The sequence below is a fragment of the Streptomyces sp. NPDC043853 genome, assembly GCF_056436025.1.
Window position 1 is genome coordinate 14,690 of the sequence record NZ_JBWKDJ010000010.1, and the last position, 57,671, is coordinate 72,360.

A 57,671-nucleotide genomic window follows, 5' to 3' on the forward strand; every position below is an offset into this window, starting at 1 on the left:
CCCGAGACCCCTCCCGGGGCTGCGCCCCGAGACCCCTCCCGGGGCTGCGCCCCGAGACCCCTCCCGGGGCTGCGCCCCGAGACCCCTCCCGGGGCTGCGCCCCGAGACCCCTCCCGGGGCTGTGCCCCGTACCCGCCTTGGGGCTGTGCCCCGTACCCGCCTTGGGGCTGTGCCCCGTGCCCGCCTTGGGGCTGTGCCCCGTGCCCGCCTTGGGGCTGTGCCCGGGCGGGGCTGCGCCCGCGCGCGTGCAGGGTTTGTGTGGGGCGGAGCCCCCACGAGGGGTGCGGGGCGGAGCCCCGTAAAGGGGGCCCGGGGGCGGAGCCCCCCCGGTTTCGGGATGGGGGTGCCCCCGGACGGAGTCTGGGGGAGGGCGGGGTGGGGGAACGCTCCGCGCGGCAGGCCAGGGGCGGGCTACGGGGTATGGCGGCGGGCGCGGAGGGCGAGGCTGAGGGAGAGGACCGTTTCCGGGTCGTCCAGGTCGGTGCCCAGGAGTTCGGCGATGCGGGCCAGGCGGTTGTACAGGGTCTGGCGGTTGAGGTGCAGCTCGCGGGCGGTCTCCGCCTTGCGGCCCGCATGGGCCAGGTAGGTCTCCAGCGTGGGGAGGAGCGGCGGGCGGGACGTGGCGTCGTGCTGCCGGAGCGCGCCGATCGCCCGGTCCACGAACGCCGCCAGGTCGGGGTGTTCGCGCAGCCGCCACAGCAGCAGGTCGATGTCCAGGCGGCGGGCGTCGTACCAGGGCCGGGCGGGCAGGCCCTGCGCGGCGGTAGCGGTCTCCGCGGCGTGGCGCAGGCCGGAGGAGGCCGCCGCCCAGCCGCCCGCGACGCCGACGACCACCGCCGGCGGGGACCCGGCGCGGTCCAGGCCGGCCCGTTCCACGCCCGCCCGCAGCGCCGCCGCGACCCGGTCCGCGACCGCCGTCCGCTCGGACTCGGTGCGCAGGCCGACGAGGAGCGGAACCCGGCCCTCGACCGGGCGGACGCCCAGGAGGACGGGGACGCCGACCGAGGAGAGCTCCTCCAGGACCGCCCGGGCCAGCACGGCCCAGTTGCCCGACGGGCCCAGGTCCGAGGCCAGCCGCATGACCACCGGCAGGAGGGGGCCGGAGCCCGGTTTGAAGCCCAGTACGCGGGCCTGTGCCGGGGCGTCCTCCGCCGAGATGCGTCCCTCCGCCAGGTCGGTGAGGAAGTCGCCGCGGCCGCGCGCGGCCAGCTCCTCCTCCTGCCGGGCCTGCATGAGGACGACGGCCAGGACCCCCGCCGTGCGTTCCGCGGCCATCCGGTGGACGGGCTGGAGGGTGGCGGTGACGCCGAGCAGGACCAGGCGGGCGCGGACCGAGCCGGTGCCGTGGCCCCCGCCCGGGACGTCGATCAGGACGACGTTCCCGGAGGGTTCGGCCTCCCGGCCGCGCAGTCCTTCCCACACCTGGAGCGGGTCGGCGGCCGCCTCGCCGGCCGCGCTGCCCGCCGCGTAGAGGAGCTGCCCGTCGGGGGTCTCCAGGAACACCGGGTTGCCGGTGAAGTCGGCGAGGATGTGCAGGACCTGCGGGACGCCGCCACCGCCCAGCAGTGCCTCGGTACATCGCCGGTGGACTTCCTCGGCCCGCTGGAGGAGCGCGTAGTGGCCGTTGACGATCTCGGTGTGGACTTCCTCCGTGACCGTCACGAAGGGGACCTCGCGGTGCAGTTGGACCAGCGGCAGGCCGGCCGCGCGCGCCGTGTCCACGATCGTCGCCGGGAGGCGGGTGAACCGCGGGCCCAGTTCCACCACCAGCGCGGCGATGCCCCGGTCGGCCAGCCGCCGTACGAAGGCGCGCTGTTCGGCGGGGCGGGTGCCGAGGCCGAGGCCGGTGGTCAGCAGCAGCTCCCCGCCCTTGAGGAGGGAGGCGATGTTGGGGACCTCGCCCGCGTGCACCCAGCGGACGGTCCGGCCGAGCCGGTCCGCGCCGACGACCACTTCGGGGAGGCCGCTGCGCAGTCCCGGCAGTTCCAGCGCCCGCTGAACGGTGATCCCGCCACCCTGGTTGTCCATGTGCCGGACGCTACCGGCAGGTGTGTTCCGTGAACATCACCCACCCGTTACGAGTCGTCGCTCCGGCCGACAACTCGTCGCCCGCGCAAGCGGATTATCGGACTGCGTGTCGCTTGTGGCCTGCGTCACGTGCCGTCAGAGTGGGCGCCCTCCGAACGACAGGAACGAGGGCGAGACAGCATGAGCAGTGGTTCCCCGGCCTCCCCGGGCACCGGCGAGGTGCAGCGGCTCAAGGCCAACTCCGTCGGACTGGTCGGCGTGGTGTTCATGGCCGTGGCCACCGCCGCCCCCATCACCGCCATGACGGGCAACCTTCCCATCGCGGTCGGCTTCGGCAACGGCACCGGCGCCCCCGCCGGCTACCTCTTCGCCACCGTCGTCCTGACCGTCTTCGCCGTCGGCTACGTCGCCATGGCCAAGCGGATCACCGCCGCGGGCGCCTTCTACGGCTACATCTCGCACGGCCTCGGCCGGATCGCCGGCATGGCCTCCGGACTGCTCGCGGTCCTCGCCTACATCGTCTTCGAGGCGTCGATCGTCGGTGTCTTCGCCTACTTCGCCAAGACCACCGTCCACGACCAGCTCGGCGTCGACCTGCCCTGGGTGGTGTACGCGGCCGGCATGCTCGCCGTCACCGCCGTCCTCGCGCACTTCGACATCAACCTCACCGCCAAGGCCCTCGGCATCATGCTGGTCGCCGAGATCGCCGTCCTGTTCGCCGTCGCCACCGCCGTGCTGATCGCCGGCGGCGGCCCGGACGGAATCCCGGTCGAGCCGGTCAACCCGAAGAACGCCTTCACCGGCACCTCCGCCGGCCTCGGCCTGTTCTTCGCCTTCTGGTCCTGGGTCGGCTTCGAGTCCACCGCCATGTACGGCGAGGAGTCCCGCGACCCCAAGCGGGTCATCCCCCGGGCCACCCTGATCTCCGTCGTCGGCGTCGGGCTGTTCTACATCTACGTCTCCTGGATGACCATCTCCGGGAACGGGCTGGCCAAGTCCGTCGAACTGTCCGCCTCCGCAAGCCCGCTCGACCTGTTCTTCGCCCCGACGCAGAGCTTCATCGGCGGCTGGGCCGTCGACGCCTTCCAGTGGCTGCTGCTCACCGGCTCCTTCGCCTGCGGCATGGCCTTCCACCAGTGCGCCGCCCGCTACCTCTACGCCATCGGCCGCGAGGGCTTCCTCCACCCGGCGCTCGGCCGCACCCACTCCCGGCACGGCTCCCCGTACCTGGCCTCCGTCGTCCAGACCTGCATCGCCACGGCGCTGGTCGCGGGCTTCTGGCTCACCGGGCAGGACCCCTACCTGCACCTCTACACCCTGCTCGCGATCCTCGGCACCATGGCCATCCTGATCGTGCAGACCCTCTGCTCCTTCGCGGTCATCGGCTACTTCCGCAAGAACCACCCCGAGGACCGGCACTGGTTCCGGACCTTCACCGCCCCGCTGCTCGGCGGGATCGGTATGACCGCCGTGGTGGTGCTGCTGGTGGTCAACATGGAGACCGCGGCCGGCGCGGCCGCCGGATCCCTCTTCTTCACGCTCATCCCGTGGATCGTCGGGCTGGTCTTCTTCGGCGGGCTCGCCGCCGGCTTCTGGCTGAAGGCCAAGGCCCCCGCCCGCTACGAGATCATCGGCCGGATCGTCCTGGAGGACTCCGCCGAGCGCACCGACGACCAGGTCCCGTCCGCCGCCACCGCCTGAGCAGGAGCCACCGCCATGGCCCGTACCCCCGTCATGCACGCACTCCGGCGGCTGGCCGCCGAGCACGCCGCCGCCCGCCGCCTGAAGCTGCCCGTCGCCGAGGTCCGCGGACTCGGCCGCCGCGAACTGCTCGGCCGCGCCGCCGCCCTCGGCCTCGGCCTGACCGCCCTGGGCACCGCACCCGCCCGCGCCGCGGAGACCTCCCTCCCCGACAAGAGGCCCGTCGGCAACCCGCGCATCGCCGTGGTCGGCGCCGGCATATCCGGTCTCACCGCCGCCCTCACCCTCCAGGACGCCGGCCTGCGCTGCACCCTCTACGAGGCCGACCCGGCCCGGGTCGGCGGCCGCATGTGGACCCAGCGCGGCCACTGGGCGTACGGACAGACCTCCGAGATCGGCGGCGAGCTGATCGACACCAGCCACAAGAAGATCCTCGAACTGTGCCGGCGGTTCGGGCTGCCCACTTCGGACTTCCTCGGCGGCGGGCCCAACGGCGCCGAGGAGGTCCTCTGGTTCAACGGCGGGTACTACCCCCGCCACCAGGCCGACGAGGATTTCAACGCCGTCCACCAGCAACTCCGCCGCGACCTCTCAGAGGCGGGCGAGGTGTCCTGGAACACCACCACCCCCACCGGCACCGCCCTCGACACCATGTCCCTGTACGAGTGGATCGAGAGCCGGGTCCCCGGCGGACACTCCTCGAACCTGGGCCGCTTCATGGACGTGGCCTACAACGTCGAGTACGGGGCCGACACCACCGAGCAGTCCGCGCTCGCCCTGGTCCTGCTGATGGGCTACCAGACCAATCCCGGCAACTTCAACATCTGGGGCCTGTCCGACGAGCGCTACCACATCACCGGCGGCAACGACCGGCTGCCGAACGCGATCGCAGCCGCGCTGCCCGCCGGTTCGATCCTCATGGGCCGCGAGCTGACCGCCGTACGGGCCAACACCGACGGCACGCAGACCCTCACCTTCGACGACTCCGGAGCCACCCGCACCGTCGTCGCCGACCACACCGTCCTGTGCGTGCCGCTGCCGGTCCTGCAGCGGGTCGACACCTCACAGGCCGGCTTCGACCCGCTGATGCGGAGCCTGCTGCGCGACGCCCGGATGGGCCACTGCACCAAGCTCAACATGCAGTTCACCGGCCGGCCCTGGCGCGGCACCGGCCCCTGGCCCGGCGTCTCGGCCGGGGACTGCTTCACCGACTCCGACGTGCAGCAGACCTGGGACACCACCAAGGTCCAGCCCGGCAACGGCGGCATCCTCATCCAGTACGGCGGCGGGACGCTCGCCAGGTCCCTGCACCCCGCGGCACCCTTCGGCACCGAGTCCGACCCCTACGTACGCTCCCTCGCGACCCGCATGCTCACCGGCATCGACGCGTTCTTCCCCGGCACCAAGGCAGCCTGGAACGGCAGGGCCCAGCTGTCGGCCTGGCACGAGAACCCCCGCGCCCTCGGCGCGTACTCGTACTGGCCCGTCGGGTACCTGCACCGCTACGCCAAGTACGAGGGCACCGCGCAGGGCAACGTCCACATCGGCGGCGAGCACTGCAGTTACGACTTCCAGGGGTTCATGGAGGGCGGCGCCACGGAGGGCGAGCGGGCGGCCAGGGAGGTGATCGCCGCCCTGACCTGAGCCGCCGGCCCCGCCCTACCGCGGCTTGATGTTGTGGTTGAAGCGGAAGACGTTGTCCGGGTCGTACCTCCGCTTCACCTCGCCCAGCCGCCGCATGTTGTCCGCGCCCAGGCCCGCGACCACCCGGTCCCGGCCCTCGTCCCCGGTGAAGTTGAGGTACGTCGCGCCGGTGGACCAGGGCCGGGAGTCGGCGCGGACGTCCCGCACCCAGCTCCGGCACCGCTCGTCGTCGGCCGGGTCCGCCCAGATCCCGAACGGGTGCACCACCCAGGCGGCGTCCCGGTAGGGCACCGGGTAGTCGGACGGGCCGGAGGCGATGGCGCCGCCCTGCGGGAACAGGATGTGCTGGGTACCGGTCGGCACCGGCATCGAGCCGGCCCGCGCGCAGAACACCTCCACGAACGCGTCCGGCACCCCGGTCAGGTACTCCGCCGACCAGTAGTTCCGCATCCCCGGCGGGTCGTCGATCATGCACTGGAGATCGGCGTACGGGATCCCGGTGACCAGCTCCGCCTCGTGCGGGATCGCCAGCAGGGGCTCCGCCAGCTTCCGCATCCGCTCCTCCGGGCCCGCGTACGTCAGCAGCAGCCCGCACACCAGTTTCCCGACCAGGTGCGGCGGCACGAGCTCGTCGTCCGGCGGACCGGTCAGGTAGAGCACCCCGCCGCCCGCCTCGTTCGGGCCGCCCTCGATCAGCTCGCGGTACGTGCGCACCACCTGGGGCCCGTGCTCCGGCAGGTACAGCAGGAACGCGATGGACATGGCCGGCAGGTCGTGCAGCCGCAGCGTGAGCGAGGTGGCCACGCCGAAGTTCCCGCCGCCGCCGTGCAGCGCCCAGAACAGGTCCGGATGGTCCTCGGCGGTCGCCGTCAGGCACTCGCCGTCCGCGGTGACCAGGTCCACGCCCAGCAGGTTGTCCATCGCCAGCCCGAACGCACGGTCCAGCCAGCCCGAGCCGCCGCCCAGCACGAAGCCGCCCACCCCGGTGGTGGAGGCGCGGCCGCCGGTGGTCGCCAGGCCGTACGGCTGGCAGGCCCGGTCCAGATGGCTCATCACCGACCCGCCGCCGACCCGGACGGCCTTCGCCGCCGGGTGCACCGTCACCTCGTGCATCCGGCGCAGGTCCACCACCAGCGCCCCGTCGCCGAGGGCGGAGCCCGCCACGCTGTGCCCGCCGCCGCGCACCGCGACCGGCAGGTCCAGCTCGCGCGCGAACCGCACCGCCGTGACCACGTCCGCCTCGCTCTCGCACTGCGCGATCACGGCCGGACGCCGGTCGATCATGGCGTTGAAGACCGTCCGCGCCTCGTCGTAGCCGGGGTCGTCCGGGGCGAACACATCGCCCGAGAGGTCCTCGCGGAGCGCGGCCAGCGCCGCACCCGCCTTGCCGGAGGCGGCCATACCGGGCCCCCTTCCCTGGCAGGGGTGAAGGTCCCTTCAAGGCTAGGCGGGCCCGCCGAGCACCGCTCCCCGGACGGGGGGCGGAGCGGTGCTCCGGGCGGGGGGCGGAGCGGTGCGCCGGGCGGCGGGCGCCGCGGGATCAGCCGCCGTACGCGCCGCTCGCCGTCAGCCGCAGCGCCGTGTCGATCAGCGGGACGTGGCTGAACGCCTGCGGGAAGTTCCCCACCTGGCGCTGCAGCTGCGGGTCCCACTCCTCGGCGAGCAGCCCCAGGTCGTTGCGGAGCGACAGCAGCTTCTCGAACAGTTTCCGGGCCTCGTCCACCCGCCCGATCATCGCCAGGTCGTCCGCCATCCAGAACGAACAGGCCAGGAAGGCCCCTTCGTCGCCCTCCAGACCGTCCACGCCGGCCTCGTCCCCGGCCGTCGGGTAGCGCAGGATGAACCCGTCCGCGGTGGACAGCTCCCGCTGGATCGCCTCGATCGTGCCGATGACCCGCTTGTCGTCCGGCGGCAGGAAGCCCATCTGCGGGATCAGCAGCAGCGAGGCGTCCAGCTCCTTCGAGCCGTACGACTGGGTGAAGGTGTTGCGCTCCTTGTCGTAGCCCTTCTCGCAGACGTCCCGGTGGATCTCGTCGCGCAGCTCCCGCCAGCGTTCCAGCGGACCGTCCGCGTCCCCGCTCTCGATCAGCTTGATCGTGCGGTCCACCGCCACCCAGGCCATCACCTTCGAGTGCACGAAGTGCCGGCGCGGGCCGCGCACCTCCCAGATGCCCTCGTCCGGCTGGTCCCAGTGCGCCTCCAGGTAGTGGATCAGCTTCAGCTGGAGCACCGAGGCGTAGTCGCTGCGCGCCAGACCGGTCATGTGGCCCAGGTGCAGGGCCTCGGTGACCTCGCCGTAGACGTCCAGCTGGAGTTGGTGGGCGGCGCCGTTGCCGACCCGGACCGGCTGCGAGTTCTCGTAGCCGGGCAGCCAGTCCAGCTCCGTCTCGCCGAGCTCGCGCTCGCCCGCGATCCCGTACATGATCTGCAGGTTCTCCGGGTCGCCGGCCACCGCGCGGAGCAGCCACTCGCGCCAGGCGCGGGCCTCCTCCCGGTACCCGGTGCGCAGCAGCGAGGACAGGGTGATCGCCGCGTCCCGCAGCCAGGTGTACCGGTAGTCCCAGTTCCGTACGCCGCCGATCTCCTCGGGCAGCGAGGTGGTCGGCGCGGCGACGATCCCGCCGGTCGGCGCGTAGGTCAGGGCCTTCAGGGTGATCAGGGAGCGGACCACCGCCTCCCGGTAGGGCCCGTGGTACGTGCAGTGCTCGACCCACTCGCGCCAGAACTCGGTGGTGGCCTCCAGGGCGGCTTCGGGGTCCGGCTCCTCCGGCGCCCCCTTGTGCGAGGGCTGCCAGCTGATGCAGAACGCCACCCGGTCACCGGGGCCGACCGTGAAGTCGGCGTAGGTGGTCAGGTCCTTGCCGTAGGTCTCGGCCTCCGTGTCCAGCCAGACCGAGTCCGGGCCGGCCACGGCCACGGTGCGCGCGTCCACCTTGTGCACCCAGGGCACGACGCGCCCGTAGCTGAAGCGCATGCGCAGCGCGGACCGCATCGGCACCCGGCCGCTGACCCCCTCGACGATGCGGATGAGCTGCGGCGCGTGGTCCTCGCGCGGGGGCATGAAGTCGATGACCCGGACCGTGCCGCGCGGGGTGTCCCACTCCGACTCCAGGACCAGCGAGTCGCCCCGGTAGCGACGGCGGTCGGCGTCCGGGGCCTTGGTGCCCGGGGCGACGGCCGGGCCGATGCGCCAGAAGCCGTGGTCCTCCGTTCCGAGGAGTTTCGCGAAGGCGGCATGGGAGTCGAAACGGGGCAGGCAGAGCCAGTCCGCCGACCCGTCCCGGCAGACCAGTGCGGCGGTCTGCATGTCCCCGATCAGTGCGTAATCCTCGATGCGCCCGGACACGTTGCATCTCCAGTCGAACGGCCACGTCCGCCCCGAAGGGCGCTTGCGTTACTGCTGGGTTTCCGCCGGCCGGCTGGGGTGGTGCCGTCTGCCGGTCTGCTCGGCGGCGATGTAGAGCGTTTATCCGAGCAGGATAAGACGGCACCCTAGTGATCTCCTTGAGGGCCGCAGGAATGCGGCTGGTCCGAACGGGTGAGGCCAGGGCGGTACGCCCCGCGGCCGCGCGGACCGTCTCACCGGAGCGTGGCTCGGAGGCGGACCGTCCAGGTCGCTGATAGGCTGGTACTCCGTGGACCGGTGGTCTGCCTGTGCGAACCAGGGGCCCCGAAACCGCAGCTAGTCCGCAGATTCGGCACCCCCGGAAACGGGAGACGTGGCCGGACGCACCTCACTTCGCGACCACGGGAGCCCCCTCTTGGCGATGCCGCCCAAATCTCTGACGACCAAGCACATCTTCGTCACCGGGGGTGTCGCTTCGTCCCTCGGCAAGGGCCTCACGGCCTCCAGCCTGGGTGCGCTGCTCAAGGCGCGCGGTCTGCGGGTCACCATGCAGAAGCTCGACCCGTACCTGAACGTCGACCCGGGCACCATGAACCCGTTCCAGCACGGCGAGGTGTTCGTCACCAACGACGGCGCCGAGACGGACCTGGACATCGGCCACTACGAGCGCTTCCTCGACGTCGACCTCGACGGCTCGGCCAACGTCACCACCGGCCAGGTCTACTCGCAGGTCATCGCCAAGGAGCGGCGCGGCGAGTACCTCGGTGACACCGTGCAGGTCATCCCGCACATCACCAACGAGATCAAGCACCGCATCCGCCGCATGGCGACCGACGACGTCGACGTCGTCATCACCGAGGTCGGCGGCACGGTCGGCGACATCGAGTCGCTGCCGTTCCTGGAGACCGTCCGCCAGGTCCGCCACGAGGTCGGCCGGGACAACGTCTTCGTCGTGCACATCTCGCTGCTGCCGTACATCGGTCCGTCCGGCGAGCTGAAGACCAAGCCGACCCAGCACTCGGTCGCCGCCCTGCGCAACATCGGCATCCAGCCCGACGCGATCGTGCTGCGCGCCGACCGCGACGTCCCCACCTCCATCAAGCGCAAGATCTCGCTGATGTGCGACGTGGACGAGGCCGCCGTGGTCGCCGCCATCGACGCCAAGTCGATCTACGACATCCCCAAGGTGCTGCACACCGAGGGCCTGGACGCGTACGTCGTGCGCAAGCTCGACCTGCCCTTCCGTGACGTGGACTGGACCGTCTGGGAGGACCTCCTCGACCGCGTCCACAACCCCGACCACGAGGTCAACGTCGCGCTGGTCGGCAAGTACATCGACCTGCCGGACGCCTACCTGTCGGTGACCGAGGCGCTGCGCGCCGGCGGTTTCGCCAACCGCGCCCGCGTCAAGATCAAGTGGGTCACCTCGGACGACTGCAAGACCCCGGCGGGCGCGGCTGCGCAGCTGGGCGACGTGGACGCGATCTGCGTCCCCGGCGGCTTCGGCGACCGCGGCGTGGACGGCAAGGTCGGCGCGATCACCTACGCCCGCGAGAACAGGATCCCGCTGCTGGGCCTGTGCCTCGGCCTGCAGTGCGTGGTCATCGAAGCGGCGCGGAACCTGGCGGGCATCGAGGAGGCGAACTCCACCGAGTTCGACCCCTCCACCCCGCACCCGGTCATCTCGACCATGGAGGAGCAGCTGGCCTTCGTCGAGGGCGCCGGCGACCTGGGCGGCACCATGCGGCTGGGTATGTACACGGCCAAGCTCGCCGAGGGCTCCATCGTCCGCGAGGTCTACGGCGACGCGTACGTCGACGAGCGCCACCGGCACCGCTACGAGGTGAACAACGCCTACCGCGGCGAGCTGGAGAAGAAGGCGGGCATCGTCTTCTCCGGCACCTCCCCGGACAACAAGCTGGTCGAGTACGTCGAGTACCCGCGCGAGGTGCACCCCTACCTGGTGGCCACCCAGGCCCACCCGGAGCTGCGCTCCCGCCCGACCCGCCCGCACCCGCTCTTCGCCGGCCTGGTGGCGGCCGCCGTGCAGCGCAAGCAGGGCTGACGCTCGATAACGTAGGCGGCCGGGGTACGGATCATCCGTACCCCGGCTGTCGCGTTTCTCGGGAGGGGTACGGCCATGGCGTCGAAGGAGATCAAGGACACCGCGGAGATCTGGGAGGTCCTCGCGTCGGAGCGGCCGTTCCAGGGTGCGAAGACGGCCGTCGATTCCGAGCGGGTGCGGATGCCGGACGGTTCGGTGGCCCGCCGCGACTACCAGGTGCACCCGGGCTCGGTGTGCGTGCTGGCGCTGGACGGGGAGGGCCGGATCCTGGTGCTGAACCAGTACCGCCACCCGGTGCGGCACCGGATGTGGGAGCTGCCGGCCGGCCTGCTGGACGTGCCGGGGGAGAACCCGCTGCACGCTGCGCAGCGCGAGCTGTACGAGGAGGCGCACGTCAAGGCGGAGGACTGGCGGGTGCTGGTCGACTTCTTCCCCTCGCCCGGCGGGTCGGACGAGGCGGTCCGGCTCTTCCTGGCCCGCGACATCGCCGAGGCGGAGGGCGAGCGCTACGAGGCCCACGGCGAGGAACTGGACATGGAGGTGGCCCGCGTCCCGCTGCCGGACCTGGTCCGCGGCGCGCTGGCCGGCGAGCTGGGCAACGCGGCCCTGGTGACGGGCGTCATGGCCCTCTCCGCCGTCCTCTCCTCCGGCGCCCTGGACACCCTCCGCCCCGCCGAGGCCCCCTGGCCGGCCCGCCCGTTCGCGTCGTAGGGGATCGCCGCCCCGCGCCGTGCGGGCAGGCCTGCCGCAGGGCGATGGGGTACCCCCGGCTTGGTGGGCATACGGCACCCCGGTCCCGCGAGGGCTCGCGCAGCCACCCCAGCCCGGCCCCCGCCAGGGCTTCGTACCGCTCCCGCCCACGCTTCGTGTCGACCCCGCTCCCACCCGGAGCAAGGTTCGTATGAAGATCTGCTGATCCGATCGAGGGATTGTCAGCCCTGCGCGCCGCAGGCGGTCGCTCTCCGTGAACTACGCTCGGGATTCCCCGAAGCGACGGCCACGGAAAGGAGCGGGCTGTGACGGATTTCGTCGGGCGGCGGCGCGAGCTCAAGGAGCTGCGCGAGGACATCGCCCGGACCGGTCTCGACACCCTCTCCGGCCGCAAGGACATGGCCCCCCGAGCCCGGGTCCTGCTCATCGCGGGCCGCCCGGGCTCCGGCCGGACCGCGCTCGCCGAGGAGTTCGTGCGCGAGGTGGCCGACGAGTACCCCGACGGGGTGCTGCGGGCCCGCCTCTCCGCCCCCGGCGGGGAGACCGCGTCCACCCAGCGCACCCTGCGGGACCTGCTCGAAGGCCTCGGCCGGCGCACACCCCCCGGGGCCGGCGCCGACGAGCTCGGGGAGGTGCTCAACGAAGCCCTGGCCGGGCGCCGGGCGATCGTCCTGCTGGACGACGCCCTCGACGCCCTCCAGGTCGACCCGCTCCTCCCCGACGTCCGCGAATGTCTGGTCGTGGTCACCTCCGAGGGACCGCTCACCGGGATTCCGGATGTCCGCCCCTGCACCCTCGGGGGCCTGGACACGCCGGCCGCCGTACAGCTGCTCACCCAGCGGATCGGCGACATCCGCGTCACGGTCGACCCGCGCGCCGCCGAGGCCCTCGCCGAGGCCTGCGGAGGCCAGCCCGCGGCTCTCGCCCTGGTGGGCGGCTGGCTCGCCGCGCACCCCAAGGCCACCGTCGCGGACCTCGCCAAGCAGCTCCACGACACGCCCGCCGCGGCCGGCGGCGGGCCCCTGGCCCGGGCGTTCCGCTTCGTCTACGCTTCGCTGCCGCAGCCGGCCCAGCGGACCCTGCGGCTGCTGCCGCTCGCCCCCGCCGGGATCATCGATCCGCACACCGCCTCCGCGCTGGCGGGCTGCTCGGTGGCCGCGGCCCAGTCGACGCTGGAGGACTTCGCCGGACTGGGCCTCGTACGGCCTGCCGCGGACGGCCTCTACCTGCTGCCCGGCTGCCTCGCGCCGTTCCTGCGGAACCTGCTGGAGAGCAAGGAGAAGCCCGCCGAGGTGCAGCTCGCCCGGGCCCGCGCGCTGGAGCGGACCGTACGGCTGCTGCACTCCTGCCGGGCCGTGGCGGAAGGGGACGAGGACGAGCTCGTATGGGAGAAGCGCGAGGCCTCGTCGGGGCTGCCCCGGGCCCTCCGCTTCCCCGACGCGCGGGCGGCCGCCCGCTGGCTGGACTCCCGGCTGCCCGCCCTCGACGCCTCCGCCCGGCTCGCCGTCGCCGACGGCGAGCTGGACACCCTGGCCCGCCGGCTGATCTCCGCCCTGGCCCGGGCGCTCGCCGTGCACCGGGGCACCGACGAGGCGGCCCCCGAGCTCTACGGGCTGCACCGGCTGGTCCTGGACGTGGCCGAGCGGCGCGGACTGCACCGCGAGAAGGCCGCGGCGCTGCTGAACCTGGCCGACCTGGACGCGGAGACCGGCCGGACCGGGGAGGCGCTGGAGCGCTACCGGGCCGCGCTGGACGCCGGACGCGAGGCGAAGGACCCGTACGCCACCGGCCGGGCGATGGAATCCGTAGGGGGCGCGCACCAGGAGCTGGGGGACTGGCACCGGGCGGCCGACTGGTTCGGCCGGGCCCTGGCCCAGTCGCTCGCCCGGGGGGAGCGGGCCGACGAGGCGCGGCTGTACGGGCGGCTCGGCAACGTGCACACCCTGTCCGGCCGCTACGGGGAGGCGCTGCGGAGCTGGCGGGCGGCCGCGGCCGGGTACCGGAAGCTGGCCGATGTTCCGGGCCAGGCAAAGGCGTTGAGCGAGATGGCCCGGGTGCAGGAGTACGCCGGGCGGCCCGAGGAGTCCCTGCACACCTGCCGTGAGGCGGTCGAGCTGGCCCGCCGGGCCGGGGACCTGCGGCTCCAGGCCGCCCTGCAGGTGCGGCTGGCCGACACGCTGGACCGGCTGGGCGACCCGGCGGCGGCCCGGTTGCACCGCTCGGCAGCTGATCGTCTGCTCGAAGACGACCCCGCAGCCTACGAAATCCGCAGCGGTTCTGGCCAAGATATTTAGTTTGCAAGGCTAGACACGCGTTAATCCTTCATTAAACTGGCTCTGCCACGTCATCTCGTGGTGCATCCCGTTGCGCACTGCTGTCAGCGGGTATGTATGGATTGCCCCGTTATTTCCCCTGAGCCAAGGACCGTGATCGACGATGAAGGTCGGCATCCCCCGCGAGGTCAAGAACAACGAGTTCCGGGTGGCCATCACCCCCGCCGGCGTGCACGAGCTCGTCCGCAACGGCCACCAGGTCTTCATCGAGCAGAACGCCGGCGTCGGCTCCTCGATCACGGACGCCGAGTACGTCGCCGCCGGTGCCGAGATCCTCGGCACCGCCGACGAGGTGTGGGCCACCGCCGACCTGCTGCTGAAGGTCAAGGAGCCCATCGCCGAGGAGTACCACCGCCTCCGCAAGGACCAGACCCTCTTCACCTACCTGCACCTCGCGGCCTCCCGTGAGTGCACGGACGCCCTGCTGGAGTCCGGCACCACCGCCATCGCCTACGAGACGGTCGAGCTCGCCAACCGCGCGCTCCCGCTGCTCGCCCCGATGTCCGAGGTCGCGGGCCGCCTGGCCCCGCAGGTCGGCGCCTACCACCTGATGCGCTCGGCCGGCGGCCGCGGCGTCCTCCCCGGTGGTGTCCCCGGCACCCACGCCGGCGAGTGCGTGGTCATCGGCGGCGGCGTCTCCGGCTGGAACGCGGCCCAGATCGCCATCGGCATGGGCTTCCACGTGACCCTGCTCGACAAGGACATCAACAAGCTCCGCGAGGCCGACAAGATCTTCGGCACGAAGATCAAGACCATCGTGTCCAACGCCTTCGAGCTGGAGAAGGCCGTCGTCGAGGCCGACCTCGTCATCGGCGCCGTGCTGATCCCGGGTGCGAAGGCCCCGAAGCTGGTCACCAACGAGCTCGTCGCCAAGATGAAGCCCGGAAGTGTCCTTGTCGACATTGCGATCGACCAGGGCGGCTGCTTCGAGGACTCCCGTCCGACCACCCACGCCGAGCCGACCTTCCAGGTCCACAACTCGGTCTTCTACTGCGTCGCCAACATGCCGGGCGCGGTGCCGAACACCTCCACCTACGCGCTGACCAACGCGACCCTGCCGTACATCGTGCAGCTCGCGAACCTCGGCTGGGTCGAGGCGCTGCGTCGCGACCCCGCGCTGGCGCTGGGCCTCAACACCCATGACGGCCAGGTCGTTTACGGGCCGGTCGCCGAGGCCCACGGCCTCGAGACGCTGGAGCTGCAGACCCTCCTCGGCTAGTCGAGCCGCTGGTGGGAGGCCCTTTGGGACTCCCGTCAACGACTGACGTCAATCTCACGTATCCGGCCGGACCTTGCCCGCAAGGTCCGGCCGGACGCGTCTGCGGGCGGGTCGGTGACCCCGTTCAACTCGCCTCGAACGTAACCCTTTAACCGTTTCGCGCACCCGCGAAACTTCGCGGCGACACCTCGGACGCTCTTGACAGAGCGGTGTTCGGTTGCCGACACATCGTGCCGGGTCCGGCGGATTGTGTTGCTGCGGAGCGCTGACACGCCATAGAGTCCACAACCGTCGGCATGGTGCCACGCTGACCTATCGATAAGTGTCCTGGTCACGTCCAAGGAGGTAAGACGACTTGTGAATGAGTCGACATTTGCTCCCGGGGGTGGTCAAGCAGGCGTACCTGCACGGGGCCAGGGTCCCGCAGGGCTCGAGGCTGTCGGCTCCGTCGCGGTCCGCACCTTCGCAAACCACCAGCACATGACGACGCCCCCGAAGAGCATGGACGGCCTAGACGTGAACTCCACGGCCGGCGACCGGAGCGGCGACACGCCCATCGGTTTCGCCGACTACGACGAGGTGCCCGAGGGGCACTTCTACGACCCCGACGCCGAGTACGAGCCCGACCCCGAGTACGCGGCCACGCTCGCCCCCGACGCTGCCCGGCAGCGCCGCGAGCGGATCGGCCCGACCGGACGGCCGCTGCCGTACTTCCCGATCCCGGGTCCGCTGACCGACCACGGTCCGGCGAAGATCATCGCGATGTGCAACCAGAAGGGCGGCGTGGGCAAGACCACGTCGACCATCAACCTGGGCGCGGCGCTCGCCGAGTACGGACGGCGGGTGCTGCTGGTCGACTTCGACCCGCAGGGCGCGCTGTCGGTGGGCCTCGGCGTGAACCCGATGGAACTCGACCTGACGGTCTACAACCTGCTCATGGAGCGGGGCATGTCGGCCGACGAGGTGCTGCTCAAGACGGCGGTCCCCAACATGGACCTGCTGCCGAGCAACATCGACCTGTCGGCGGCCGAGGTGCAGCTCGTCAGTGAAGTGGCCCGGGAATCAACGCTGCAGCGCGCGCTGAAGCCGCTGATGGCCGACTACGACTACATCGTGATCGACTGTCAGCCCTCGCTCGGCCTGCTGACGGTCAACGCCCTGACGGCCGCTCACAAGGTCATCGTCCCGCTGGAATGCGAGTTCTTCGCACTGCGCGGCGTCGCCCTGCTGACCGAGACCATCGAGAAGGTGCAGGAGCGGCTCAACCCGGAGCTGGAGCTCGACGGCATCCTCGCCACCATGTACGACTCCCGTACGGTGCACAGCCGCGAGGTGCTGGCGCGGGTGGTCGAGGCCTTCGACGACCACGTCTACCACACGGTCATCGGCCGGACGGTCCGCTTCCCGGAGACCACGGTGGCCGGCGAGCCGATCACCACGTACGCGTCCAACTCCGTGGGTGCCGCCGCCTACCGCCAGCTGGCCAGGGAGGTGCTCGCCCGGTGTCACGCCGAGTGAGTCTGCCCGGAGCGGACGAACTCTTCCGTACGACCGGGGGGATGGCGCTGCAGGCGTCGTCGCCTCGGCGGGGCGCGGAGGAGACTCCGTCACCTCTGGACGGCGGTGAGCACACGGCGGCGCAGGACGCGGCGCCGGCGTCGGCCCCGTCCGCGAACCCCGGCCGGGAGGCCGAGGAGCCCAGGCAGGCCGCGGTCGCCGCACAGCGCCGGCCGCAGGAAGGTTCCGGCCCGGCGCCGGTCGCCGCTCCCGCCGCCTCCTCCGCTCCCCGCCGCAAGGGCCGGGGGGCGAACCGGCGCCCGAGCGGGCGCGAGCGCCACGACGAGAAGATCACGGTCTACGTCTCCGCCGAGGAGCTCATGGACCTGGAGCACGCGCGGCTGGTGCTGCGCGGCGAGCACGGCCTCGCGGTGGACCGCGGCCGCATCGTCCGCGAGGCGGTCGCCGTGGTCCTGGCGGACCTGGAGTCCCGCGGCGACGCCAGCATCCTGGTCCGCCGCCTCCGCGGCCGCTGACCCCTCCGGGGCCTCCGCGGCCCCCGCGCTGCCGCCGCGGCCCTCCGCAGCCGCCGACCCACGCCGGGCCGCCTGCCCCACCCGTGCGGGCTCCCGCCCGCGCCCCCGCCTTCCGCAGCCCCGCCGGCCCACGCCGGGCGGGGCTGCGGCGGTTTCCGGGCCGCGGCCCCGCGATGTCTGCGCAGGCACCTCCGCCGAGGGCGGGCGTTCCGCAGGGCGATGGGGGTCCCCCTGCTCGAGCGAAGTCGAGAGCTTGGGCGAGGGTGGGCACGCCGGAACGCCGCCCAGCGGGCTGCGCTCCCGCCCCACCGAAGCGTTGCCCCGGCTCCGGCCGCAGCCGTGCCCGGCCAGGGCGGTGGCTGCGCCGGCCCCGGCACCGCCCCGAGCGGAGCTCCGCCCGGACGGGGGTCCGGACCGCAGCGGGGCCGGGGCGCGGGGTGGCTGCGCGAGCCCTCGCGGGGCCGGGGTGCCGTGTGCCCACCCGTGCCGCCCCAGCGGCACGACTGCCCACACGGCCGGCCGGATGCGGCTGCCTGGCCCCTCACCGCCGAGGCAACGGCCCCCCACACGGCCGGCCGGATACGGTTGCCTGGCCCCCCACGCCGAGGCAACGGCTCCCCGCACGGCGGCCGGATCCGGCTGCCGGGCCCGCCACGGTCGAGGCGGCGGCCCGCACGGTGGCGGGGCGGCGCGCCGGACCACACGGCGGCGGGGTGCGGGCGCTCCGGTCCGCACGGTCGTGGCCGGGCACGGGCCGGGGCCCGCAGGGCCGGGGCCTGTGGGGTCCGGGGCGGGGCGGGGGCAGGCCGGTAGGCTGCCGGGGTGCCATGTGCGGCCGTGACCGGCCGTCGGCGCAGCTGCCGGCCCTCTCCGCCCCCTGGATCGCGATGCCTCCGAACGACCCCGCCCGTCCCGCCGCCGGTCGGCGGCGCCTGGGCCGCGGCCCGGGGGTGCCGACCGGGCCGGCGCGGGTCGAGGAGGAGCAGCAGCCCGGTCCCGAGGTCCCGGAGTCGCCCGAGGTTCCGGAGATCGCCGAGGTCCCGGTGGTCGCCGAGGCTCCGGTGGTCGCCGAGGCTCCGGTGGTCGGCGAGGCTCCGGAGGTCGGCGAGGCTCCGGAGGTCGCAGAGGCTCCGGAGATCCCCGCACCCCCCGCAGCCCCCGCACCCGCGCTCGGCGCGGCCGCCGCCGTTCCGGACGGCGAGGTCGTGCCCGTCGCGCGGGACGGGAAGTTCACACTGCGGCTCGCGAACTTCGAGGGGCCGTTCGACCTGCTGCTGCAGCTGATCTCCCGGCACAAGCTCGATGTCACCGAGGTCGCCCTCTCCAAGGTCACCGACGAGTTCATGGCGCACATCCGTGCCATGGGCCCCGACTGGGACCTCGACCAGACCACCGAGTTCCTCGTGGTGGCCGCCACCCTGCTCGACCTCAAGGCCGCCCGGCTGCTGCCCGTCGCCGAGGTCGAGGACGAGGCCGACCTGGCCCTGCTCGAAGCCCGTGACCTGCTCTTCGCGCGGCTGCTGCAGTACCGCGCGTACAAACAGATCGCGGAGATCTTCGACCGGCGGGCGGACGCCGAGGGGCGGCGCCACCCGCGCACGGTGGGCCTGGAGCCGCACCACGCCGAGCTGCTGCCCGAGGTCGTCATCGGCATCGGCGCGGAAGGGTTCGCCCGGCTCGCCGCCAAGGCCATGCAGCCCCGGCCCGAGCCCCAGGTCTACGTGGACCACATCCACGCACCCCTGGTCAGCGTGCGGGAGCAGGCCGAGGTCGTCGTACGGATGCTGCGGGCCCGCGGCGAGGCGACGTTCGCCGAGCTCACCGAGGACGCGCCCGACACCCTCACCGTGGTGGCGCGGTTCCTCGCGTTGCTGGAGCTGTACCGGGAGAAGGCCGTGGAGCTTGAGCAGGAAGAGGCGCTGCGGGCCCTCACCGTGCGCTGGAGCGGCGGGGACACCGGCCCGTCGCCGGCCGTCACGGACGAGTTCGACCAGGTCGTGGAGGACACCGAATGAGCCGGAGCGAGAACCGGAGCGACAGCCGGGGCGGGATCGCCGACGCGGACGCGGAAGCGCTCGCGCTGAAGCCCGCCCTGGAGGCCGTCCTCATGGTCGTGGACGAGCCGGCCACCGAGGCCCACCTCGCCAAGGTGCTCGGCCGGACCCCCCGGGAGGTCGCCGAGGCCCTGTGCGAGCTCGCCGACGAGTACGACGTACAGCGGCGCGGCTTCGAGCTCCGGTTGGTGGCCGGGGGCTGGCGCTACTACACCCGGGCGGAGTACGCGCCGGCCGTGGAGGGCTTCGTCCTGGACGGCCAGCAGGCCCGCCTCACCCAGGCCGCGCTGGAGACCCTCGCCGTGGTGGCGTACCGGCAGCCGGTGAGCCGGAGCCGGGTCTCCGCCGTGCGCGGCGTGAACTGTGACGGGGTCATGCGGACCCTGCTCCAGCGGGGTCTGGTCGAAGAGGCGGGCACGGAACCCGAAACAGGTGCGATCCTGTACAGGACGACGAACTACTTTCTGGAGCGGATGGGCCTGCGCGGCCTGGACGAGCTCCCGGAGCTCGCGCCCTTCCTCCCGGAGGCGGACGCGATCGAGGCCGAGACGCAGGAAGGCGTCCCGTCGTTCGATCCGGACGCTCCGGACACAGATGAAGACGACAAGACGACGGACATTTGATGCGAAGCAGCGGCAGCGGCGGCAACAGGAACAGCGGCAAGAGCGGCGGGCGCGGTAACTACCGCGGCGCCGGGAACTCGCGCGACGACCGGAACACCCAGGGCCAGGGCCAGGGTCAGGGCCGGCCGCGCCGTCCCCGCCCGGAGGAGCGCCGCTACGACGTCGGCCCCGAGGGCGAGCGTTCCGGCGCCGGCCGCTCCGGCGGCGGTGCCCGCGGAGCCGCGGCCCGCGGCGGGGCCAAGGGCGCTCCGAAGAGCTCGAAGGCCCCCCAGGGCGGCCGTGGCGGCCAGGCCGCCGGCGGCGGGCGCGGCGGCCAGGCCCGCCCGTCCCGTCCCCGCGAGTACGACGCCCGGGTCGAGGAGCGCAACCGCGAGCGGTACGCGAACAAGCCCGAGATCAAGCTGCCCAAGACCTTCCCCGGCGCCGAGCAGGAGGGCGAGCGGCTGCAGAAGGTGCTGGCCCGGGCCGGCATGGGCTCGCGCCGTGCCTGCGAGGAGCTGATCGAGCAGGCCCGCGTCGAGGTCAACGGCAAGATCGTGACCGAGCAGGGCCTGCGGGTCGACCCGCAGAAGGACGAGATCAAGGTGGACGGCCTGACCGTCGCCACCCAGTCCTACCTCTTCTTCGCGCTCAACAAGCCCGCCGGCGTCGTCTCCACCATGGAGGACCCGGACGGCCGCCAGTGCCTCGGCGACTACGTCACCAACCGGGAGACCCGTCTCTTCCACATCGGCCGGCTCGACACCGAGACCGAGGGCATCATCCTGCTCACCAACCACGGCGAGCTGGCCCACCGGCTGACGCACCCCAAGTACGGCGTGAAGAAGAAGTACCTCGCGGCCATCACCGGCCCGCTGCCCCGTGAGATCGGCAAGCTGCTGCAGTCCGGCATCCAGCTGGAGGACGGGTACGCCAAGGCCGACCACTTCCGCGTGGTCGACCAGGTCGGCAAGAACTACCTGGTCGAGGTGACCCTGCACGAAGGCCGCAAGCACATCGTCCGCCGGATGCTGGCCGAGGCGGGCTTCCCCGTCGAGAAGCTGGTCCGTACGGCCTTCGGCCCGATCGAGCTCGGCGACCAGAAGTCCGGCTGGCTGCGCCGGCTGACCAACACCGAGGTCGGCATGCTGATGCGCGAGGTCGGCCTGTAGTCCGTCCCGCCCCCTCGGTTCGATCCGCGGAAGCCCGCAGTGCCCTCCGGCGCCGCGGGCTTCCGTCGTTCCCGGCGGCTCCGGGCCCGCGGATCCCGTTGTCTCCGCATCCCCTTGTCCGCGAATCCCTTGTCCGTGCTCCCCCGGAGTGTTTATAGTCGATCTGACTATTAAAGGGGTTCGTCATGGGCAGTTGGACACTCTCGTGGACCGAGGTCCTCGGGTTCGCCACCGGCGCCGTCTGCGTCTGGCTGGTCGCACGGCAGCACATCGCCAACTGGCCGGTGGGCATCGCCAACAACCTCTTCTTCATCGTGCTGTTCGTCCAGGCCGGGCTCTACGCCGACGCCGGCCTCCAGATCGTCTTCATCGCCCTGGCCGCGTACGGCTGGTGGACCTGGTCCCACGGGGGTGGACCGGGTACCGCCGAGGCCCTGCCGGTGCGCCGCACCTCGCGCACCGAATGGCTGTGGCTCGCCGCGGCCGGGGCGGTGACGACGGCCGCGCTCACCCTGCTGCTGGCCCGCGCAACCGACTCCACCGTCCCGTTCTGGGACGCCCTGACCACCGCGCTCTCCCTGACGGCCACCTACGGCCAGTGCCGCAAGCGCCTGGAGTCCTGGTGGCTGTGGATCGCCGCCGACCTGGTCTACGTCCCGCTGTACGCCTACAAGGGCCTGCACCTGACCGCGCTGCTCTACGTCGGCTTCCTCGCCCTGTGCGTGGCCGGCCTGCGCGGCTGGCGCCGGGACCTGCTCGGTACCGGCCCCGCGCCGCGTACGGGCACGGAGGTGACCGCGTGAGCACGACGTACGGCCACGGCCTGGTGCTCGGCAAGTTCTACCCGCCGCACGCCGGCCACCACCATCTGGTCCGCACCGCCCAGCGGCAGTGCGCCCGGCTGACCGTCCTGGTCTGCGCCTCCTCCGTCGAATCGGTGCCGCTGGCCGACCGAGTGGCCTGGATGCGTGAGGAGCACCCGGAGGCCGAGGTGGTGGGCGCCGTCGACGACGTCCCCGTGGACCTCGTGGACCCCGCCGTGTGGGACGCCCACATGGAGATCTTCAGGTCGGCCGTGCCCGGCCCGGTCGACGCCGTGTTCACCTCGGAGGACTACGGCACCGAACTGGCCCGCAGGTTCGGCGCCGAGGAGGTCCTCGTCGACCCCGGACGGACCCGCTTCCCGGTCTCCGGCACGGCCGTCCGCGCCGACCCGGCCGGCTGCTGGGAGTTCCTCTCCGCGCCGGTCCGGGCGGCCCTCACCCGGCGCGTGGTCGTGCTCGGCGCCGAGTCCACCGGCACCACCACCCTCTCCAGGGCCCTGGCCGGGCACTACCGCGAGCGCGGCGGGGTCTGGGCCCGTACCGGCTGGGTCCCCGAGTACGGCCGCCGGTACAGCGAGGAGAAGCTCGCCGCGCTGCGTGCCGTGGACCCGGAGGCCGACTGGGCCGACGCGGAGTTCGGCACCGACGAGTTCCCGGTCATCGCCCTCCGGCAGGACGCCGACGAGGAGCGGGAGGCCCGGCTCGGCTCTCCGGTCCTCGTCTGCGACACCGACTCCTTCGCCACCGCCATCTGGCACGAGCGCTACCTCGGCTGCCGCAGCCCGGAGGTCGAGGCGATCGCCGCCCGCCGACCCCGCGACCTGTACCTGCTCACCCACCACGAGGGCGTGCCCTTCGAGGACGACGGCCTGCGCGACGGACCCGGCCTGCGGCCCTGGATGACCGGCCGCTTCCACGAGGAACTCGCCCGGACCGGACGCCGTTTCCTGGTGGTCCGCGGCAGCGAGCAGGAGCGCCTGCGGACGGCCGTGGAGGCCGTCGACGCGCTGCTCGCCGAGGGGCCGCGGTTCACCGACCCCCTCCCGGAGCGACGATGACCACCTCCTCCTACGACCCGCACGCCTTCGAACCCTTCGCGGTCACCGTCGACCTCGCCGTGTTCACCGTGCGGGCCGGCCGGCTGCACGTGCTGCTGATCCGGCGCGGCCAGGAACCGTACACCGGTGCCTGGGCGCTGCCCGGCGGCTTCGTACTGCCCCGCGAATCCGCCGAGACCGCCGCCCGCCGGGAGCTCGCCGAGGAGACCGGCCTGCCCGGGCCGGTCGTGGCCGGGCTCCACCTCGAACAGCTGTGCACGTACAGCGAACCGGACCGGGACCCGCGGATGCGGGTCGTCTCGGTGGCGTTCACCGCGCTCGTACCGGACATGCCCGAACCCGTGGCCGAGGGCGGCGGGGACGCCGCCCAGGCCCGATGGACGCCCGCGGACGACACGACCCCGCTCGCGTTCGACCACGACGCGATCCTGCGCGACGCCCGGGAACGGATCCGCGCCAAGCTGGAGTACACCGGCCTGGCCACCGCGTTCTGCCCGCCCGAATTCACCCTCGGCGAGCTCCAGGCCGTCTACGAGACCGTCTGGGACACCACGCTCGACCGGCCGAACTTCCGCCGGAAGGTGCTCGCCACCCCCGGGTTCGTCGAACCCGTGCCCGGCGCCGCCCGGCTCACCGGCGGCCGGGGCAAGCCCGCCGCCCTCTACCGGGCGGGATCCGCCGCCGTGCTCCACCCGCCCCTGCTCCGACCGGAAGGAAAGCCGCGATGACGACCACCGGCCCCACCCCCACCAAGCGAGCGGCGACCGGCGCGCTCATCGGCCTGGCGCTGGGCGACGCCCTGGGCTTCCCGACCGAGTTCAACGACGTGCCCGGCATCCTCGCCAAGTTCGGCCCGTGGCGGGAGATGGGCCTGCCCCGCCCGGCCATCGTCACGGACGACACGCAGATGACCCTGGCCCTGGCGCGCGGCATCCGCACGGCCACGGACCGGGGCCGGATCGGACCGCTGCGCCTGACCCGTCCGGTGCGCGAGGAGTTCGTCGACTGGTACCACTCGCCCGAGAACAACCGGGCCCCGGGCAACACCTGCCTGCGGGCGTGCAGCCTGCTCAATGCCCCGGAGCGGGACTGGCGCGAGGCCAGCCAGATCGGCTCCAAGGGCTGCGGCGCGAACATGCGGGTGGTGCCGGTGGGCCTGGTGCCCGGGTGGACGGAGGAGGAACGGGCGGGAGCGGCCCAGCTCCAGTCGGCGCTGACCCACGGTCACCCGACCGCGCTCGCGGCGTCCGACCTGACCGCGCACGCGGTGTTCCTGCTGGCCCAGGGGGTCGAGGTGACGGGCCTGGTCGGCCGGCTGCGCTCGTACGCCCTCCGGCAGCGCACCCGCTACCACGAGCGCTGGCTCGGCGACCTGTGGATGCGTACGGCCTCGGACGCCACGCCCGAGTCCTTCATGGCGCGCGGCTGGGACGAGTGCCTGGCCGTCCTGGACCGGCTCGCGGCCGCGCTGCGCGACCCGGCCCCGGAGCTCGACCCGTGCCTGGCCACCGGCGAGGGCTGGATCGCCGAGGAGGCCCTGGCCACGGCCCTGCACTGCTTCCTGCTGTTCCCGGACCAGCCCCTCCTCGCTCTCCGCCGGGCCGCCTGCACCAAGGGCGACTCCGACTCGATCGCCTGCCTGGCGGGTGCCTTCGCCGGCGCCCACCTGGGCGCGGACGTGTGGCCGCGGGACTGGGAGGGCCGTATCGAGTACCGCGGGGAACTGCTGGAGTTCGGCGCGCTCTGGGACGCACCGGAGCAGTAGCCGGGGGCCTTCGAGCGCTCAGCGGGCCGACGCGCGGCGGGTGCGGTGCAGGAAGTCCCCGACCGCCGCGCGGTCCGGCTCGGCGGGCAGCGGGCTGCCGGCCAGGGCGGCTTCGGTCTCCTCGGACAGGCGGACCATCCAGGCGTCCACCTCGTCCCAGCCCAGCTCGCCCCGCTTCACCGCCAGCAGCCGGTCCCGGTAGGGGGTGGCGTCGACGGTCAGGCCGCCGGTTCGGAGCAGGTCCCGGCAGGAGAGCAGCAGTCGCAGCAGGTGCATGGCGTGCTTCCAGCGGGGCGCGCCGTGCAGCCGCACGTCTGCCTCCAGCTTGCGGCGCTGCCCCAACGCGTACCGGGTGAACGAGGCGTACGCGTGACGGGAGAGGAACGCCCCGCGCAGCGCGAGGAGTTCCTCCCCGACCGGGGTGATCCGCTCCACCAGCGGCGAGTGGAGGCACTCCAGGATGTTCGGGTTCGCCTTCAGGGCCAGTTCGCAGAAGCGCCCCAGCTCCCAGGAGAACTGCTCCGGCAAGGGGCCCTCGATGTGTGTGGGGGGCTTCTCGAACCGCCAGAACAGCGGGGTCGGAGCCAGGTAGACGCCGCGCCGGTCGGTGTCGCTGGTCCCGGTGGCCAGCCCGAAGGCCCGCGAGCCCATCACGCAGGAGTACACGGTGTGGTCCGCGACGAGGGACCGATCGGCGGGGCTCTGTTCGTTCACCCCGGGAGGGTATGCGGCGGGCCCGCCGCTACGCGAGGGAGATTTCGCCGCCCGAGACCGTGATGCCCTGCGGGGGCAGGGGGCGCGTGGCCGGGCCGTGGGTCACCGCACCGTCCGACATGTTGAACTTGCTGCCGTGGCAGGGGCAGTCGATGGTGCCGTTCTCGACCTTCGCCACGATGCAGCCCTGATGGGTGCAGACGGCGGAGAACGCCTTGAAGGAGCCCGCGGTGGGCTGGGTGACCACCACCTTCTTCTCCTTCAGGATCGTCCCGCCGCCCACCGGCACGTCCGCCGTGCGGAGCAGCGGGGCGGCGGAGGCGCCGGGCGACGGCGCATGGGGGGCCGACGCCTCGGGCGAGGCGGGGGGCGTGGCCGGCGGGGTGGGCGGCTGTGCGGGCTCCTCCGCGCCGCCGTTGCCGCAGGCGGTGAGGCCGCAGCAGGCCAGTGCCGCCGCGCCCGCGCCGAGGACGGTGCGGCGGGCGGTTCCGGGGTGCAGGGGGTCGCTCATCCGAGTCTCCTCGTGGTGTTCCGGTGGGCGAGCAGCATCCTGGTGCCTGCCCGTGCCGGACGGCGGTCCGCCGCGCCGAGCCGGCCGCGCGACACCCCGTACGGGGCCCGGTTCGCAGCGAATCCGGGTTCCTGCGGGGTCCGGCTCCTCCGGGGTGACCGGTCCTACGGGGTCCGGTCCTGCGGGGTGTCCGGCTGCCAGGGCGCCAGTACGGCCGGGCTGCCCGGCGTACGGACGACCTCCCAGAGGCGGGCCACGGCGGCCCGGTCGATCGGGCCGTGGATGTGCGGGTAGCGGCCGCCGGATTCACCCTCACGGCTCACCTCCGAGGTCAGCGCCCGCTCATTGATCTCCACGGCCAGCAGGGTGCCGGGGGCGTCGCGGTAGTAGGACTCGGCGATGGCCAGCGCGGTCGGGCGGTCCGCCGAACAGTGCACGTAACCCACGGAGTCGAGGGAGGACGGGGCGTAGGGGAGTTCCGGCTGGGCGGACCAGTCGGTGAGCGGCACGACGTGGAAGATCATGCTGCCTGTTGTAGCGCAGTCCGCGGCCATGCTCTCGGCGAGGTGGCGGTGCGTACGGGTCTGAGAGAAATTGTCCGTGTCTCGAAGTCACGCGGGCGCTTCCCGGCGTCGCGTCGCCGGTCCCCTTCGAAAGGCGCATGATCATGGCGGGAAACGACCTCGGCTCTCTCCTCGGCGGCCTGCTCGGCGGGGGGCAGAACGGCAGCGGCGGTGCCGGCAACGTCCTCGGTGCCCTGCTCGGAGCGCTCATGGGCGGTGGTGCGGGCGGGCCACAGGGCGGCGGCTCCGCGGCCGGGGGCAACCCGCTCAACGGGCTGCTGGAGATGCTGACCAAGTCGGGGCTGGTCGACCAGGCCCAGTCCTGGGTCTCCTCCGGCACCAACCAGCCGGTCTCGGGCGCGCAGCTCAAGGAGGCGCTGCCCGACGAGATCCTGCAACAGGTGGCCCAGCGGTCCGGTGTCAGCACCGACCAGGCGGCGGACGAGCTCGCCCTGACGCTGCCCCAGGCCGTCGACAAGCTGACCCCCGACGGCCACGTACCCAGCGGATCGCTGGAGGACATCATCCGGCAGCAGGGGCTCTGAGGTCCGCCCGGCGGACCGGGTCGGGCGATCCGGGCCGTCGATCCGTCGGGCGATCCAGGCCCGGCGGCCGGGCGGGGGACAAGGCGTGCCGGGCGTGCCGGGCGCATGCCGCGCGACCGGCTCGGACGGCGGTCGGGCGCGGTGGGCCGGCTCCGCCGAGCGGGCGCCCGGGGCCGTCTCGACAGGCGGTCCCAGGGGTCCGCCCGTCGTACGGGATGACTACCCTGAGTGTCAGACCCGCCACGACCACCCAGGAGCGCCCACAGTGAGAACCGCCGTCGTCATCGGAACCGGACTGATCGGCACCTCCGCGGCGCTCGCCCTGTCCCGCCGGGGGATCACCGTCCACCTCGCCGACCACGACCCGGCCCAGGCCCGGACCGCCGCCGCGCTCGGCGCCGGGACCGACGAGCCCGCGCCGGGCCAGGTCGACCTCGCGGTCGTCGCGGTGCCGCCGGCGCACGTGGCGGCGACCCTCGCCGACGCCATCGGACGCGGCGTGGCCCGCGCCTACGTGGACGTGGCCAGCGTCAAGGGCGGACCGCGGCGCGAGCTGGCAGAGCGGGGCGTGGACGTGTCGGCGTACATCGGCACGCACCCGATGGCCGGCAAGGAGAAGTCCGGGCCGCTGGCCGCCACCGCCGACCTGTTCGAGGGGCGGCCCTGGGTGCTCACCCCGGCCCGGGAGACCGACCACGAGGTGCTCAACCTGGCGCTGGAGCTGGTGGCGCTCTGCCGGGCCGTACCGGTGGTGATGGACCCCGACGCGCACGACAGGGCCGTGGCCCTGGTCTCGCACACCCCGCAGCTGGTGTCCTCCATGGTCGCCGCACGGCTGGAGGAGGCCGACGAGACCGCCGTACGGCTGTGCGGGCAGGGCATCCGGGACGTGACCCGGATCGCCGCCTCGGACCCGCGGATGTGGGTGGAGATCCTCTCGGCGAACCCGGGGCCGGTCGCGGACGTGCTCTCGGGCATCGCGGCCGACCTGGAGGAGACGGTCCAGGCCCTGCGCGGCCTGCAGTCGGCGGACGAGACGAAGCGGCAGGAGGGCGCGGCGGGCATCGAGGACGTACTGCGCCGCGGCAACGCCGGCCGCGACCGGGTGCCCGGCAAGCACGGCGCGGCGCCGGCGGCGTACGAGACGGTGGCCGTGTTCATCAGCGACCAGCCGGGCGAGCTGGCAAGGATCTTCGCCGACGCCGGCCGGGCCGGGGTCAACGTCGAGGACGTGCGCATCGAGCACGCGACGGGCCAGCAGGCGGGCCTGGTCCAGCTCATGGTGGAACCGTCCGCGGCACCCGCCCTCACGGCGGAGCTCCGCGAACGCGGCTGGGCGATCCGCCGGCAGTAGCCCCGCCGGCCGTGCGGGCGGCCGTGCCGCGGGGCGGAACGCCCGCCCGCACGGTCGCGGGACGGCCGTCCCCCGGGGAGCGGGGGAGGACGGGGGACGGGACGGTTCGGCGGGCCGGTAACCTTGAGCGGGGGTGCGTTTGGCGCGCCCGCACAACGTCGCGCAATCAGGAAGGTGCCCGTCCCGTGGAAACCGCCGCTCCGTCTGCCGTGATCGTCGCCATCGACGGTCCCTCCGGTACGGGCAAGTCCAGCACCTCCAAGGCCGTCGCCGCCAAGCTCGGGCTGCGCTACCTGGACACCGGCGCCCAGTACCGGGCGATCACCTGGTGGATGATCACCAACGGGGTGGACGTCCACGACCAGCACGCCGTCGCCCTCGCCGCCGGCAAGCCGGCCATCGTCTCCGGCACCGACCCGGCCGCGCCCACCATCACCGTGGACGGCCTGGACGCCTCCGGCCCGATCCGCACCCAGGAGGTCACCTCCAAGGTCAGCGCGGTCAGCGCGGTGCCCGAGGTGCGGACGGTCATCACCGACCTGCAGCGCTCCATCGCGCTCGCCGCGGCCGCCGAGGGCGGCATCGTGGTCGAGGGCCGGGACATCGGCACCACCGTGCTCCCCGACGCCGACCTGAAGATCTTCCTCACCGCCTCCGCCGAGGCCCGCGCCGCCCGCCGCAACGGCGAGCTCACGGGCAAGGAGGCCACCGACCTGGCGGCCACCAAGGAAGCCCTGATCAAGCGGGACGCCGCCGACTCCGGCCGGAAGACCTCCCCGCTGGCCAAGGCCGGCGACGCCGTCGAGGTGGACACCACCGAGCTCACCCTCGACCAGGTCATCGAGTGCGTGGTCGGCCTCGTCGAGGAGAAGCGGACGGGCGGCGAGTGAGCGCAACGCCCTCCCTGCGGGGTGCGGCGGTCGGGCGGCGGATCGGCATCGGGCTCATGTACGGGCTGTGGAAGCCCCGCGTGCTCGGCGCCTGGAAGGTACCGGCCTCCGGGCCGGTCATCCTCGCGGTGAACCACTCCCACAACATCGACGGACCCATGCTCATGGGGACCGCGCCCAGGCCCGTGCACTTCCTGATCAAGAAGGAAGCGTTCGTCGGCCCGCTCGGACCCTTCCTGGAGGGCATCGGCCAGATCCAGGTCGACCGCTCCGGCACCGACCGGAACGCCGTCACCGGCGCACTCGGCGCCCTGGCGGACGGCGGAGTGCTCGGCATCTTCCCCGAGGGCACCCGCGGTGAGGGCGACTTCGCCTCGCTGCGGGCGGGGCTCGCCTACTTCGCGGTGCGCTCCGGCGCCCCGATAGTGCCGGTCGCGGTGCTCGGCAGCAGCGAGCGCCGCAGCCGTCTGGTCAAGGGGCTGCCCCCGCTGCGGGGCCGCGTCGACGTCGTCTTCGGCGACGCCTTCGAGGCCGGCGACGGCACCGGCCGCCGCACCCGGCAGGCCCTGGACGCCGCCACCGTAAGGATCCAGGACCACCTCACCGCCCACCTGGCGGACGCGAAGCGCCTCACCGGGCGCTGAGCGAGACTTGAACCAGTAGTGGGCCCGCGCGACCGCGCGGGTGCCACCGACCACCACGAACGACGAGGAACGGACTTCATGAACGACCAGCACGAGCACGGAGCGCTTGGCGACGCCGAGTACGCGGAGTTCATGGAGCTCGCCGCGGAAGAGGGCTTCGACCTTGAGGACGTCGAGGGCGCCATCGAGGAGGCCGGCCACGGCCCGCTGCCCGTCCTCGCTGTCGTCGGACGCCCGAACGTCGGCAAGTCGACCCTGGTGAACCGCATCATCGGCCGCCGCGAGGCGGTCGTCGAGGACAAGCCGGGCGTCACCCGCGACCGGGTGACCTACGAAGCCGAATGGGCGGGCCGCCGCTTCAAGGTCGTCGACACCGGCGGCTGGGAGCAGGACGTCCTGGGCCTCGACGCCTCCGTCGCCGCCCAGGCCGAGTACGCCATCGAGGCCGCCGACGCGTGCGTCTTCGTCGTCGACGCCAAGGTCGGCGCCACTGACACCGACGAGGCCGTGGTCAGGCTGCTGCGCCGGGCCGGCAAGCCCGTCGTCCTGTGCGCCAACAAGGTCGACGGCCAGAGCGGCGAGGCCGACGCGGCCTCCCTGTGGTCCCTCGGTCTGGGCATGCCCTGGCCGGTCTCCTCGCTGCACGGCCGCGGCACCGGCGACATGCTGGACGCCGTACTGGACGTGCTGCCCGACGCGCCCGCGCAGACCTTCGGCGGCACCGCGATCGGCGGCCCCCGCCGCATCGCGCTCATCGGCCGCCCGAACGTCGGCAAGTCCTCCCTCCTCAACAAGGTCGCGCGGGAGGAGCGGGTCGTCGTCAACGAGCTGGCCGGCACCACCCGCGACCCGGTCGACGAGCTGATCGAGCTCGGCGGCGTCACCTGGAAGTTCGTGGACACCGCCGGTATCCGCAAGAAGGTCCACCTCCAGACGGGCTCGGACTACTACGCCTCGCTGCGCACGGCCGCCGCCGTCGAGAAGGCGGAGGTCGCGGTCATCCTGATCGACACGACCGAGAAGATCAGCGTCCAGGACCAGCGCATCATCACCATGGCCGTCGAGGCCGGCCGCGCCATCGTCATCGCCTACAACAAGTGGGACGAGCTCGACGAGGAGCGCCGCTACTACCTCGAGCGCGAGATCGAGACCGAGATGCAGCAGGTCGCGTGGGCGCCCCGGGTGAACGTCTCGGCGAAGACCGGCCGCCACATGGAGAAGCTGGTCCCGGCCATCGAGACGGCCCTGGAGGGGTGGGAGACGCGCGTCCCGACCGGACGGCTGAACGCCTTCCTCGGTGAGATCGTCGCCGCCCACCCGCACCCGATCCGCGGCGGCAAGCAGCCGCGCATCCTGTTCGGCACCCAGGCGGGCACCAAGCCGCCGCGGTTCGTGCTGTTCGCGTCCGGCTTCCTGGAGCACGGCTACCGCCGCTTCGTCGAGCGCCGCCTGCGCGAGGAGTTCGGCTTCGAGGGCACCCCGATCCACATCTCGGTGCGGGTCCGGGAGAAGCGCGGCAGCAAGGCCGCCAAGAAGAAGTGACCGGGGGGACGCCCTCGGTGGCCGGGACTCAGTAGGTCCGGCGCGGAGCGGGCGGCAGGGCCGCCGGGATGTGGTGCATCCCGGTCTGGTGCTGCCGCCCGCCGCCGTTTCCGGACGGTCCGGTGCCCGCGTAGGCCGGGCGGTCGGCGTACGTGGCCGGCCAGGGCTCGGTCTGCCATGCGGAACCGTTCCAGCCGCCGACGCCGCTGTGGCCGTTGCTGCTGTGGCCGCCGAAGCCGTACGCGGACTGCTGGACGGGGGTGATGGCGGCGGGCGCGGCGATCGCCCCGAACGCGGTGAACCCGAGGTCCTCCTCGCCCGTCCGGTCGTACGGCAGGGCCCGGAAGGACCGCAGGTACTCCGAGTAGAGGGCGTCGTAGATCGGCGTCTGCGAGGCGCTGTGCGTCCGCATCGGGGGGATGTGGGGGTCGTATGAATGCACGTAGACGCCAACGAAACTACAGGCGCCACGGATGCGGGCGCGGGCCGTGTCGGTCGGAAAAACCCTCGGAAAAACGCAGATGGCCGGGGGTGCGCGGGCATCCCGCGCACCCCCGGCGCACCACCGGGGTCCTCAACCGGTCCGGGTCACCCGCCGGGCCGGGTCCTGTCCCCGGCTCCCGGGGTCAGGTGCCGGCGAGCGGCATGGAGGCGGCGACCAGCTGGCCGGCGGCGGCCGCCTTGTCCAGCGCGTCGCGCAGCAGGTCCTCGCGGGGCTGCTGCCCGATGGAGCCGACCGGGGCGGCGTAGATCAGGACCCGCTGGGTCTTGTTGACGGCGGACCGCCAGCCCTCGGTGACGGACAGCGCCTGGTGCGCCTGCCACCAGGCCACCTGGGGGGACCCGGGGGCGGTGCCCGGCTGGAGGACGGCGTGCAGCTGGCCGGCGGCCAGCAGGACGGACCAGCCCTCCAGCGGGGAGGGCAGCGCGGTGGTGTCCGTCAGGGGGTGGAAGCCCTGCTCGATCAGGAGCGGCAGGAAGTCGTCGCCGGGGCCGGTGCTGCCGGGGCGGGCGATGGGGGCGGTCGGCTCCACCACGAGGGCGGGGTGCAGCTCGCCGCCGATGAGCACCAGCCCGCTCGTGATGCCCAGGACGGCCTGGCCCCCGGGGACCGACTGGGGGGTCCCGGCGCCGGGGGCGGGGGCGGGTGAGTCGCCGGTGATGGAGGCGACGGCTCCCTGGAGCTGTTCCTCGGAGACCGCCACCACCTGGGAGGGGATGCAGGTGGCGTGGGCGAAGGCGAGGACGGCGGTCTCCTCGCCGACGAACAGCACGGTGCTGGTGCGTTCGCTTTCGGAGTTGCCCGGGGTGCGGCAGGAGGTGCAGTCGTAACTGCCCGGCGCGTTCTCGCCGGCGAGCAGCAGGTCGGCTTCTTCGTCGCCGATCTCGGCGCGTACGTCATCACTGACGTCGAGCATGCGCGGCACGGGGTCACTCCTCGGACTAGGCGTGCGCGGCCGGGCGGTTCCCGGCTCGCCGGGCTCAACGGGGGAGCGGTGCGCGGGGTAACGCCGGACGGGGGAACGGAATCGAACCGGGGGCCCGAAAGGGTGAATGCGCCGGGAAGCTCTTTCCGAAGCGGTCAACTCCTGCCGGGATGCTGTCATTTGACGTCGTGGAACTGCCATCGGGGCGGCCCGGACGGGTCCGCCGTGCGAGTGGGGCGGGAACGGCTGCCGCGTGGCGGCGGGGCGGGCCGCGACGGGCCGCGTAGCGTGACCCGATGCCCAACCCCCGGATCCGGCGGGCTGTTTCCCCGGCCCCCGCCGCACTGGTGTCCGTGCCGGTGTCCGCGCTGGTGGCCGTGCTGCTGTCGCTGCCGGCGCTGCCCCTCCCGACGGCCGCGGCCGCGGCGCCGCCGCCCCCTCCCGCGCCCGGCCCGGCCGGTTCGGCGGCGATCGGTTCGCCGGGCGTGATCGGCACCGGCCCGGGGGACTGCGGGCCGGGGGCGGTGTGGCCGTGGGACTGCGTGGCGGACTGCGAGAGCAGCGGGCGCTGGCACATCAACAGCGGCAACGGGTTCTACGGCGGGCTGCAGTTCTGGCAGCGGACCTGGGAGGACCACGGCGGGCTGGCCTTCGCGCCGCGGGCGGACCTGGCGACGAAACCGCAGCAGATCCGGGTCGCGGAGGGCGTGCTGGCCACGCAGGGATGGGAGGCGTGGCCCGAGTGCGCGAAGCGGTACGGGCTGGCGGGGCGGATGCACGTGGTCCGGGGCGGCGACACGCTGTACGCGCTCGCGCGCACGTACCGGGTCGAGGGCGGCTGGCAGGCCCTCCACGCGGCCAACCGTGACCGCCTGGGCGACCGCCCGGCCCTCCTCAAGCCGGGCACGATGCTCCGGCTGCCGGCCCGTTCGGCGAAGCCTGCCCCGGCGGCCGCCCCGAGCCCGAGCCCGAGTCCGAGTCCGAGTCCGAGTCCGAGTCCGAGCCGGGCGCCGGGCGGCGGGGCTGCTTGAAGTGGGCCGCGGGGAAACGCAGGCTGGGGTGAACGGGGCGAAACGGTCGCCCGGACGGTGGTGGTGAGCCGGATGGCCTGGCGTGTGCGTGCTCGTGAGGTGGCGGTGGGGGTCTGGGCGCTGGGGGCCCTGGTGGGATGTTCCGCCGGTGGTGGGGGCGGAGGGGTCCCCGGTGCCGGGGCTTCGGCCGGGGTGTCGCCGAAGGCGCCGCCCGCTCCTTCGGGGCCTGCTTCGGCCTCCGTACCGGCCTCCGTGCCGCCCTCGGTGTCCGCCGACGCTTCCGCCTCTGCGGGTACGGGCCGGGGGCCCGCCGACGTCCTTGCCGCGCGGGAGGCGGTGGAGGAGAACTGGGCACTGTTCTTCGACGGGCGGACGCCGGCCGCGGAGCGGGTGCGGGTGCTGGAGAACGGGAGCGGCATGGCCCCGCTGCTCGCCCGGCTCGAAACCGATCCGAGTGCCGTCAGAACCTCCGCCGAGGTGGCCGACGTGGTCTTCACCTCGCCCGTCGACGCACGGGTCGTGTACGACCTGAGGGTGGGCGGCAAGCCGCTGCTCTCCGGCAGCAAGGGCACCGCCGTGCTCCGCGACGGCACCTGGAAGGTGTCCGCCCGGACGCTGTGCGACCTCGCGAGGAGCGGCGGCAAGGAGGCGCCGGGCTGCTGAGCCGGACGCCGCCTCCGGACGCCGCCTCCGGACGCCGCCTCCGGACGCCGCCTGCGGACGCCTCCCCGGCCCGAAGGCCCTCTTCCGGCTCACTCGTCCGTGTGTCGCGCGCTCCCCGCACCCAGGGCGGCCCCGGAGGGCGATCGCGGGAGCGGGTCCGGCCGCTGGCAGACTCGGGGCATGCTGGAGACCTCCGCACGACTGCTGCGCCTGCTGTCGCTGTTGCAGACCCACCGCGAATGGACCGGGGCCGACCTCGCCGAGCGCCTCGGCGTCACCCCCCGCACCGTCCGGCGTGACGTCGACCGCCTGCGCGAGCTCGGCTATCCCGTCAACGCCAGCCCGGGCACCGGTGGCGGCTACTCGCTGGGCGCGGGCGCCGAGCTCCCGCCGCTGCTGCTCGACGACGAGGAGGCCGTGGCCGTCGCCGTGGGCCTGCGCACCGCCGCCGGCAACGGCGTCGAGGGGATCGGCGAGGCCTCGGTACGGGCGCTGGCCAAGCTGGAGCAGGTGCTGCCCGGCCGGCTCCGGCGGCGGGTGAACGCGCTGAACGAGTTCACCGTGTCCATGCTGCGCGGGCAGCAGCGGTCCACCGTGGACGCCTCCGTGCTCACCGAACTGGCCGCCGTCTGCCGGGACAACGAACGGTTCCGGTTCGGCTACCGCGACCACGAGGGCGCGAGCAGCCGCCGGACGGTGGAGCCGCACCGCCTGGTGTGCAGCGAGCGCCGCTGGTACCTGGTCGCCTGGGACGTGGACCGGGCCGGCTGGCGGACCTTCCGGGCCGACCGGATCGAGCCCAGACCGCCGCACGGTCCGCGCTTCACCCCGCGTACGCCGCCCGCGGAGGACCTCGCCGCGTACGTCGCGCAAGGCATCTCGCAGGGGGCGTACCCCGTGCAGGCCGTGGTCCGGCTGCTGGTCTCCGCCGAGGAGGCCGGGCAGGCGGTCGGTCCGGCGGACGGGGAGCTGGAGCCGGTCGACGCGCACTCCTGCCTGCTGCGCACCGGCGGGGTGAGCCTGGACGTGCTGCTCGTCCACGTGCTGATGATGGGCTTCGAGTTCGAGGTGGTGGAGCCGCCCGAGATGGCGGGGCGGATCAGGGACGCCCGGGATCTGCTGGCCCGGGCAGCTCAGCGGTCTGCGGATCCGGGAGCCGGTGCTCCAGCGCGGCGATCTCCGGATGGTGCAGGTCGAAGGCGGGCGACTCGGAGCGGATCCGGGGCAGTTCGCTGAAGTTGTGCCGGGGCGGCGGGCAGGACGTCGCCCACTCCAGCGAGCGGCCCCAGCCCCAGGGGTCGTCCACCTGGACCCGTGTGCCGTAGCGGTGCGTCTTCCAGACGTTGTAGAGGAACGGCAGCGTGGACAGGCCGAGCAGGAAGGCCCCGATCGTGGACACGGTGTTGAGCAGGGTGAAGCCGTCGGCCGCAAGGTAGTCGGCGTACCGGCGGGGCATGCCTGCGGCGCCCAGCCAGTGCTGCACCAGGAAGGTGAGGTGGAAGCCGATGAAGAGGGTCCAGAAGTGGATCCGGCCCAGGCGCTCGTCGAGCATCTTCCCGGTCATCTTGGGCCACCAGAAGTAGAAGCCGGCGAAGGTCGCGAACGCCACCGTGCCGAACACGGTGTAGTGGAAGTGCGCGACGACGAAGTACGAGTCGGTGACCTGGAAGTCCATCGGAGGCGAGGCCAGGATCACCCCGGTGAGCCCGCCGAACAGGAAGCTGACCAGGAAGCCGATGGACCACAGCATGGGCGTCTCGAAGGACAGCGAGCCGCCCAGCATGGTGCCGGTCCAGTTGAAGAACTTCACCCCGGTGGGCACCGCGATCAGGAAGGACAGCAGGGAGAAGAACGGCAGCAGCACGGCGCCGGTGGCGAACATGTGGTGCGCCCACACCACCACCGACAGCCCGGTGATGGCCATGGTCGCGCCGATCAGGGTGACGTATCCGAACACGGGCTTCCGGGAGAACACCGGCAGGATCTCGGTCACGATCCCGAAGAACGGCAGCGCGATGATGTAGACCTCGGGATGCCCGAAGAACCAGAACAGGTGCTGCCAGAGCAGCGCACCGCCCCATTGGGGCTGGAAGACCACCGAGCCGAACCGCCGGTCGGACTCCAGGACCAGCAGGGCGACGGCGAGCACCGGGAACGCGAACAGCACCAGGATCGAGGTGAAGAGCACGTTCCAGGTGAAGATCGGCATCCGGAACATGGTCATACCGGGAGCGCGCAGTCCGAGGATGGTGACGATGAAGTTGACCGAGCCGAGGATGGTGCCGAAGCCGGCCAGCGCCAGGCCCATGATCCACATGTCGGCGCCGATGCCGGGGGACCGGTCCAGGCTGTTGAGCGGGGCGTAGGCGGTCCAGCCGAAGTAGGCCGGCCCGGTCGGGGTGACCAGTGAGAGCAGCACGATCAGTCCGCCGAACAGGAACAGCCAGTACGACAGCATGTTCAGCCGGGGGAAGGCCACGTCCGGAGAGCCGATCTGCAGCGGCACGATCTCGTTGGCGAACCCGGCGAAGGTCGGGGTCGCGAAGAGCAGCAGCATGATCGTGCCGTGCAGGGTGAACGCCTGGTTGAACTGGTTGTTGGTGATCAGCTGGAGGCCCGGCCGGGCCAGCTCGGCCCGCATGAGCATGGCCAGCAGTCCGGCCAGCAGGAAGAACAGGAACGACGTGGCCAGGTAGAGGTGGCCGATCTTCTTGTGGTCGGTGGTGGTCAGCCAGTCGACCAGGATCCGGCCGCGGGTGCGGACCGGCGGCGGCTCTGTCGCGGGCGTCGTTCCCATCGACGGTCCCCTCACTGAGGCGGCATCAGATCAGGGCATGATGCTCCCAGTCCGTTCCCGGCTACGCGGCGCGGACGCGCCAGTGGGGGAGAAGTGAGGGTTCTGTGAGCGCCTCGGCCGGGGCCGGCCGACACCCCTTCGGATTCGCTGCGGGAGCGGCCCGGCGGGAATGGCCGTGCGGTAATTCCCGCGTCCCGCGCAGGGAATGCAGAAGGGTCTTCACGTCGGGCGTGTCGCATGACCGAACCCAATTGCGGGGCCGTGGAATCCGCCGGTTCGGGTGAGCCGGGCCGGTGAAACACTTGTCGACATTTCGTGACCTAAGCGTGACCCGATTCGGCTGAAGGTATGTCCCTGCCGCTGACGCGCGGGGGCGGTGTGTGCGTGGCAGCCCCCGCGCGCGGCGGGAAATCAGCTCCCCGCGACCGGGCGGGCCGAGGGGTTCCGCGCGGTCCGGTCCGCGTGCACCGGGTGCGCGGCGTGGGCGGCGGCGTGGGTCGGCCGCCGGCTCCCGGCCGGGGCCGCAGGGGTCCGCTCGGACCGGATGATGTGCGGCCGGAGGGTGAGGTGCGCAGCGGGCCGGGGCGCCGCGGCGTGCGCGGCGCGCACGGCCACCGGCGCGGGAACGGGGACCGGTACCGGCGCCCGGCGTCCGGCGCGGCGCTCGCGGAGGTGCTCGCGCAGCTCGAAGACCCAGCTCTCGGTGCGCGCGATGAGCGGCTCGAACCAGGGCAGCGCCAGCAGGATGAGCAGGCCGGCGGCCCAGCCGAGCAGCACGTCGCTGACCCAGTGGGTGCCCAGGTAGACGGTGGTGGCGCCGACGCTGAGCGCGACCACGGCGGAGAGCACCGACAGATTGCGCCGGGTACGCACGGTGGAGGCCAGGTAGGCGAGGATGCCCCAGGTCACCACGGCGTTGGCGGTGTGGCCCGACGGAAATATATCCCCGCCGGCGAACAGCTCGGCGGAACCGATCCGGGTGGCGTAGTGCGGACCGAGCCGCCCCAGACCGAGCTTCACCGCGCCGACGGTGATGTTGAGCAGCAGCAGGGCCACCCCGAGGGTGATCAGCGGGCGCAGCGTGTGCTGCCGCCAGGAGCGCCAGCCGAGCCACGCGGCGACCATCACGGCCGTCGGGCCGCGCTGACCGAGCACCACCAGGTAGTCGAGGAAGGCGTGGAGCTCCGGCAGTTGCTCGTACGGCCGCCAGAACATCACCTGCCAGTCGAGCCGGACCAGCCAGGACGTGGTCAGCACGGCCACCACGATGGCCAGATAGAACACCAGGGTCGAAGCGAAGAGCACCACACGGTGCCGGCTCATCTGCGGCGTTTGCAGATGAGCCGGTCGTTCGGGTTCACGGTCCAGGCGGGCGAACAGCCGCTCCAGACGGGTGAATGACGGGTCGGTACGCACTCAATCGACGTTACCGGGCGCGAGTGGGGCGCCCGCGCGAATCGCCGTGTTTGTGATGACCATGTGATGTGGAGTAGGTCTCAGTCGGGCCTTTATCGAGGGGAATCCCGCCCGGCCTTCGTCAATTCCTCCGCACCCCGTCCACAGCTTTTTGCGAGACCAACAATTCGGGTCGGAATTATGAATTCCGTCAGGGCGGTCCGGAACCGTTCAGCCAGAAGGCCCCGTACACCGCGGCGACCGCGGCCGCTCCGCCCAGCCAGGCCGCCGCCCGGGCCGTACGGATCCGCGCCAGCGCCGCCGCAACCGGCAGCAGCAGCGGGAACGCCGGCAGCAGCAGCCGTGGCTTCGACCCGAAGTACGCCGACGCGCACAGCGCCAGCGCCACCACCACCCCGCAGTACACCAGCAGTGCCACCGGCTGCCCCTGGCGCAGGCACAGCCGGTACAGCCACAGCACCAGCAGCACCCCGGCGATCAGCCCCACCCCGGCCGGCCACGCCGCAGAGCCCAGCTTCGCCGCGATGAACCGGGCGAAGGCGAACCCGCCGTCGAAGCCGTTGCCCCAGCCGCCCTGCACCCGCAGATAGCCGAGCACCCCCTCGCCGGTGCGCGCCCCCACCCACAGCACGTACGCCGCCGCGCCCGCCGGAGCCAGCACCGCTCCCGCCGCCGTTCGCCACGAGGCCTCGCCCCGCCGCACGGCCAGGGCCGCGGCCACCCACAGCGCGGCCACCACCGCCACGCCCACCGGACGCGTCAGCCCGGCCGCCGCCGCGAGCAGGCCCGCGGTGATCCAGCGGCCGCGCAGCACCCCGTACAGCGACCACGCCGCCAGCGCCGTGAACAGCGCCTCGCTGTAGGCCATGGACTGCACGATCCCGACCGGCAGCGCCGCCCAGGCCGCCGCCGCGCACACGCCCGCCCGGCGGCCGTAGAGGAGATCGCCGATGGCGAAGATCCCCCACGCCGCCGCCAGACCCGCGAGCGCCGAGACCACCAGGCCCGCCGAGCCGTACGACAGCCCGGTCACCGCCGAGACGGCCCGCTCCAGCCAGGGCAGCAGGGGGAAGAACGCCAGGTTCGAGTGCACGTCCCCGTTCGGCAGCACCACCTCGTAGCCGTAGCCCTCGGCGGCGATCCGCGCGTACCAGAGGGAGTCCCAACGGGCCGAGAGCAAGGTGTGCGGGCTGCTGCCCGCCGCCGCACACCACACCCCGAGCACCGCCAGCACCAGCAGCCGGACGGCCGCGAAGGCGAGCAGCGCGGGCGCGGCCCGGCGAACGGCGAGATCTTCCACGGGCATGATTATCGGTGGTGCCGTCACGGCGACCGGAGGAGGGCCGGAGAGAACCACGGGCCGTGACCGGGCGTGTACGGGGAGGGGAGGTGAGTGGCGCACGCCACACGCCGGGGGCCGACGGGGTGAGAGCTTGGCCACGTGACCCCTGACCGAACTCGCGTACGCTGGCCGTTCACTCGCGTGTCGATGCCGGGCCCCGTCAACCAAGCCGCCCACCTGCGGCACGTCACGACACTGGTCCACCGAACGCGAGGGATCACCTGGGAGGTACATGCATGTCCGGACCGAACTCCCGGCAGCGGCTCACCGCGCTCGCGGGCGGAGCCAACCGCTGGGTGGTCCTGGCGGTCCTGTGCATCAGCCTGGTCCTCGTCGCGCTCGACGCGACGATCCTGCACGTCGCCGTCCCCTCCGTCACCGAGGACCTGCGTCCCGGTTCGATCGAGCTGCTGTGGATCGTCGACGCGTACCCGCTGGTGTGCGCCTCGCTGCTGATCCTCTTCGGCACCCTCGGCGACCGGGTCGGGCGGCGCCGCATCCTGCTCCTCGGCTACGGCCTCTTCGGCGTGGCCTCGGCCATCGCCGCCCTGGCCGACAACGCCCAGGTACTGATCGCGGCGCGGGCCCTGCTCGGCATCGGCGGCGCGATGATCATGCCCGCCACCCTCTCCATACTCCGCCAGGTCTTCCCGGACCGTAAGGAACGCGCCCTGGCGATCGGCATCTGGACCGCCGTCGCCGCGATCGGCGCGGCCAGCGGACCGGTGCTCGGCGGCTTCCTGATCCAGCACTTCTGGTGGGGTTCGGTCTTCCTCATCAACATTCCGCTGATGGCCCTGATCCTCCCGCTCGGCCGGTGGCTCCTGCCGGAGTCGCGCGGCGAGACCGACGGTCCGTGGGACGTGGTCGGCGCGCTGATGGCCGCGGCCGGAGTACTGGGCGTGGTGCTCGGTGTGAAGCGGGCCGGCGCCGACCGGAGCTTCCTGGACGTCCAGGCCCTCGTGCCGCTCTGCGTGGGAGCGGTGCTGCTGGTGCTGTTCGTCCGCCGCCAGAAGCGCCGGAAGCACCCGCTCATCGACATGCGGATGTTCTCCCGCGTCACCTTCACGACCTCGGTGGGCTGCATCGTGCTCGCCATGCTGGCGCTGGTCGGCCTGGAGCTCATCGCCGTCCAGTACCTGCAACTGGTGCTGCACCTGTCCCCGCTGGAGACCGGCCTGCGGCTGCTGCCGCTGACCTTCGCCGCCATGGCGGCCGGCGGCACCGGTTCGTACACGCTGAACCGGATCGGCCCGCGGGCGATGGTCTCGCTGGGCTTCCTGCTCACCGCCCTGGCCGTGCTGCTGCTGACCCTGATGGGGCAGCACGACCGGCCGCTGCTGCTCACGGTGGGCTTCGTGCTGCTCGGCTTCGGCCTGCAGACCACGCTGTTCGCGGCGTACGAATCGATGCTGAGCGAGGCTCCGGCGGAGACGGCCGGCGGTGCCGCGGCCATCGGCGAGACCTCGTACCAGCTGGGCGCCGGGATGGGCATCGCGCTACTGGGCAGCGTGATGAACGCGGCCTACGCACCGGGGCTGGCGCATGTGGCGGGCGTGCCGGCGGCGGACTCGGCGGGGGCGACGAACTCGCTGGGCGAGGCGTACCAGATCGCGGCCGCGCTGGGCGGGCCGGCGGGGGACGCGCTGTACGCGGCCGCACGGGCGTCGTTCGTGCACGGCCTGCACGTGACGCTGATGGTGAGTGCGGGACTGCTGCTCGCCGGCGCGGTGATGGCGCTGAAGCTGCCGCGCGTCATGGACTGTGCGGTGGACGCGGCTCCGTCCGGCTCTGCCGAAGCGGTCGCTCCGGAGCTTGCCGGGGCTGCCGCCCCTGCCGCGGCTGCGGATTCGGGTCCGGCTTCGGGTCCGGCCGAACACGCCGCCCGGGTGCGCATCCCGGCCCCGGCCAAGTCGGACGCCGACGCGGCCCTCAGCCGCCCCGCCTGACCGCTGCGCGGAGCCAGTTCCCCTCCCCACCCCTTCCCGCACCGGGGCTGCGCCCCGGGCCCCTTTTGGGGCTGTGCCCCGGCAGTCTTCGGGGCTCCGCCCCGGCCCCCGTTGGGGGTTGCGCCCGGGCCCAAGGCGCCGGCCGTGTGGGCAGGCGTGCCGCAGGGCGATGGGGGTCCCCCCTGCTCGAGCGAAGCCGAGAGCTTGGGGGTGGGGGTCCCCCCGGACGGAGTCTGGGGGAGGTGGGCACACGGCACCCCGGTTCCGCGAGGGCTTCGCGCAGCCTCCCCCGCCCCGACCCCGTACAGGGGTCGAACCCCGGCCGGGCGCAGCCCCGGCGCGGGCCGGTGCCGGGGCCGGCAAGGCAACGCCCGGCCCGGCGCGGGCACGGCTGCGGCGGAGCCCTGCGGGACGCCTGCCCGCACCGACCTCGGGCGTCTGCACGCACCCGGAACGTGGGAGGCCTACCAGGCCCGGGAGGGCCGGCCGGGCCGGGCGGCGATTGCCCGCGCGGGGAGCGCGGGTTAGCGTCGGCGCGGAAAACTCACAGTGCAAGGTTCCGCACAACCCGCACCCCGCCGGAGGCGACACCGTGTTCGTGCCCACCGATCCCCTCGGAATCGACGAGCTGCTCAGTCCCGAGGACCTCGCCATTCGCGACAGCGTCCGCGGCTGGGCCGCCGACCGCGTGCTGCCGCACGTCGCCGAGTGGTACGAGACGGGCGAGCTCCCCGTGATCCGGGAGCTGGCCCGGGAGCTCGGCTCCCTCGGCGCGCTCGGCATGTCCCTGGAGGGCTACGGCTGCGCCGGCGCCAGTGCCGTGCAGTACGGGCTGGCCTGTCTGGAGCTGGAGGCCGCCGACTCCGGCATCCGCTCCCTCGTCTCCGTGCAGGGCTCGCTCGCCATGTACGCCATCCACCGCTACGGCTCCGAGGAGCAGAAGCAGCGCTGGCTGCCCGGCATGGCCGCCGGCGAGCTCATCGGCTGCTTCGGGCTGACCGAGCCCGACGTCGGCTCCGACCCGGCCGCCATGCGCACCTACGCCAAGCGCGACGGCGGCGACTGGGTGCTGAACGGGCGCAAGATGTGGATCACCAACGGGTCGGTGGCCGCGGTCGCCGTGGTCTGGGCGCAGACCGACGAGGGGATCCGCGGGTTCGCCGTTCCCACCGATGCGCCGGGGTTCTCCGCCCCGGAGATCAAGCACAAGTGGTCGTTGCGGGCCAGCGTCACCAGCGAGCTGGTGATGGATGACGTACGCCTGCCCGCCGACGCGGTGCTGCCCGGCGTCACCGGGCTCAAGGGGCCGCTCGGCTGTCTGAGCCACGCCCGTTACGGGATCGTCTGGGGCTCCATGGGCGCCGCCCGCGCCAGCTTCGAGGCGGCGCTCGACTACGCGCGGACCCGGGAGCAGTTCGGCCGGCCGATCGGCGGCTTCCAGCTCACCCAGGCCAAGCTCGCGGACATGGCGCTGGAACTGCACAAGGGGATCCTGCTCGCCCACCACCTGGGACGCAGGATGGACGCCGGCACGCTCCGCCCGGAGCAGATCAGCTTCGGGAAGCTCAACAACGTCCGCGAGGCGATCGAGATCTGCCGCACCGCGCGCACGATCCTCGGCGCCAACGGGATCAGCCTCGAATACCCCGTCATGCGGCACGCGACCAACCTCGAGTCGGTGCTCACCTACGAGGGCACCGTCGAGATGCACCAGCTGGTGCTGGGCAAGGCACTCACCGGGCTCGACGCCTTCCGGTGAGTCGGGTGAGCGCCCCGCTCAGCTCTGGTTGAAGAAGCCTCCGGTGGCCCGGCCGCCGGGCTCGCCGCTCACGATCTGGGTGTCGGCCGGGGTCAGCAGGAAGACCCTGGTCGCCACCCGCTCGATCGAGCCGCGCAGGCCGAAGGTCAGACCGGCCGCGAAGTCGACCACGCGCTTGGCGTCGGCCGGGTCCATCGAGGACAGGTTCACGATCACCGGGACGCCCTCGCGGAAGAGCTCGCCGATGCCGCGGGCGTCACGGAAGCCGTCCGGGGTGACCGTGGCGATGCGCCGGCCGCGCTCGACGGCCGAGTCGGAGGCCACCTTCACCCGGGGGTCGGTGACCCACTGGTCGCCGGTGTGCGAACCCTGCGGAGCCTCCGTGTACTCGTCGTCGTAGTAGCGCTCGTCGTCGCTGTCCTCGACGAGACCGAGCCAGGCACTCGCCTTGCGCACCGAACCCATGGGACGCCTCCTTTCATCGCGGCTGTCGTTTGTGTCATCTCCGCAATCCCTATGGTCGTCCATGATGCTGACAACGCGCCAAGTGGATAGCCGCCGCGCAGGAGTTTCGTGACGGTACTGGTGCAGAACATCCGGTGCACGCTCAGGGTTCAAGGGAGCTACCGCTGCTGTCTGAGTGAAAATACGACCACTGCCTCCGTCCGGGTGGCCACGGGGGACGTACGGGTGAAGGCACCGGCTGGATACGATGCCCCGGATGTAGGCGCGCAACACCCGGGGGATCCACTTTGTTCGGCATCGTCAGACCTTGCACGCACCGGCTCGGCGAGCGGTACAAGACGGAGTGGATGGCCCATCTCTGCGGCCTCTGCCTGGCACTTCGGGGCGAACACGGACAGGCCTCGCGGATCGTGACCAACTATGACGGGCTGCTGGTCTCCGTTCTGACGGAGGCTCAGTCCGGGCCGGTCGCCGGTACCCGCCGCACCGCCGGACCCTGTCCACTGCGCGGCATGCGCACCGCTCCCGTGGCCAACGGCGAGGGCGCCCGGCTCGCCGCGGCCGTCTCGCTGGTGCTGGCCTCCGCCAAGGTGCGCGACCACGTGGCCGACCGGGACGGGCTGTTGGCCCGGGCGCCGATCGCGGCCGCCGCGCGCGCGGTGGCCCGCGGCTGGGACCGGGCCGGGGCCCGGACCGGCGCCTCGCTCGGCTTCGACACCGCCGTGCTCGTCGACGCGGTGGACCGGCAGACCGGCATCGAGGCCCTGGCCGGCCCCGGCACCCCGCTGCTCGTGGTGACCGAGCCGACGGAGACCGCCACCGCCGCCGCCTTCGCCCACACCGCGGCCCTGGCGGGACGGCCGGGCAACGCCACCGCGCTGGCCGAGGCCGGCCGCTACTTCGGGCGGCTCGCGCATCTCCTCGACGCGGTCGAGGACCTGGAGAAGGACCGTTCCTCCGGCGCCTGGAACCCCCTCGACGCCACCGGCACCCCGCTCACCGAGGCCCGGCGGCTGAGCGAGGACGCCCTGCGGGGCATACGGCTGGCGCTGCGCGACGCCGAGTTCGCGGACGGCGGCCTCGCCCACCGGCTGCTCGTGCACGAGCTGCGCAGCTCGGTGGACCGCGCCTTCGGCACCAGCTCGTGCGGACACGCCGCGATGAACTCGGCCCAGGGCCCGTACGGCGGACCCGGTCCGCACGGCGCCGCCGCCCCGTACGGCGGCCAGGGCGGGGGCCCGAACCCGTACGGCGGGAATCCCCACGGCGGCACCCCGTACGGCGGCAATCCGTACGGTGGCGGCGGGCCCGGCGGGCCCGGCGGACCGGGCGGGGGCATGCCGCCCGGCGGCCCCGGCTTCTTCGGCGCCCCGCAGCCGCAGCGGCCGCAGCCGCGAGGCTTCTGGGCCGGCTGCGCCGTCGCCATCGGCCTGTTCTGCACCTGCAAGCTGTGCTGCGCCGAGGAGTACGAGGGGCCCTGGTCCCGGAAGAAGCGGGAGGGCTGCTGCCACAAGTGCGACGACTGCGGCTGCGGCGGCTGTGACTGCTGCTGCCCCTGCGACGGCTGCTGAGGGACCCTCAGGTCCGTACGGCCTACCGCACCCGCATGCCCGGGGCAGGTGTGGAAATCTTCAACGGCATGAGCGACGACGCAGCCGAGGCCTGGCGGCAGTGGCGCCGGCATCGGGTGGAGGCGGTATCCGCCCCGTACGGTCCCCTCGCCCTCATCGGCACCTTCTGGCTCACCGAGTACCCGGAAGGTCGAATTCCGGCCGTTCCCGGGCGGTGGCGCGAGGACGCCGGCGGGGTGGTCCTCACCGCCACCGCCGCAGACGCTGTCCGGCTCGACGGCGAGCCCCTCGCCGGAGCGGCCGGACTCGGCGCCGACGAGGGCCCGCCGGCCCGGTCCCGCCTGGCGGTGGGCGGACTCCGGTTGATGCTGATCCGCCGCGAAGGGCTGTGGGCGGTCCGGGTCTTCGACCCGGGGTCCGCGGCCCGCCGCGGCTTCGCCGGCATCGAGGTCACCCGTACGACCAGGGCCACGCCCTGCCGGGCAGGTTCCGGCCGTACGAGGAGCACCGGACGGTGCAGGTGGAGAACGCGGAGGGGCGGCGCCGCGGCCTCGGCCTCGGCGGCGAGCCGAGCTTCGACCGTCAAGGGGTCCGGCACAGCCTCCAGGTCGCGGTCGACGGACGGGACGGCGGTCTGTGGGCCGTGTTCGGCGACGCCACCGGCGGACGCTCCAGCCGCGGCTTCCGCTTCCTCAAGCCGGGCGCCCCGGCCGCCGACGGCTCCGTCACCGTCGATTTCAACCGGGGCCCAGCTCCCGCCCCGCGCCTTCACCGGCCACTGCATCTGCCCGTCCCCGCCGCCCGGCAACCCGCTGCCCTTCGGGGCGGCCGCAGGTGAGCGGAGGCTGAATCCAGCCCTTGCCGACGGCTGACGAAGGACACGAGACTCCCGAGCAGCGCTTGTCAGGACACGGTCAAAATCCCCATCCGGGTTTTCGCCAAGCGCGCCTGACTGCGCCTCACGGAACCCCCACACACCCCCCACGGGAGGACGAGAAGTGAGGATCAAGCGCATCACCCCCACCCGGGCGGCCGCGATCGCGGCAGGCCTGGCCGCCGTCGCCGCGCTCGCCGTACCCGCCACGGCGGCCACCGCCGACGACACGCCCTCGGGCGGCTACAGCGCCGACCGGCTCGCCGCGGCCGACGCCTCCGTGCTGCGCGCCGACGTCGCGGGCACCGCCTGGCACACCGACCCGGCCACCGGCACCCTGGTGGTCACCGCCGACTCCACCGTCAGCGCCGCCGACCTCGCGAAGATCAAGCGGGAGGCGGGCCGCGACGCCGGGGCCCTGCGCATCGAGCGCACCTCCGGCAAGTTCACCAAGCTGCTGTCCGGCGGCGACGCCATCTACGCCGCGAGCTGGCGCTGTTCGGCCGGCTTCAACGTGCGCAGCGGCACCACCTACTACGTGCTGACGGCGGGTCACTGCACCGACGGGGCCGGGACCTGGTACACGAACTCGGCCCGCACCACCAGCATCGGCCCGACCGTCGGGTCCAGCTTCCCGGGCAACGACTACGGCCTGATCCGCTACTCCAACAGTGCCCTCTCGCACCCGGGCACGGTCGGCGGCCAGGACATCACCTCGGCGGTCAACGCCACCGTGGGCATGTCGGTGACCAGGCGGGGCTCCACCACCGGCACCCACAGCGGCTCGGTCACCGGACTGAACGCCACCGTGAACTACGGCGGCGGCGACATCGTGTACGGCATGATCCGCACCAACGTGTGCGCCGAGCCCGGCGACAGCGGCGGCCCGCTGTACTCCGGCACCCGGGCGGTCGGCCTGACCTCCGGCGGCAGCGGCAACTGCACCAGTGGCGGGACGACCTTCTTCCAGCCCGTCACCGAGGCGCTGAGCGCCTATGGAGTGAGCGTCTACTGATCCCCCCTGACACCGGCTGATCCCTGCGCGCCCGTGCGGCCCCCTGGACGTCCCCCCGCCTTCTGGGAGGATGTCCAGGGGTTCACGGGGGGTACACGCGGCTTCGGGGGGAGTGCGGATGAAGCGCATCGGAGTGACCGGGCACCGGGCGATCCCCGCCGAGTTGCTCGGGTACGTCGAGGGCCGGCTCCGGGAGGTTCTCGGCGGCCACCGGGGCCCGCTGGAGGCGCTCTCCAGCCTGGCCGAGGGTGCGGACCAGCTCTTCGCGGACATCGCCCTGGAATGCGGGGCGGACCTCACGGTGGTGATCCCCAGCGAGGACTACGAGGACGCCTTCGAGGACGCCGATTCGCTGGACGGCTACCACCGGCTGAGGCGGCGGGCGGCCCAGGAGATCCGGATGGACTTCGCCCATTCGACGGACGAGGCGTACTACGCGGCGGGCACCTGGATCGCGGACTCCTGCGACCGGCTGGTGGCCGTCTGGGACGGCCTGCCGGCCCGGGGCCTGGGCGGTACGGGCGACATCGTGGCCTACGCGCGCGGGCTCGGGAAGCCGGTCACGGTCATCTGGCGGGCCGGCGCGACCCGCGACTGACGGCACCCCGCCCCGGCGGCGCCTCGCGCTGATGACACGTCAACTGCTGTGCCGGGCAAGCCAGTCGGTGTGCTGGGGGGAGACGTAGCGCTCGGTCTCGTAGACCGCCGAGGGCCACTGCTGCTCGGTGATGGTCGTCTGCATCACCACCATCATCGCCGCGAGGTCCTGCTCGATGAGGGTGTGCGCCTCGATCAGGGGGTGGTGCCGGCGGACCTCGTTCCAGGCGATCCCGGCCGTCGCGGCCGCACTGACCAGCCCGGTGAGCCGGGCCGCGGATCCGTTGCCGAAGGCCCCGAACAGGGCGAACGCCAGGCCCAGACAGGTCAGCAGGACGATGCTCCAGGACCACAGGGAGGTGGCCCGGCGGGACACCTCGGTCCGGCGCCGGTACCAGTTCCGCTGCTCGATCAGCCGGTCCCTGACGTACGTCTCCCGGCGTGCCTGGTAGCCGCGATCCCGTAACCTCCGCATGGCGCCGGTGATTTCGCCGCCCCGCGGCACCTGGCCGGACGCCCGCGGGTCCTCCCAGCCCATCTTGGCCAGTTCCGCGAGTCCGGCCTCCAGCCGTGTGCGGTAGGTCTGTTCGGCGTCCTCCGGGCCGGAGCCGAACGGTGCGCCGTGCACCGCGTACCGCCAGGCGAGCGACTTGATGAACTCCGCCGCACTGCGGTTGAGTTGCCACTGTGGCCGGGCCCGCCGCCGGGTCGCCCGGACGCCCACCGCGAGCACCCCGGCGTACGCCGACACGCTGAGCGCGCCGAAGAGTTCGACGGAGCCCAGACGCGGCTCGGAGGGGAGGGCGGCCGCCGCCGCGGCGAGCACGAGCAGCAGCAGCTGCACGCGGGTGGCCTGCGTGGACTCCCGCTGGCGGGAGACCGCCGCCCGGTCGGTGTGGTGGAAGAGAGCGGGAAGATCCTCGTTCCGGAACGTCACGCTGCCCGGTGATCCGGATGCGGAGAAATCCTTCACAGCGACCCCCCTAGTCGGCTGCTCTGGCGCTAACCCTCTTGCTCACTCTTTCGATAGAACGCTTGACCAGGCCTCATGTCTCGGTTGCCAATAGGGCGTGGAAGAGTAAAGTCCACGCTTGACACTAGCGCGTCGCTGTTGTCATTTCCATGCCCATTCCACATGGCCTCACCCCAGGACGGAACCGTGAAGACTTCCGCAACCCCTTCGACCAGCGCAAAGAGCCGTCGCCTCCCGCTCGGGGAGATCGACGTCCGCAGTGCTTCCGCGGCCACCGCGCTCGCTCGGGTGCTTCCGTCGGAATCCGGTCGTCCTGTTTCCGCGCCGATCTTCAACTCCGCGCTCTGACCCCGGATCAACCGCTCTAGACTGGTGGAATGACCGGCCTGATCGCCTTTCGCGAGATCGTCCTGAAGGTTCACAGCAGATGCGATCTTGCTTGTGATCATTGCTATGTCTATGAACACGCAGATCAGAGCTGGCGAGCCCGGCCGAAGGTGATCTCCCCGGAGGTCGTTTCCCGCACCGCGTCGCGGCTCGCCGACCATGCACGTGACCATGAACTCCCCTCCGTCACCGTCATCCTCCACGGAGGGGAACCCCTGTTGGCCGGACCGGCCCGACTCCGCCTGGTCTGCGAGGAATTCACCCGGGCCCTCGCCGGGACCGCCGCCCTGGACCTGCGGATCCACACCAACGGGCTGCAGCTCAGCAGCCGTTACCTCGACCTCTTCGCCGAGTACGGCGTCCGCGTCGGGGTCTCCCTCGACGGCGACCGCGCCGCCAACGACCGGCACCGCCGCTTCGCCGACGGCCGCACCAGCCACCCGCTGGTCCTCGAATCCCTCGCCCTGCTCCGTTCGGAGCCCTACCGCCACCTGTACCAGGGCCTGCTCTGCACGGTGGACGTGGAGAACGACCCCGTCGCGGTCCTCGACGCACTGGTCGAACTCGCACCCCCACGGGTCGACTTCCTGCTCCCGCACGCCACCTGGGACACCCCGCCGCCCCGCCCCGACGGCACCCGCGACAGCTACGCCCGGTGGCTGCTGGCGGTCTTCGACCACTGGGAGCGACTCGGCCGCCCGGTGCCGGTGCGCCTCTTCGCCTCCCTGCTCAGCACCCTCGGCGGCGGCCCCAGCCTGACCGAATCCCTGGGGCTGGCCCCCACCGACCTGGTGGTGGTCGAGACCGACGGGACGCTGGAGCAGGTCGACTCCCTCAAGACCGCCTACGACGGGGCGGCCGCCACCGGGTTCAACGTCTTCGACCACGCCTTCGACCAGGTCGCGGCCCATCCGGGGGTGCGGGCCCGGCAGCTCGGACTGGCCGGGGTCAGCGCCGAATGCCGCCGCTGCCCCGTCGTACGTTCGTGCGGCGGCGGCCTCTACGCCCACCGCCACCGGGCCGCCAACGGATTCGACAACCCCTCCGTCTACTGCGCCGACCTGCGGGAACTCATCGACGGGGTGGAGAACAGGACCGCCGTCCCCACCCCGTCCCCGGCCGAACTCGGCGCCGCCCAGCAGGAGCTGACCCGGACCCTGCTGGCCCGGTTGCACGCCGACCTCGCGGGCCGGGAGGACTGGGACCGGTCCTGGGCCCGGGTGGTCGGGGTGGAGGCGGCGGGGGAGGCCGGCGCGGCCGCGCTGGACACCGTACTGGCCCATCCGTACACGCGGAGCTGGGTGCTGGCCGCGCTGGACGCCGTACGGGAGGGCCGCCCGGACCGCCGGGGCGGGGCGGACGGAGCGCAGCGGCCGGGGAGGCCGGAGAGGCCGGAGCCGGCCGGACCCGACGAGGCCGCCCGGCGGCTGGCCATGCTGGCCGCCGCCGCGGTGCTCCGCGGCGGGCTGGACGGGCCCGCCGAGGTCCCGTACCGGGACGGCGAGGTGTACCTGCCGACGCTGGGCCTGCTGCGGCTCGGTGACCCCGGCACGGAAGGCAGGGCCGCGCTCGCCGTCACCGACGAGGGCTTCCTGGTGCGGGACGGCCGCTCGGAGCACCGCTTCGGGCCGGCGGCGGGCGACTCGCGCTGGGAGCCCGTACGGAGCTGGGTGCCCGAACCGGGCGGTCCGGCGGTGGCCCTGGACGACCTGGATCCCCACCGCAACTGCTACGCCAGGCCGCCGCGGCTGCGGCTGGGCGCCGGCGAGGCCGAGGAGTGGATCCGCCGCCTCGACGCCGCCGTGGCCCTGCTCCACCGCAGCGTCCCGGACTCCGCCCGGGCCGCGCTCGCCGGCCTGACCACCCTCACCCCGCTGGCCGGCGGGCCGCTGGCGGGCGGCTGGGGCGAGGCCGGACGGCACGGGCCCGGGGCCCTCGGCCTCCCGCACACCGCCGGGGTCCGGGACACCGCCCTGGCCCTGCTGACCGGGCGGCGCCGGGCCCGGCTCCGCGAGCTGACCGAGGTGACCGACCTGTACGCGCTGGACGGGTCCTGGAGCCACCGCTCGCCCTGGCGCCGCGAGCCGGTGCCGGTCTCCCGGCTGCTGGCCGACGTACACGAGCGGGTGGCCGTGGAGGCGTACCGGCGGGCCACCACCGGAGGGGAGCCGGGGGAGGCGGACGAGATCCGGCGGGCCCTGGACCGGCTCGCCGGGGCGGCGGAGCTGACCAGCGGCGGGCGGCGGCTGGTCGAGGAGATGCGCTGGGAGCTCAAGGCGGTGGAGGCGTGACGGCTGCCCCCGGGGCCCTGGCCCTGGCGGTGCGGTTACGGCTGGCCGGGGTGCGTCCCGGGGCCCGGCTCCTGGTGCACGCCGCGCTCGGCGGCACCGGCCTGGACGCGGAGACCCTCCGGGACGCGCTGCTCGGCGTACTGGGACCGCGCGGCACCCTGGTGGTGCCGACGTTCACCCCGGAGAACTCCACCACCTCCGCCGCCCATCTGGCCCGCATCGACGGGATGACCGAGGAGGAGGTCCGGCTCTTCCGGGAGCGGATGCCGGGCTACCACCCGGAGCGCACCCCGAGCCAGCGGATGGGGGCGCTGGCCGAGGCGGTCCGGACGGCCCCCGGGGCGCACCGCAGCGCCCATCCGCAGTCCTCCTTCGCCGCGCTCGGGCGGGACGCCGAACGGCTCTGCGCGGACCACCGGATCTCCTGCCATCTGGGAGAGGAGTCACCGTTGGGGGCGCTGTGCTGGGAGGGGGGAGAGGTACTCATGATCAATGTGGGATTCTCCGTCTGTACCGCCTTCCACCTCGCGGAGTACCGAATTCCCAAGCCCCCCTTGCGGAAGTACGCGTGCGTGGTGAACCTACCGGGGGGTGATCAATGGACCGAGTTCGAGGACGTGGTGCTCGACGACGGTGATTTCGAGCTGATCGGCAAGGAGTTCCCGGAATCCCTGGTACGCCGGGGGCGGCTCGGCTGGGGTCCCCCCGGAGAATCCAGGGGGGGTGCGGAGACCGTGCTTTTCTCGCTCCAGGACGCGGTCGAGCACGCCCTGGCCTGGATGACCGAAAACAGACGCTGATTGACTGAACCATGAGGGGATGTGGTGAAGCAGCTCCGGAATGATGTTTCTTCGCTCGCATCTTCGGGACGGGGGTCAGGTGCCCGCATCAGTGCAGCCGTACTTTTTTCTCAGCTATGCGCACACGCCGAGATTCGGGGCCGGGGGGCCCGATCCCGACATGTGGGTGGAACGGCTCTTCCGTGATCTCTCCAGCCATGTGATGGCACTGACCGACCTCCCGGCCGGATCGGACGCCGGATTCATGGACCGGGAGATACGCAGCGGCGAGGGCTGGTCCGAACGCCTCGGTGCGGCCCTCGCCACCTGCCGGGTGTTCGTGCCCCTCTTCTCGCCGCGTTACTTCGCCAGCCAGATGTGCGGCAAGGAGTGGTTCGCCTTCGCCCAGCGGGCCATCCGGCACGGAGCGGTCAACAACGAACCCGCCGAAGCCATCGTGCCCGCCCTCTGGGTACCCGTACCGCCCTCCCAACTGCCCGGCCCCGCGGAGCGGTTGCAGTTCAACCACAACACCTTCGGCGACCGTTACGTCACCGACGGGCTCTACGGCCTGATCAAACTCCGCGGCTACGCCGAGCAGTACGAGCGGGCCGTGTACGAACTCGCCAAGCGCATCGTGCGCGTCGCCGAATCCGTCCGCCTCGACGTCAGCCGGCCACTGGACTACCGGGTGGTGCCCAGCGCCTTCGGCACCCCCGGCGGATCCGCCAAGTCCCTGCAGGTCACGGTGGCCGCGGGCTCCCGCCACGAGCTGCCGCAGGGCCGCAGCCCCGAGTACTACGGGGAGAGCGCCCTGGACTGGAACCCGTACCACCCGGTCGCGCAACGGCCCGTCGCCTACGTCGCCGAGGACCTGGTCCGCAACCTCAACTACCGCACCACCATGGCCTCCTTCGACGACGAGGCCGGACACTTCGACAGCAAACAGCCGCCGGTCCGCCCCGAGATCCTCATCGTCGACCGCTGGGCGCTCGCCGACGAGCACCGGCGGCAGCGGCTGGCCGCCTTCGACCAGGACCCCCGGCCCTGGGTCAGCGTGGTCGTCCCGTGGAACCGCTACGACCACCAGAGCCGCGCCCAGGAGGCCGAACTGGTCCGGCAGCTGGAGGAGACCATGCCGGTCACCATGAGCCGTGCCCGGATCGCCTGCCGGGCCGCCGCCAACGGCGTCGCCAACCTCGAAACCCTCGGCCAGATCCTGCCGCAGGTGGTCGAGGCCGCCGCCCAGCAGTACCTCAGACACGCCCAGGTGTATCCGCCGGCCGGCGGGGCCCATACCGAACGGCCCCGGCTGCACGGTCCGATGGGAACGAACGGGCCGCCCGCGCGGCCGGCGCCGCGCGCCCCGTTCCCGCCCGACACCGACGCACCCACTGACACCGACCGGGGGGACACGGATGACAGCCAGTCGTGACGGACGGATCGTCACCTTCTACTCGTACAAGGGCGGTACCGGCCGCACCATGGCGCTCGCCAACACCGCCTGGATCCTCGCCGCCAACGGCAAACGGGTCCTCGCCGTCGACTGGGACCTGGAGGCGCCCGGCCTGCACCGCTTCTTCCACCCCTTCCTGGACCCCTCCACCCTGGGCGCCACCACCGGCGTCATCGACCTGATCAGCGAGTACGCCTGGGCCGCCACCCGGCCCGACCCCCGCCCGGACGACTGGCACAAGGACTACGCGCGGATCCAGCCGCACGCCGTCTCCCTCACCCCCGAGACCCTCGGCTGGGAGTTCCCCGACGGGGGCACCCTCGACTTCGTCTCGGCCGGCCGGCAGAACCGCGAGTACTCCGCCACCGTGTCCACCTTCGACTGGGACAACTTCTACGACCGGCTCGGCGGCGGCCTGTTCTTCGACGCCCTCCGGGAGGACATGAAGCGGAACTACGACTACGTCCTCATCGACAGCCGGACCGGGCTCTCCGACATCGCCGACATCTGCACCGTCCACCTCCCCGACGTCCTGGTCGACTGCTTCACCCTCTCCGACCAGTCCATCGACGGCGCCGCCTCCGTCGCCCGGCAGATCGACGAGCGGTTCGGCGACCGCGGCATCAGGATCTACCCGGTCCCCATGCGCATCGACGAGGGCGAGAAGGAGAAGGCCGACGCCGGCCGCGCCCTGGCCCGGCTCAAGTTCGACCGCTTCCCCACCGGCCTGGCCGGCGACGAGGCCACCGCCTACTGGGGCGCCGTGGAGATCCCCTACCGGCCCTACTACGCCTACGAGGAGACCCTCGCCACCTTCGGCGACGAGGCCGGGCTCACCAACTCCCTGCTCTCCGCCTTCGAACGGCTCACCGCCGTGGTCACCGAGGGCGCGATCACCGCCATGCCGGTCATCGGCGAGGAGGTCCGGCTCCGCATCCGCGACGCCTTCACCCGCCGCCGCCCCGCCCTGCCCGCCGACCTGTTCCTCTCCTACGTCGCCGAGAACCGCATGTGGGCCGACTGGATCGAGTCCGTGCTCACCCGCGCCGGGTTCCGGGTGGTGCCCCGCGACGTCTCGGCCGAACGCCCCGCGAACACGGCACCCGGCGACACTCTGGGCGGAGCCGGGTTCAGCGCCGACACCGCCGCACGCACCGTCTTCCTGCTGTCCAGCGCCTACCTGAAGTCCGCGCGCGCCGTCGGCGTGTGGGAACGGGCCGCCGCCGAGGACCCCACCGGCGGCCGCCGCCAGCTGGTCGCGCTCCGGGTGGGCGACGTACGCCTCTCCGCGCCCTACATCGACCGCAACCCGGTGGACCTCTTCCGGCTGGACGAGGTGCACGCCACCGCCGCCCTGTTACGGGCCGTCGAACGGCCCCTCGCGCTGATCGACGGCAGCGCCGGCGGCTCCGGGCCCGGGCCGCGGTTCCCCGGCACCGTCCCGAAGATCTGGAACGCCCCGCCCCGGAACCCCGGCTTCACCGGCCGGTCCATGGTCCTGGAACGGATGCGCGACCAGCTCGGCGGCGGCGTGGCCGTGGTGCTGCCGCAGCCGCAGACCCTGTTCGGGCTCGGCGGCGTCGGCAAGACCCAGGTCGCGCTGGAGTACGTGCACCGTTTCATGGCCGACTACGACCTGGTCTGGTGGATCTCCTCCGAGCAGACCGACGACGTGGTCGCAGGCCTCGCCGAACTCGCCGTCCGGCTCGGCGCGCAGACCGGCGAGGACATGGCAGCCGCCTCCCAGGAGGCCATCGACCTGCTGCGGCGCGGAGTGCCCACCTCACGGTGGCTGCTGGTCTTCGACAACGCCGACGACCCCGAGGCCCTCAAGCGGTACTTCCCGCCCGGCGGGCCCGGCCACGTCCTGGTCACCTCCCGCAACCAGAGCTGGTCGCAGTACGGCGACGCGCTCCCGGTCGACGTGTTCCTCCGCGAGGAGTCCATCGAGCACCTCCAGCGCCGGGCCCCGGGACTGAGCAAGGAGGACGCCGAGCAGGTCGCCGTCGCGGTCGGTGACCTGCCGCTCGCCGTGGAGCAGGCGGGCGCCTGGATCGCCGAGACCGCCACACCCGTCTCCGCCTACCTGGAGCAGCTGGCCCAGCAGGCGGCCCGGGTGCTGGCGCTCAACCAGCCGGCCGGCTATCCGGAGCCCGTCGCCGCCACCTGGAACGTGTCCATAGAACGGCTCCAGTCCCGCTCGCCGGCCGCCGTCCGGCTGCTCCAGCTCTGCGCCTTCTTCGCGCCCGAGCCGATCTCCGCGAACCTGCTCTACAGCAAGGAGATGATCGAGGCGCTCAAGCCCTACGACGCCTCCCTGCAGGAGAAGCTGGTGCTGGGCCGGGTGATCCGGGAGATCGGCCGGTTCGCCCTGGCCAAGGTCGATCAGGTCAGCAACAGCATCCAGGTGCACCGGCTGGTGCAGGCCGTGATCCGGGCGCAGCTGACCGAGGAGGAGCAGCTGGAGGCCCGGCACGTGGTGCACCGCGTCCTCGCGGGCGCCCGGCCGGACGATGACGAGCCCATCGACAACCCCTCGACCTGGCCCCGGTTCAACACCATCTGGCCGCACCTGCTGCCCTCGGAGGCCCGGCTCTGCCAGGAGCCGGAGACCCGCCGGCTGCTGATCGACCGGGTGCGCTACCTGTGGAAGCGCGGCGACCTGAAGGCCGCGTACCAGCTCGGCGAGGAGCTGCGCGAGGCGTGGCGGGAGCAGCTGGGCAACGACGACCTGCAGTACCTGTACCTGCGCTTCCACCTGTCCAACATCCTGCGCTCGCGCGGCCGGTTCGTGGAGTCCAAGGAGCTCGACGAGGTCACCCTGGAGCGGCAGAAGGCGGTGCTCGGCCCCTCGCACCCGCACACCTACATGACCATGAGCGGGCTCGCGAACACGCTGGCCGCGCTGGGCCAGTACGGCAAGGCGATGGAACTGGCCACGGTCGCGCACGACGGCTTCAGCCAGATCTTCCACGAGGCGCACCCGCGGACCCTGGCCGCCGCGAACAACCTGGCGCTGAACCTGCGGCTGGTCGGCCAGTACTCACGGGCCCGGGAGATCGACCAGGAGGTGTACGACCTGCGCACCGAGGTGCTCGGGCCGGAGCACCCGTACACCCTCTCCTCGGCCCAGAACCTGGCGCGGGACCTGCGCGAGGTCGGCCGGTACGAGGACTCGGTGCAGCTGCTCAGCCGGGCGTACGAGATCTACAAGTCGACGCTGGGCCGGGCCTTCCCCGGCACCCTGTCGGCGGCGAAGAACCTGGCGGTGTCGCTGCGCCGGGCCGGGCAGCTGGAGGACGCGCTGCGGCTGACCACGGCCACCCGGGCCCGCTACCGGGAGAAGTACACCTCGGTCAACCCGGACCTGCTGGCCTGCGACCTGAACCTGGCCGCGGACCTGTTCGCGACCGGGGACCCGGGCAGGGCGCGGGACGTGGCGCAGGAGGTCGTCGACGAGTACATGAAGGTGCCCGGGGAGCGGCACCCGTACACCCTGGCCGCGGTCAACAACCTGGCGGTGTTCCACTGGGGCACGGGCGCGGCGGAGACGGCGGAGCC

45 protein-coding genes and 2 pseudogenes (1 of these 47 cut by a window edge) are annotated in these 57,671 nt (G+C 72.9%); 34 read left to right on the plus strand and 13 right to left on the minus strand.

The window, feature by feature from the left end; genetic code table 11:
• Window positions 1-411: 411 nt before the first annotated feature.
• The gene (locus tag AC067U_RS24620) at window positions 412-2,028 is read right to left on the minus strand and encodes a PucR family transcriptional regulator (RefSeq protein WP_478831922.1); all 1,617 of its coding nucleotides are present in this window, start codon (window positions 2,026-2,028) and stop codon (window positions 412-414) included.
• 180 nt (window positions 2,029-2,208) lie between these two features.
• Between AC067U_RS24620 and AC067U_RS24625 the strand changes: the two genes are divergently transcribed.
• Window positions 2,209-3,729, plus strand: a complete 1,521-nt coding sequence (locus AC067U_RS24625) for an APC family permease (RefSeq protein ID WP_478831923.1) — start codon at window positions 2,209-2,211, stop codon at window positions 3,727-3,729.
• A 15-nt stretch (window positions 3,730-3,744) separates the two neighbouring features.
• A complete protein-coding gene (locus AC067U_RS24630; protein WP_478831924.1) occupies window positions 3,745-5,373 on the plus strand; it encodes a flavin monoamine oxidase family protein in 1,629 nt (542 codons plus the stop codon).
• Between the two features lie 15 nt (window positions 5,374-5,388).
• Here the strand turns inward: AC067U_RS24630 and AC067U_RS24635 are convergent, their stop codons facing one another.
• Together AC067U_RS24635 and AC067U_RS24640 are read right to left on the minus strand one after the other, a co-directional pair.
• A complete protein-coding gene (locus tag AC067U_RS24635) occupies window positions 5,389-6,774 on the minus strand; it encodes an FAD-binding protein (RefSeq protein ID WP_478831925.1) in 1,386 nt (461 codons plus the stop codon).
• Window positions 6,775-6,913: 139 nt separating this feature from the next.
• The gene (locus tag AC067U_RS24640; RefSeq protein ID WP_478831926.1) at window positions 6,914-8,719 is read right to left on the minus strand and encodes a glycoside hydrolase family 15 protein; all 1,806 of its coding nucleotides are present in this window, start codon (window positions 8,717-8,719) and stop codon (window positions 6,914-6,916) included.
• Between the two features lie 421 nt (window positions 8,720-9,140).
• On the opposite strand from AC067U_RS24640, the gene AC067U_RS24645 reads away from it, so the two are divergent.
• The 13 genes from AC067U_RS24645 to AC067U_RS24705 all read left to right on the plus strand — a co-directional run bounded on the left by AC067U_RS24645 (window position 9,141) and on the right by AC067U_RS24705 (window position 24,555).
• Window positions 9,141-10,784 (plus strand): CTP synthase, encoded by a 1,644-nt coding sequence (locus tag AC067U_RS24645; RefSeq protein ID WP_478831927.1) that lies wholly within the window; start codon window positions 9,141-9,143, stop codon window positions 10,782-10,784.
• Window positions 10,785-10,859: 75 nt separating this feature from the next.
• Window positions 10,860-11,495: an NUDIX domain-containing protein gene (locus AC067U_RS24650; RefSeq protein WP_478831928.1), complete on the plus strand. Its 636-nt coding sequence runs from the start codon at window positions 10,860-10,862 to the stop codon at window positions 11,493-11,495.
• A 305-nt stretch (window positions 11,496-11,800) separates the two neighbouring features.
• Window positions 11,801-13,789 carry a tetratricopeptide repeat protein gene (locus tag AC067U_RS24655; protein WP_478831929.1) on the plus strand — a complete coding sequence of 663 codons (1,989 nt, stop codon included), beginning with the start codon at window positions 11,801-11,803 and terminating at the stop codon, window positions 13,787-13,789.
• 142 nt (window positions 13,790-13,931) lie between these two features.
• Window positions 13,932-15,047 carry an alanine dehydrogenase gene (gene ald / locus AC067U_RS24660; protein WP_478831930.1) on the plus strand — a complete coding sequence of 372 codons (1,116 nt, stop codon included), beginning with the start codon at window positions 13,932-13,934 and terminating at the stop codon, window positions 15,045-15,047.
• A 357-nt stretch (window positions 15,048-15,404) separates the two neighbouring features.
• Window positions 15,405-16,565: a ParA family protein gene (locus tag AC067U_RS24665; protein ID WP_478831931.1), complete on the plus strand. Its 1,161-nt coding sequence runs from the start codon at window positions 15,405-15,407 to the stop codon at window positions 16,563-16,565.
• Window positions 16,550-17,080 (plus strand): hypothetical protein, encoded by a 531-nt coding sequence (locus tag AC067U_RS24670; RefSeq protein WP_478831932.1) that lies wholly within the window; start codon window positions 16,550-16,552, stop codon window positions 17,078-17,080. The genes AC067U_RS24665 and AC067U_RS24670 overlap by 16 nt, the downstream gene beginning before the upstream one ends.
• A gap of 887 nt (window positions 17,081-17,967) precedes the next feature.
• Window positions 17,968-19,095, plus strand: coding sequence for a segregation and condensation protein A (locus AC067U_RS24675; RefSeq protein ID WP_478832153.1), 1,128 nt, complete (start codon window positions 17,968-17,970; stop codon window positions 19,093-19,095).
• Window positions 19,092-19,757, plus strand: coding sequence for an SMC-Scp complex subunit ScpB (scpB, locus tag AC067U_RS24680; RefSeq protein WP_478831933.1), 666 nt, complete (start codon window positions 19,092-19,094; stop codon window positions 19,755-19,757). The genes AC067U_RS24675 and scpB overlap by 4 nt, the downstream gene beginning before the upstream one ends.
• Window positions 19,757-20,908: a pseudouridine synthase gene (locus AC067U_RS24685; protein ID WP_478831934.1), complete on the plus strand. Its 1,152-nt coding sequence runs from the start codon at window positions 19,757-19,759 to the stop codon at window positions 20,906-20,908. The genes scpB and AC067U_RS24685 overlap by 1 nt, the downstream gene beginning before the upstream one ends.
• Before the next feature lie 185 nt (window positions 20,909-21,093).
• Window positions 21,094-21,711 carry a nicotinamide riboside transporter PnuC gene (gene pnuC, locus AC067U_RS24690; RefSeq protein WP_478831935.1) on the plus strand — a complete coding sequence of 206 codons (618 nt, stop codon included), beginning with the start codon at window positions 21,094-21,096 and terminating at the stop codon, window positions 21,709-21,711.
• On the plus strand, window positions 21,708-22,790 hold the full coding sequence (locus tag AC067U_RS24695) for an AAA family ATPase (protein ID WP_478831936.1): 1,083 nt from the start codon (window positions 21,708-21,710) through the stop codon (window positions 22,788-22,790). Before pnuC ends, AC067U_RS24695 begins: the two co-directional genes overlap by 4 nt.
• Window positions 22,787-23,518 carry an NUDIX hydrolase gene (locus AC067U_RS24700; protein ID WP_478831937.1) on the plus strand — a complete coding sequence of 244 codons (732 nt, stop codon included), beginning with the start codon at window positions 22,787-22,789 and terminating at the stop codon, window positions 23,516-23,518. The genes AC067U_RS24695 and AC067U_RS24700 overlap by 4 nt, the downstream gene beginning before the upstream one ends.
• Window positions 23,515-24,555, plus strand: a complete 1,041-nt coding sequence (locus AC067U_RS24705; RefSeq protein WP_478831938.1) for an ADP-ribosylglycohydrolase family protein — start codon at window positions 23,515-23,517, stop codon at window positions 24,553-24,555. The genes AC067U_RS24700 and AC067U_RS24705 overlap by 4 nt, the downstream gene beginning before the upstream one ends.
• An 18-nt stretch (window positions 24,556-24,573) precedes the next feature.
• Here AC067U_RS24705 and AC067U_RS24710 read toward each other — a convergent pair whose 3' ends face one another.
• The 3 genes from AC067U_RS24710 to AC067U_RS24720 form a co-directional block, all read right to left on the minus strand.
• The gene (locus AC067U_RS24710; protein ID WP_478832154.1) at window positions 24,574-25,206 is read right to left on the minus strand and encodes a nucleotidyltransferase domain-containing protein; all 633 of its coding nucleotides are present in this window, start codon (window positions 25,204-25,206) and stop codon (window positions 24,574-24,576) included.
• A 91-nt stretch (window positions 25,207-25,297) separates the two neighbouring features.
• Entirely contained in the window at window positions 25,298-25,780 is a 483-nt protein-coding gene (locus AC067U_RS24715; protein WP_478831939.1) for a Rieske (2Fe-2S) protein, read from the minus strand.
• Between the two features lie 164 nt (window positions 25,781-25,944).
• On the minus strand, window positions 25,945-26,304 hold the full coding sequence (locus tag AC067U_RS24720; protein WP_478831940.1) for a DUF952 domain-containing protein: 360 nt from the start codon (window positions 26,302-26,304) through the stop codon (window positions 25,945-25,947).
• A gap of 143 nt (window positions 26,305-26,447) precedes the next feature.
• Here AC067U_RS24720 and AC067U_RS24725 point away from each other — a divergent pair, with 143 nt between their 5' ends.
• The 5 genes from AC067U_RS24725 to der all read left to right on the plus strand — a co-directional run bounded on the left by AC067U_RS24725 (window position 26,448) and on the right by der (window position 31,318).
• Window positions 26,448-26,888, plus strand: a complete 441-nt coding sequence (locus AC067U_RS24725) for a YidB family protein (RefSeq protein ID WP_478831941.1) — start codon at window positions 26,448-26,450, stop codon at window positions 26,886-26,888.
• Between the two features lie 265 nt (window positions 26,889-27,153).
• The gene (locus AC067U_RS24730; protein ID WP_478831942.1) at window positions 27,154-28,242 is read left to right on the plus strand and encodes a prephenate dehydrogenase; all 1,089 of its coding nucleotides are present in this window, start codon (window positions 27,154-27,156) and stop codon (window positions 28,240-28,242) included.
• A gap of 185 nt (window positions 28,243-28,427) precedes the next feature.
• Entirely contained in the window at window positions 28,428-29,132 is a 705-nt protein-coding gene (gene cmk, locus AC067U_RS24735; RefSeq protein WP_478831943.1) for a (d)CMP kinase, read from the plus strand.
• Window positions 29,133-29,188: 56 nt separating this feature from the next.
• Window positions 29,189-29,776 (plus strand): lysophospholipid acyltransferase family protein, encoded by a 588-nt coding sequence (locus AC067U_RS24740; protein ID WP_478832155.1) that lies wholly within the window; start codon window positions 29,189-29,191, stop codon window positions 29,774-29,776.
• Window positions 29,777-29,854: 78 nt separating this feature from the next.
• On the plus strand, window positions 29,855-31,318 hold the full coding sequence (gene der, locus AC067U_RS24745; RefSeq protein WP_478831944.1) for a ribosome biogenesis GTPase Der: 1,464 nt from the start codon (window positions 29,855-29,857) through the stop codon (window positions 31,316-31,318).
• 28 nt (window positions 31,319-31,346) lie between these two features.
• Here der and AC067U_RS24750 read toward each other — a convergent pair whose 3' ends face one another.
• Together AC067U_RS24750 and AC067U_RS24755 are read right to left on the minus strand one after the other, a co-directional pair.
• Entirely contained in the window at window positions 31,347-31,730 is a 384-nt protein-coding gene (locus tag AC067U_RS24750; RefSeq protein WP_478831945.1) for a hypothetical protein, read from the minus strand.
• Between the two features lie 214 nt (window positions 31,731-31,944).
• Window positions 31,945-32,745 carry a hypothetical protein gene (locus tag AC067U_RS24755; RefSeq protein WP_478831946.1) on the minus strand — a complete coding sequence of 267 codons (801 nt, stop codon included), beginning with the start codon at window positions 32,743-32,745 and terminating at the stop codon, window positions 31,945-31,947.
• A 296-nt stretch (window positions 32,746-33,041) separates the two neighbouring features.
• Here AC067U_RS24755 and AC067U_RS24760 point away from each other — a divergent pair, with 296 nt between their 5' ends.
• The 3 genes from AC067U_RS24760 (at window position 33,042) to AC067U_RS24770 (ending at window position 35,675) form a co-directional block, all read left to right on the plus strand.
• Window positions 33,042-33,776 carry a transglycosylase family protein gene (locus AC067U_RS24760; RefSeq protein WP_478831947.1) on the plus strand — a complete coding sequence of 245 codons (735 nt, stop codon included), beginning with the start codon at window positions 33,042-33,044 and terminating at the stop codon, window positions 33,774-33,776.
• Window positions 33,777-34,040: 264 nt separating this feature from the next.
• A complete protein-coding gene (locus tag AC067U_RS24765) occupies window positions 34,041-34,439 on the plus strand; it encodes an MTB12 C-terminal domain-containing protein (RefSeq protein ID WP_478831948.1) in 399 nt (132 codons plus the stop codon).
• Between the two features lie 180 nt (window positions 34,440-34,619).
• On the plus strand, window positions 34,620-35,675 hold the full coding sequence (locus AC067U_RS24770; RefSeq protein ID WP_478831949.1) for a helix-turn-helix transcriptional regulator: 1,056 nt from the start codon (window positions 34,620-34,622) through the stop codon (window positions 35,673-35,675).
• Here the strand turns inward: AC067U_RS24770 and ctaD are convergent.
• From ctaD to AC067U_RS24785, 3 genes and pseudogenes are all read right to left on the minus strand, one after another.
• A pseudogene (gene ctaD / locus AC067U_RS24775) lies at window positions 35,674-37,236 on the minus strand (aa3-type cytochrome oxidase subunit I); the annotation flags it as partial. The gene AC067U_RS24770 and the pseudogene ctaD overlap by 2 nt on opposite strands.
• 411 nt (window positions 37,237-37,647) lie before the next feature.
• Window positions 37,648-38,652 carry a phosphatase PAP2 family protein gene (locus AC067U_RS24780; RefSeq protein ID WP_478831950.1) on the minus strand — a complete coding sequence of 335 codons (1,005 nt, stop codon included), beginning with the start codon at window positions 38,650-38,652 and terminating at the stop codon, window positions 37,648-37,650.
• Window positions 38,653-38,842: 190 nt separating this feature from the next.
• Entirely contained in the window at window positions 38,843-39,958 is a 1,116-nt protein-coding gene (locus AC067U_RS24785) for a hypothetical protein (RefSeq protein WP_478831951.1), read from the minus strand.
• A 272-nt stretch (window positions 39,959-40,230) separates the two neighbouring features.
• Between AC067U_RS24785 and AC067U_RS24790 the strand changes: the two genes are divergently transcribed.
• Both AC067U_RS24790 and AC067U_RS24795 read left to right on the plus strand, forming a co-directional pair.
• Window positions 40,231-41,943 (plus strand): MFS transporter, encoded by a 1,713-nt coding sequence (locus AC067U_RS24790; protein ID WP_478831952.1) that lies wholly within the window; start codon window positions 40,231-40,233, stop codon window positions 41,941-41,943.
• Window positions 41,944-42,535: 592 nt separating this feature from the next.
• The gene (locus tag AC067U_RS24795) at window positions 42,536-43,702 is read left to right on the plus strand and encodes an acyl-CoA dehydrogenase family protein (RefSeq protein WP_478831953.1); all 1,167 of its coding nucleotides are present in this window, start codon (window positions 42,536-42,538) and stop codon (window positions 43,700-43,702) included.
• Between the two features lie 18 nt (window positions 43,703-43,720).
• Here AC067U_RS24795 and AC067U_RS24800 read toward each other — a convergent pair whose 3' ends face one another.
• On the minus strand, window positions 43,721-44,167 hold the full coding sequence (locus tag AC067U_RS24800) for a cell division protein SepF (RefSeq protein ID WP_478831954.1): 447 nt from the start codon (window positions 44,165-44,167) through the stop codon (window positions 43,721-43,723).
• A gap of 287 nt (window positions 44,168-44,454) precedes the next feature.
• Between AC067U_RS24800 and AC067U_RS24805 the strand changes: the two genes are divergently transcribed.
• The 4 genes and pseudogenes from AC067U_RS24805 (at window position 44,455) to AC067U_RS24820 (ending at window position 48,225) form a co-directional block, all read left to right on the plus strand.
• On the plus strand, window positions 44,455-45,738 hold the full coding sequence (locus AC067U_RS24805) for a DUF5685 family protein (RefSeq protein ID WP_478831955.1): 1,284 nt from the start codon (window positions 44,455-44,457) through the stop codon (window positions 45,736-45,738).
• Between the two features lie 68 nt (window positions 45,739-45,806).
• Window positions 45,807-46,610: pseudogene (locus AC067U_RS24810) on the plus strand (DUF1684 domain-containing protein).
• A 126-nt stretch (window positions 46,611-46,736) separates the two neighbouring features.
• Entirely contained in the window at window positions 46,737-47,627 is an 891-nt protein-coding gene (locus tag AC067U_RS24815; protein ID WP_478831956.1) for a S1 family peptidase, read from the plus strand.
• Window positions 47,628-47,745: 118 nt separating this feature from the next.
• The gene (locus AC067U_RS24820; protein WP_478831957.1) at window positions 47,746-48,225 is read left to right on the plus strand and encodes a hypothetical protein; all 480 of its coding nucleotides are present in this window, start codon (window positions 47,746-47,748) and stop codon (window positions 48,223-48,225) included.
• A gap of 39 nt (window positions 48,226-48,264) precedes the next feature.
• Here AC067U_RS24820 and AC067U_RS24825 read toward each other — a convergent pair whose 3' ends face one another.
• Window positions 48,265-49,161, minus strand: a complete 897-nt coding sequence (locus AC067U_RS24825; RefSeq protein WP_478831958.1) for a DUF4231 domain-containing protein — start codon at window positions 49,159-49,161, stop codon at window positions 48,265-48,267.
• Between the two features lie 198 nt (window positions 49,162-49,359).
• Between AC067U_RS24825 and fxsA the strand changes: the two genes are divergently transcribed.
• The 5 genes in view from fxsA to fxsT are tightly spaced (at most 43 nt apart) and all read left to right on the plus strand, a layout consistent with a single transcriptional unit that may run on beyond the window.
• Window positions 49,360-49,545 carry an FxSxx-COOH cyclophane-containing RiPP peptide gene (gene fxsA / locus AC067U_RS24830; RefSeq protein ID WP_478831959.1) on the plus strand — a complete coding sequence of 62 codons (186 nt, stop codon included), beginning with the start codon at window positions 49,360-49,362 and terminating at the stop codon, window positions 49,543-49,545.
• A gap of 29 nt (window positions 49,546-49,574) precedes the next feature.
• A complete protein-coding gene (gene fxsBH / locus AC067U_RS24835) occupies window positions 49,575-51,875 on the plus strand; it encodes a radical SAM/SPASM protein FxsBH, inactivated beta-hydroxylase extension form (RefSeq protein ID WP_478831960.1) in 2,301 nt (766 codons plus the stop codon).
• Window positions 51,872-52,675, plus strand: a complete 804-nt coding sequence (locus AC067U_RS24840) for an AAC(3) family N-acetyltransferase (RefSeq protein WP_478831961.1) — start codon at window positions 51,872-51,874, stop codon at window positions 52,673-52,675. The genes fxsBH and AC067U_RS24840 overlap by 4 nt, the downstream gene beginning before the upstream one ends.
• A 43-nt stretch (window positions 52,676-52,718) precedes the next feature.
• Window positions 52,719-54,089, plus strand: a complete 1,371-nt coding sequence (locus AC067U_RS24845; RefSeq protein ID WP_478832156.1) for a TIR-like protein FxsC — start codon at window positions 52,719-52,721, stop codon at window positions 54,087-54,089.
• Window positions 54,073-57,671, plus strand: the 5' portion of a protein-coding gene (gene fxsT, locus AC067U_RS24850) for an FxSxx-COOH system tetratricopeptide repeat protein (RefSeq protein ID WP_478831962.1). The gene runs 370 nt beyond the window's last position; only the first 3,599 of its 3,969 coding nucleotides appear in the window; its start codon is at window positions 54,073-54,075; the stop codon falls past the right edge of the window. The genes AC067U_RS24845 and fxsT overlap by 17 nt, the downstream gene beginning before the upstream one ends.

Bases quoted from the DNA above. Each gene is read 5' to 3' on its own strand.
- AC067U_RS24785 (WP_478831951.1), bottom strand. From the start codon at position 39,958: ATGCCCGTGGAAGATCTCGCCGTTCGCCGGGCCGCGCCCGCGCTGCTC.
- AC067U_RS24790 (WP_478831952.1), top strand. From the start codon at position 40,231: ATGTCCGGACCGAACTCCCGGCAGCGGCTCACCGCGCTCGCGGGCGGA.
- AC067U_RS24650 (WP_478831928.1), top strand. From the start codon at position 10,860: ATGGCGTCGAAGGAGATCAAGGACACCGCGGAGATCTGGGAGGTCCTC.
- der (WP_478831944.1), top strand. From the start codon at position 29,855: ATGAACGACCAGCACGAGCACGGAGCGCTTGGCGACGCCGAGTACGCG.
- AC067U_RS24720 (WP_478831940.1), bottom strand. From the start codon at position 26,304: ATGATCTTCCACGTCGTGCCGCTCACCGACTGGTCCGCCCAGCCGGAA.
- AC067U_RS24620 (WP_478831922.1), bottom strand. From the start codon at position 2,028: ATGGACAACCAGGGTGGCGGGATCACCGTTCAGCGGGCGCTGGAACTG.
- pnuC (WP_478831935.1), top strand. From the start codon at position 21,094: ATGGGCAGTTGGACACTCTCGTGGACCGAGGTCCTCGGGTTCGCCACC.
- fxsA (WP_478831959.1), top strand. From the start codon at position 49,360: ATGGCCTCACCCCAGGACGGAACCGTGAAGACTTCCGCAACCCCTTCG.
- AC067U_RS24630 (WP_478831924.1), top strand. From the start codon at position 3,745: ATGGCCCGTACCCCCGTCATGCACGCACTCCGGCGGCTGGCCGCCGAG.
- AC067U_RS24715 (WP_478831939.1), bottom strand. From the start codon at position 25,780: ATGAGCGACCCCCTGCACCCCGGAACCGCCCGCCGCACCGTCCTCGGC.
- AC067U_RS24770 (WP_478831949.1), top strand. From the start codon at position 34,620: ATGCTGGAGACCTCCGCACGACTGCTGCGCCTGCTGTCGCTGTTGCAG.
- ald (WP_478831930.1), top strand. From the start codon at position 13,932: ATGAAGGTCGGCATCCCCCGCGAGGTCAAGAACAACGAGTTCCGGGTG.
- AC067U_RS24740 (WP_478832155.1), top strand. From the start codon at position 29,189: ATGTACGGGCTGTGGAAGCCCCGCGTGCTCGGCGCCTGGAAGGTACCG.
- AC067U_RS24750 (WP_478831945.1), bottom strand. From the start codon at position 31,730: ATGCGGACGCACAGCGCCTCGCAGACGCCGATCTACGACGCCCTCTAC.
- scpB (WP_478831933.1), top strand. From the start codon at position 19,092: ATGAGCCGGAGCGAGAACCGGAGCGACAGCCGGGGCGGGATCGCCGAC.
- AC067U_RS24635 (WP_478831925.1), bottom strand. From the start codon at position 6,774: ATGGCCGCCTCCGGCAAGGCGGGTGCGGCGCTGGCCGCGCTCCGCGAG.
- AC067U_RS24760 (WP_478831947.1), top strand. From the start codon at position 33,042: ATGCCCAACCCCCGGATCCGGCGGGCTGTTTCCCCGGCCCCCGCCGCA.
- AC067U_RS24725 (WP_478831941.1), top strand. From the start codon at position 26,448: ATGGCGGGAAACGACCTCGGCTCTCTCCTCGGCGGCCTGCTCGGCGGG.
- AC067U_RS24625 (WP_478831923.1), top strand. From the start codon at position 2,209: ATGAGCAGTGGTTCCCCGGCCTCCCCGGGCACCGGCGAGGTGCAGCGG.
- fxsBH (WP_478831960.1), top strand. From the start codon at position 49,575: ATGACCGGCCTGATCGCCTTTCGCGAGATCGTCCTGAAGGTTCACAGC.
- AC067U_RS24700 (WP_478831937.1), top strand. From the start codon at position 22,787: ATGACCACCTCCTCCTACGACCCGCACGCCTTCGAACCCTTCGCGGTC.
- AC067U_RS24800 (WP_478831954.1), bottom strand. From the start codon at position 44,167: ATGGGTTCGGTGCGCAAGGCGAGTGCCTGGCTCGGTCTCGTCGAGGAC.
- AC067U_RS24685 (WP_478831934.1), top strand. From the start codon at position 19,757: ATGCGAAGCAGCGGCAGCGGCGGCAACAGGAACAGCGGCAAGAGCGGC.
- AC067U_RS24675 (WP_478832153.1), top strand. From the start codon at position 17,968: ATGCCTCCGAACGACCCCGCCCGTCCCGCCGCCGGTCGGCGGCGCCTG.
- AC067U_RS24845 (WP_478832156.1), top strand. From the start codon at position 52,719: ATGTTTCTTCGCTCGCATCTTCGGGACGGGGGTCAGGTGCCCGCATCA.
- AC067U_RS24705 (WP_478831938.1), top strand. From the start codon at position 23,515: ATGACGACCACCGGCCCCACCCCCACCAAGCGAGCGGCGACCGGCGCG.
- AC067U_RS24710 (WP_478832154.1), bottom strand. From the start codon at position 25,206: ATGGGCTCGCGGGCCTTCGGGCTGGCCACCGGGACCAGCGACACCGAC.
- AC067U_RS24645 (WP_478831927.1), top strand. From the start codon at position 9,141: ATGCCGCCCAAATCTCTGACGACCAAGCACATCTTCGTCACCGGGGGT.
- AC067U_RS24820 (WP_478831957.1), top strand. From the start codon at position 47,746: ATGAAGCGCATCGGAGTGACCGGGCACCGGGCGATCCCCGCCGAGTTG.